The 57671-nt window shown below is 43.0% G+C and carries 55 protein-coding genes and 1 tRNA gene (1 of these 56 running past the window's edge); 31 read left to right on the top strand and 25 right to left on the bottom strand.

Annotation, left to right across the window (positions count from 1 at the left end; all coding sequences use genetic code 11):
- Nucleotides 1-130 carry the 3' portion of an acetyl-CoA C-acyltransferase gene (locus AC59IL_RS31605; protein WP_496556250.1) on the top strand. The gene continues 1055 nt to the left of window position 1, outside the view, so only the last 130 of its 1185 coding nucleotides appear in the window; its start codon lies off the left edge, out of view; its stop codon occupies nt 128-130.
- Nucleotides 131-225: 95 nt separating this feature from the next.
- Here the strand turns inward: AC59IL_RS31605 and AC59IL_RS31600 are convergent, their stop codons facing one another.
- Nucleotides 226-945 carry a hypothetical protein gene (locus tag AC59IL_RS31600; RefSeq protein WP_496556249.1) on the bottom strand — a complete coding sequence of 240 codons (720 nt, stop codon included), beginning with the start codon at nt 943-945 and terminating at the stop codon, nt 226-228.
- 267 nt (nt 946-1212) lie between these two features.
- Here AC59IL_RS31600 and AC59IL_RS31595 point away from each other — a divergent pair, with 267 nt between their 5' ends.
- On the top strand, nt 1213-1734 hold the full coding sequence (locus AC59IL_RS31595; protein ID WP_496556248.1) for a GNAT family N-acetyltransferase: 522 nt from the start codon (nt 1213-1215) through the stop codon (nt 1732-1734).
- Between the two features lie 69 nt (nt 1735-1803).
- Here the strand turns inward: AC59IL_RS31595 and AC59IL_RS31590 are convergent, their stop codons facing one another.
- A complete protein-coding gene (locus tag AC59IL_RS31590; RefSeq protein ID WP_496556247.1) occupies nt 1804-2151 on the bottom strand; it encodes a single-stranded DNA-binding protein in 348 nt (115 codons plus the stop codon).
- A gap of 225 nt (nt 2152-2376) precedes the next feature.
- On the opposite strand from AC59IL_RS31590, the gene AC59IL_RS31585 reads away from it, so the two are divergent.
- From AC59IL_RS31585 to AC59IL_RS31550, 8 genes are all read left to right on the top strand, one after another.
- A complete protein-coding gene (locus tag AC59IL_RS31585) occupies nt 2377-2775 on the top strand; it encodes a hypothetical protein (RefSeq protein ID WP_496556246.1) in 399 nt (132 codons plus the stop codon).
- A 267-nt stretch (nt 2776-3042) separates the two neighbouring features.
- Nucleotides 3043-3915: an alpha/beta fold hydrolase gene (locus AC59IL_RS31580; protein WP_496556245.1), complete on the top strand. Its 873-nt coding sequence runs from the start codon at nt 3043-3045 to the stop codon at nt 3913-3915.
- A gap of 110 nt (nt 3916-4025) precedes the next feature.
- Complete coding sequence (locus AC59IL_RS31575; RefSeq protein ID WP_496556244.1) at nt 4026-4181, top strand: hypothetical protein; 156 nt, start codon at nt 4026-4028, stop codon at nt 4179-4181.
- A 545-nt stretch (nt 4182-4726) separates the two neighbouring features.
- Complete coding sequence (locus AC59IL_RS31570; protein WP_496556243.1) at nt 4727-5518, top strand: hypothetical protein; 792 nt, start codon at nt 4727-4729, stop codon at nt 5516-5518.
- Nucleotides 5519-5721: 203 nt separating this feature from the next.
- Complete coding sequence (locus AC59IL_RS31565) at nt 5722-6156, top strand: hypothetical protein (RefSeq protein WP_496556242.1); 435 nt, start codon at nt 5722-5724, stop codon at nt 6154-6156.
- A 101-nt stretch (nt 6157-6257) separates the two neighbouring features.
- Nucleotides 6258-6878, top strand: a complete 621-nt coding sequence (locus tag AC59IL_RS31560) for a tetratricopeptide repeat protein (protein WP_496556241.1) — start codon at nt 6258-6260, stop codon at nt 6876-6878.
- A gap of 77 nt (nt 6879-6955) precedes the next feature.
- The gene (locus AC59IL_RS31555; protein WP_496556240.1) at nt 6956-7717 is read left to right on the top strand and encodes a hypothetical protein; all 762 of its coding nucleotides are present in this window, start codon (nt 6956-6958) and stop codon (nt 7715-7717) included.
- 89 nt (nt 7718-7806) lie between these two features.
- Nucleotides 7807-8466: a DUF3885 domain-containing protein gene (locus tag AC59IL_RS31550; RefSeq protein ID WP_496556239.1), complete on the top strand. Its 660-nt coding sequence runs from the start codon at nt 7807-7809 to the stop codon at nt 8464-8466.
- Nucleotides 8467-8541: 75 nt separating this feature from the next.
- Here the strand turns inward: AC59IL_RS31550 and AC59IL_RS31545 are convergent, their stop codons facing one another.
- The 3 genes from AC59IL_RS31545 to AC59IL_RS31535 are packed head-to-tail and all read right to left on the bottom strand — an operon-like array spanning nt 8542 to nt 11604.
- Entirely contained in the window at nt 8542-9252 is a 711-nt protein-coding gene (locus AC59IL_RS31545) for a LytR/AlgR family response regulator transcription factor (protein ID WP_496556238.1), read from the bottom strand.
- 15 nt (nt 9253-9267) lie between these two features.
- On the bottom strand, nt 9268-10311 hold the full coding sequence (locus AC59IL_RS31540) for a sensor histidine kinase (protein WP_496556237.1): 1044 nt from the start codon (nt 10309-10311) through the stop codon (nt 9268-9270).
- Nucleotides 10312-10368: 57 nt separating this feature from the next.
- Nucleotides 10369-11604, bottom strand: coding sequence for an acyltransferase family protein (locus AC59IL_RS31535; RefSeq protein ID WP_496556236.1), 1236 nt, complete (start codon nt 11602-11604; stop codon nt 10369-10371).
- Between the two features lie 254 nt (nt 11605-11858).
- Between AC59IL_RS31535 and AC59IL_RS31530 the strand changes: the two genes are divergently transcribed.
- A complete protein-coding gene (locus AC59IL_RS31530; RefSeq protein ID WP_496556235.1) occupies nt 11859-12845 on the top strand; it encodes a pyruvate dehydrogenase complex E1 component subunit beta in 987 nt (328 codons plus the stop codon).
- 482 nt (nt 12846-13327) lie between these two features.
- Here AC59IL_RS31530 and AC59IL_RS31525 read toward each other — a convergent pair whose 3' ends face one another.
- The gene (locus AC59IL_RS31525; RefSeq protein ID WP_496556234.1) at nt 13328-14110 is read right to left on the bottom strand and encodes a DUF4846 domain-containing protein; all 783 of its coding nucleotides are present in this window, start codon (nt 14108-14110) and stop codon (nt 13328-13330) included.
- Nucleotides 14111-14182: 72 nt separating this feature from the next.
- On the opposite strand from AC59IL_RS31525, the gene AC59IL_RS31520 reads away from it, so the two are divergent.
- Entirely contained in the window at nt 14183-15346 is a 1164-nt protein-coding gene (locus tag AC59IL_RS31520; RefSeq protein WP_496556233.1) for a sigma-54-dependent transcriptional regulator, read from the top strand.
- 78 nt (nt 15347-15424) lie between these two features.
- Here the strand turns inward: AC59IL_RS31520 and AC59IL_RS31515 are convergent, their stop codons facing one another.
- Nucleotides 15425-16336: a MerR family transcriptional regulator gene (locus AC59IL_RS31515; protein WP_496556232.1), complete on the bottom strand. Its 912-nt coding sequence runs from the start codon at nt 16334-16336 to the stop codon at nt 15425-15427.
- 174 nt (nt 16337-16510) lie between these two features.
- Here AC59IL_RS31515 and AC59IL_RS31510 point away from each other — a divergent pair, with 174 nt between their 5' ends.
- The 3 genes from AC59IL_RS31510 (at nt 16511) to AC59IL_RS31500 (ending at nt 19776) form a co-directional block, all read left to right on the top strand.
- Nucleotides 16511-18094, top strand: a complete 1584-nt coding sequence (locus AC59IL_RS31510; RefSeq protein ID WP_496556231.1) for a S26 family signal peptidase — start codon at nt 16511-16513, stop codon at nt 18092-18094.
- A gap of 150 nt (nt 18095-18244) precedes the next feature.
- On the top strand, nt 18245-18730 hold the full coding sequence (locus AC59IL_RS31505; RefSeq protein WP_496556230.1) for a cytidine deaminase: 486 nt from the start codon (nt 18245-18247) through the stop codon (nt 18728-18730).
- Nucleotides 18731-19125: 395 nt separating this feature from the next.
- Nucleotides 19126-19776: a class I SAM-dependent methyltransferase gene (locus AC59IL_RS31500; protein ID WP_496556229.1), complete on the top strand. Its 651-nt coding sequence runs from the start codon at nt 19126-19128 to the stop codon at nt 19774-19776.
- 47 nt (nt 19777-19823) lie between these two features.
- Here AC59IL_RS31500 and AC59IL_RS31495 read toward each other — a convergent pair whose 3' ends face one another.
- The 6 genes from AC59IL_RS31495 to AC59IL_RS31470 all read right to left on the bottom strand — a co-directional run bounded on the left by AC59IL_RS31495 (nt 19824) and on the right by AC59IL_RS31470 (nt 24274).
- Entirely contained in the window at nt 19824-20861 is a 1038-nt protein-coding gene (locus tag AC59IL_RS31495) for a flavin reductase family protein (RefSeq protein ID WP_496556228.1), read from the bottom strand.
- A 2-nt stretch (nt 20862-20863) separates the two neighbouring features.
- Nucleotides 20864-21865 carry a YhdH/YhfP family quinone oxidoreductase gene (locus AC59IL_RS31490; RefSeq protein WP_496556227.1) on the bottom strand — a complete coding sequence of 334 codons (1002 nt, stop codon included), beginning with the start codon at nt 21863-21865 and terminating at the stop codon, nt 20864-20866.
- 172 nt (nt 21866-22037) lie between these two features.
- On the bottom strand, nt 22038-22556 hold the full coding sequence (locus tag AC59IL_RS31485) for an O-acetyl-ADP-ribose deacetylase (RefSeq protein ID WP_496556226.1): 519 nt from the start codon (nt 22554-22556) through the stop codon (nt 22038-22040).
- A gap of 217 nt (nt 22557-22773) precedes the next feature.
- On the bottom strand, nt 22774-23277 hold the full coding sequence (locus AC59IL_RS31480) for a methylated-DNA--[protein]-cysteine S-methyltransferase (RefSeq protein ID WP_496556225.1): 504 nt from the start codon (nt 23275-23277) through the stop codon (nt 22774-22776).
- 3 nt (nt 23278-23280) lie between these two features.
- Complete coding sequence (locus AC59IL_RS31475; RefSeq protein WP_496556224.1) at nt 23281-23919, bottom strand: TMEM175 family protein; 639 nt, start codon at nt 23917-23919, stop codon at nt 23281-23283.
- Between the two features lie 22 nt (nt 23920-23941).
- Nucleotides 23942-24274 (bottom strand): tRNA-binding protein, encoded by a 333-nt coding sequence (locus AC59IL_RS31470; protein ID WP_496556223.1) that lies wholly within the window; start codon nt 24272-24274, stop codon nt 23942-23944.
- Between the two features lie 37 nt (nt 24275-24311).
- Here AC59IL_RS31470 and AC59IL_RS31465 point away from each other — a divergent pair, with 37 nt between their 5' ends.
- The 3 genes from AC59IL_RS31465 (at nt 24312) to AC59IL_RS31455 (ending at nt 28095) form a co-directional block, all read left to right on the top strand.
- Nucleotides 24312-24722, top strand: a complete 411-nt coding sequence (locus AC59IL_RS31465; protein ID WP_496556222.1) for an OsmC family protein — start codon at nt 24312-24314, stop codon at nt 24720-24722.
- A gap of 96 nt (nt 24723-24818) precedes the next feature.
- On the top strand, nt 24819-26243 hold the full coding sequence (locus tag AC59IL_RS31460) for a Gfo/Idh/MocA family oxidoreductase (protein ID WP_496556221.1): 1425 nt from the start codon (nt 24819-24821) through the stop codon (nt 26241-26243).
- 418 nt (nt 26244-26661) lie between these two features.
- The gene (locus AC59IL_RS31455; RefSeq protein ID WP_496556220.1) at nt 26662-28095 is read left to right on the top strand and encodes a Gfo/Idh/MocA family protein; all 1434 of its coding nucleotides are present in this window, start codon (nt 26662-26664) and stop codon (nt 28093-28095) included.
- 87 nt (nt 28096-28182) lie between these two features.
- On the opposite strand, the gene AC59IL_RS31450 is transcribed toward AC59IL_RS31455, so the two are convergent.
- From AC59IL_RS31450 to topA, 3 genes are all read right to left on the bottom strand, one after another.
- On the bottom strand, nt 28183-29091 hold the full coding sequence (locus AC59IL_RS31450) for a transglutaminase family protein (RefSeq protein WP_496556219.1): 909 nt from the start codon (nt 29089-29091) through the stop codon (nt 28183-28185).
- Nucleotides 29092-29160: 69 nt separating this feature from the next.
- Nucleotides 29161-29709 carry a YcxB family protein gene (locus tag AC59IL_RS31445; protein ID WP_496556218.1) on the bottom strand — a complete coding sequence of 183 codons (549 nt, stop codon included), beginning with the start codon at nt 29707-29709 and terminating at the stop codon, nt 29161-29163.
- Nucleotides 29710-29880: 171 nt separating this feature from the next.
- Entirely contained in the window at nt 29881-32463 is a 2583-nt protein-coding gene (gene topA, locus AC59IL_RS31440) for a type I DNA topoisomerase (RefSeq protein WP_496556217.1), read from the bottom strand.
- A 466-nt stretch (nt 32464-32929) separates the two neighbouring features.
- Here topA and pxpB point away from each other — a divergent pair, with 466 nt between their 5' ends.
- The 5 genes from pxpB to AC59IL_RS31415 all read left to right on the top strand — a co-directional run bounded on the left by pxpB (nt 32930) and on the right by AC59IL_RS31415 (nt 38715).
- Nucleotides 32930-33640, top strand: a complete 711-nt coding sequence (gene pxpB / locus AC59IL_RS31435; RefSeq protein WP_496556216.1) for a 5-oxoprolinase subunit PxpB — start codon at nt 32930-32932, stop codon at nt 33638-33640.
- A gap of 196 nt (nt 33641-33836) precedes the next feature.
- A complete protein-coding gene (locus tag AC59IL_RS31430; protein WP_496556215.1) occupies nt 33837-34829 on the top strand; it encodes a 5-oxoprolinase subunit C family protein in 993 nt (330 codons plus the stop codon).
- The gene (locus tag AC59IL_RS31425) at nt 34823-35584 is read left to right on the top strand and encodes a 5-oxoprolinase subunit PxpA (protein WP_496556214.1); all 762 of its coding nucleotides are present in this window, start codon (nt 34823-34825) and stop codon (nt 35582-35584) included. Before AC59IL_RS31430 ends, AC59IL_RS31425 begins: the two co-directional genes overlap by 7 nt.
- Before the next feature lie 318 nt (nt 35585-35902).
- Complete coding sequence (locus AC59IL_RS31420) at nt 35903-37093, top strand: NRAMP family divalent metal transporter (protein WP_496556213.1); 1191 nt, start codon at nt 35903-35905, stop codon at nt 37091-37093.
- A 356-nt stretch (nt 37094-37449) separates the two neighbouring features.
- A complete protein-coding gene (locus AC59IL_RS31415; RefSeq protein WP_496556212.1) occupies nt 37450-38715 on the top strand; it encodes a DUF4407 domain-containing protein in 1266 nt (421 codons plus the stop codon).
- Here AC59IL_RS31415 and AC59IL_RS31410 read toward each other — a convergent pair.
- The 5 genes from AC59IL_RS31410 to AC59IL_RS31390 all read right to left on the bottom strand — a co-directional run bounded on the left by AC59IL_RS31410 (nt 38707) and on the right by AC59IL_RS31390 (nt 43817).
- Complete coding sequence (locus AC59IL_RS31410; protein WP_496556211.1) at nt 38707-39198, bottom strand: hypothetical protein; 492 nt, start codon at nt 39196-39198, stop codon at nt 38707-38709. The genes AC59IL_RS31415 and AC59IL_RS31410 overlap by 9 nt on opposite strands.
- 121 nt (nt 39199-39319) lie before the next feature.
- Entirely contained in the window at nt 39320-39934 is a 615-nt protein-coding gene (locus AC59IL_RS31405) for an SGNH/GDSL hydrolase family protein (RefSeq protein ID WP_496556210.1), read from the bottom strand.
- A 171-nt stretch (nt 39935-40105) separates the two neighbouring features.
- On the bottom strand, nt 40106-42760 hold the full coding sequence (locus tag AC59IL_RS31400; RefSeq protein WP_496556209.1) for a TonB-dependent receptor: 2655 nt from the start codon (nt 42758-42760) through the stop codon (nt 40106-40108).
- Nucleotides 42761-43034: 274 nt separating this feature from the next.
- Nucleotides 43035-43643 (bottom strand): DUF445 domain-containing protein, encoded by a 609-nt coding sequence (locus AC59IL_RS31395; RefSeq protein WP_496556208.1) that lies wholly within the window; start codon nt 43641-43643, stop codon nt 43035-43037.
- A 100-nt stretch (nt 43644-43743) separates the two neighbouring features.
- A tRNA-His gene (locus tag AC59IL_RS31390) sits at nt 43744-43817 on the bottom strand.
- Between the two features lie 153 nt (nt 43818-43970).
- Here AC59IL_RS31390 and AC59IL_RS31385 point away from each other — a divergent pair.
- From AC59IL_RS31385 to AC59IL_RS31360, 6 genes are all read left to right on the top strand, one after another.
- On the top strand, nt 43971-46124 hold the full coding sequence (locus AC59IL_RS31385) for a carboxy terminal-processing peptidase (protein ID WP_496556207.1): 2154 nt from the start codon (nt 43971-43973) through the stop codon (nt 46122-46124).
- A 214-nt stretch (nt 46125-46338) separates the two neighbouring features.
- A complete protein-coding gene (locus tag AC59IL_RS31380) occupies nt 46339-46860 on the top strand; it encodes a KdsC family phosphatase (protein ID WP_496556206.1) in 522 nt (173 codons plus the stop codon).
- A 100-nt stretch (nt 46861-46960) separates the two neighbouring features.
- The gene (locus AC59IL_RS31375; protein WP_496556205.1) at nt 46961-47905 is read left to right on the top strand and encodes a geranylgeranylglycerol-phosphate geranylgeranyltransferase; all 945 of its coding nucleotides are present in this window, start codon (nt 46961-46963) and stop codon (nt 47903-47905) included.
- Nucleotides 47906-47908: 3 nt separating this feature from the next.
- Entirely contained in the window at nt 47909-48490 is a 582-nt protein-coding gene (locus tag AC59IL_RS31370) for a Maf family protein (RefSeq protein ID WP_496556204.1), read from the top strand.
- A gap of 278 nt (nt 48491-48768) precedes the next feature.
- Nucleotides 48769-50064 carry a DUF2851 family protein gene (locus AC59IL_RS31365; RefSeq protein WP_496556203.1) on the top strand — a complete coding sequence of 432 codons (1296 nt, stop codon included), beginning with the start codon at nt 48769-48771 and terminating at the stop codon, nt 50062-50064.
- Nucleotides 50065-50126: 62 nt separating this feature from the next.
- Nucleotides 50127-50873 carry a glycosyltransferase family 2 protein gene (locus tag AC59IL_RS31360; protein WP_496556202.1) on the top strand — a complete coding sequence of 249 codons (747 nt, stop codon included), beginning with the start codon at nt 50127-50129 and terminating at the stop codon, nt 50871-50873.
- A gap of 109 nt (nt 50874-50982) precedes the next feature.
- Here the strand turns inward: AC59IL_RS31360 and AC59IL_RS31355 are convergent, their stop codons facing one another.
- A complete protein-coding gene (locus tag AC59IL_RS31355) occupies nt 50983-52362 on the bottom strand; it encodes a hypothetical protein (RefSeq protein ID WP_496556201.1) in 1380 nt (459 codons plus the stop codon).
- Nucleotides 52359-52958 (bottom strand): hypothetical protein, encoded by a 600-nt coding sequence (locus tag AC59IL_RS31350; protein ID WP_496556200.1) that lies wholly within the window; start codon nt 52956-52958, stop codon nt 52359-52361. The genes AC59IL_RS31355 and AC59IL_RS31350 overlap by 4 nt, the downstream gene beginning before the upstream one ends.
- A 370-nt stretch (nt 52959-53328) precedes the next feature.
- Here AC59IL_RS31350 and AC59IL_RS31345 point away from each other — a divergent pair, with 370 nt between their 5' ends.
- A complete protein-coding gene (locus AC59IL_RS31345; protein WP_496556199.1) occupies nt 53329-53805 on the top strand; it encodes a group II truncated hemoglobin in 477 nt (158 codons plus the stop codon).
- On the opposite strand, the gene AC59IL_RS31340 is transcribed toward AC59IL_RS31345, so the two are convergent.
- A complete protein-coding gene (locus AC59IL_RS31340) occupies nt 53802-53945 on the bottom strand; it encodes a hypothetical protein (protein ID WP_496556198.1) in 144 nt (47 codons plus the stop codon). The two genes, AC59IL_RS31345 and AC59IL_RS31340, sit on opposite strands and share 4 nt — an antisense overlap.
- A 637-nt stretch (nt 53946-54582) precedes the next feature.
- Between AC59IL_RS31340 and AC59IL_RS31335 the strand changes: the two genes are divergently transcribed.
- The gene (locus tag AC59IL_RS31335; RefSeq protein WP_496556197.1) at nt 54583-57096 is read left to right on the top strand and encodes a T9SS type A sorting domain-containing protein; all 2514 of its coding nucleotides are present in this window, start codon (nt 54583-54585) and stop codon (nt 57094-57096) included.
- A gap of 285 nt (nt 57097-57381) precedes the next feature.
- Here the strand turns inward: AC59IL_RS31335 and AC59IL_RS31330 are convergent, their stop codons facing one another.
- Nucleotides 57382-57522 (bottom strand): DUF6266 family protein, encoded by a 141-nt coding sequence (locus AC59IL_RS31330; protein WP_496556196.1) that lies wholly within the window; start codon nt 57520-57522, stop codon nt 57382-57384.
- Nucleotides 57523-57671: the final 149 nt, after the last annotated feature.

The raw sequence follows: 57671 nt of genomic DNA, 5'->3' as shown, positions 1-57671 counted from the left end.
GGGTTGCAGCGGCGCCCGCATCATTGTAACGTTGATCAATGTGTTAAAACAAAATAATGGAAAGTATGGAGCTGCAGGCATCTGCAATGGCGGTGGCGGCGCATCGGCTATGGTGATAGAGAATATGTAATGACATTTCGCGCAAAGGCGCAAAGCCTTTTCTTAGTGTCCTTAAGATCGCGAAGCGATCAACCTTGGCGCCTTAGCGCCTTTGCGCGAAGTTTTTTATTTAGAACTTAAATCGGGCCTGTAAATCAGCAACTCGGCCCAGCTTTTTTCAACAAACTGCTGAATGCCTGCGAGGTAATCGTTATATCCGCTGTCGTTGTATTCGGCTTTATATCTTTCCATAAACGGTTTCCTGAATGAAGGGTCTCTTTCTTTCCAGCCGGTTTTATATCTGAATACAAGCATGAATTGCGAAGGCCCTGAGCCCGAAGCCTGGTAAACGGCTACCGGTTCATTGCTTTTTTGCCACACTACTTTTACTTTTTTCAACATCCCGACGATGGTATCGGTGTATCCTTGTTTAGGAAAAACGTGGGTGATGGCAATTTTTTCGGTGAATTCGGTTAAGGGTGTAGAGCTTAGATCTTCGCGGTATACTGCATAACCTTGGGTACCCTGACCGGTTGTTAAGGGTATAAAGTTGGTGTTCAGGTCGGCAATATGTTCCTTACTGATATCTTTACGATCATCGAGCTGAGCCCATGAATTAGGGCCTTCCACACAATGATAGCCGCCTGCATCGGGGCCGGATAGTATTTCATAGGCCCGCCATTTCCATTCACCGGTATGGAATTTTTGGGCGTGAGCAGTCATCGCTTTTTCAAATTCAGCAACTTTCTCGGGTTTGGGAAATACCCTGAAAGTACTTACCACGTTTTTGGTTTGGCTCATTCCGAAAAAAGGAATTAATAGCCAGCAGAGAAATAGATTTCTCATGTTGTAGCATTTTACAGGTTAAAAATGTTTTGAAGAGAAGTTGTAATAGGGAGGGAAGATGGTATAGAAAAAGTTATATAAAAGGTACAACTAAAAAGTTGCAGGAAAAAATGATAGTGATCAATAATAAGCTATTATAAAAAACGCTAAATGCTGAACGCTGAATGCTGAATGCTTAACGCTCCACCTGTTCAAGCGTTTTGCGTTTTGCGTTCTGCGTTCAGCTTAGGATCAGTAAATTTGTTGTTAATCCCACAAACCTGGAGTATGGAGAAAATTATCATCGAACGCGCTACTGTAAAGGATGCGGCTATAATTGCAGATCTGAGCCGCCAGACTTTTTACGATACGTTTGCCGCTTATAATACTCCGGAAGACATGGAAAAGTTCATGAACGAACAGTTTACGCCGCAAAAGTTAATGGACGAAGTGGAGGCAGCCGGTAATATTTTTTTACTGGCCTGGAGTAACGGGGAAGTGGCCGGATATGTGCGTTTGAATGAAACGCCCAACGATTATTTACCAGCTGGTGTACGAGCCATTGAAATTGCCCGTATTTATGCCGTACAAAAAAGTATTGGTAAAGGTGTTGGCAGTGCGCTAATGCAGGAATGTTTAAATATTGCGAGGCAACTGAACAAGCAGGTTATCTGGCTGGGGGTATGGGAAAAGAACCAGAAGGCTATTGATTTTTATACCCGGTGGGGCTTTGAGAAGTTTGGCGAACATCAGTTTATGTTAGGGAACGATGCGCAAATTGATTGGCTGATGAAGAGGGCAGTTGATTAAAAAAAGAAACCCATTCCGATGAATCGGAACGGGTTGTTCACACAACAACAACAATACACTACTTGAGCGCTATTCATGGTTTTTTGAGCCAAGCATCAGCAGATCATTAACATGCACTTCGGTAATATAGCGCTTCACACCATTTTTGTCGGTATAGTTGCGATACACGAGTTTACCTGATATGGCCACTTCTTTGCCTTTGGTTAAATACTTTTCAACGGTTTCGGCTAACTTACCCCATGCCACCAGGTTATGCCATGATGTTTGAACAACTTTTTCGCCATTGGTGCCGCGATAGGTTTCATTGGTAGCGATTGAAAAACGGGCATACTTCTTTCCTTTTTCAGTAGAACCTGTTTCGGGTTCTTTACCTAAATTCCCAATAAGCTGGACTTTGTTTCTGATACCGTACATCATAATGTTAAGTTTTAAAGATTTTCAGATTTTGTTATTTCAGTCTTTTTGTAATTTCGGATCACCGGCGCCGTTCCGATTTGACAACTCAAAGATGCAACCCACGAATAGCCCTACACGACTAAATCCGTTTACGTACGTTTGTTCCCGGTCATAAACGTTTGTTGTCGCTTACAAATGGTAATTTTTTGTATTTATAATTTATCTTAGCCATCTAAACCTTTGATAATGACTGTTAGAAACTGTCTGGCTTGTGACAGGGCCATTAAAGGGCGCATCGATAAAAAGTTTTGCGATGATTCATGTCGCAATAATTATAACAACCAGTTAAACAGGGATGCTACTCCTGTGGTACGGAACATCAATAACATTCTGCGGAAGAACCGTCGTATTTTGGTTGACCTGCTTGATGGTTCGGAGAAGCAGGTTAAAGTAGTAGATAAGCAAAATTTGCTTGAAAAGGGCTTCCGCTTCGATTATTTCACCGAACGATATACAAACGAAAAGGCCGAGGAATATCATTATTGCTACGACTATGGTTACCGCAAACTGGAAGGAGAGAAGTATATGGCTGTAAAGGATACCAGGAAGAAGTCTACGCCAAAGAAAAGTATACAGCCATTATAAATTCCCATTCAGTTGGAGTGTTTAAGGTGAGCCTTCTGTTATAGCAGGTTGCGGGCGTGCAGCTTTCATTGCCCGTTTTCTTTTACGCTGTTCTTTGGATGCTTCATCTAAAAGGTAAAAGAGATGTTCAAGGTCATACATTAACGCATCATGAAATGTTTTGGCATAATTCACCCCTAAGATGTCGTTTTTACACCGTGTCAAATCCTGAAGTGAATTATAGTTTTGTGTTGTCAATAAAATTCAAACTAAAATTCAAACAGCGTTATGAAAGGTCTATTCAAAACACGTAATTCACTTAAATCAATTCTATTAATTGCAATTATGTTTGCAGCATCTCAATCAAACGGGCAACAAATCAAATCTTCCAACAGTGGTTACGCACCTGTTAATGGCATCAAAGTTTATTACGAAGTATATGGCGAGGGTAGGCCTATAGTTTTACTACATGGTGCTTTTATGACAATTAATACGAACTGGGGCCAATTAATCCCTGAGCTGTCAAAAACCCGGAAAGTAATTGCCATTGAATTGCAAGGTCATGGACATACACAGTTTTCAGATAGAAAATTATCGCACGAAACTTTAGCAAGTGATGTAGAAGGAGTAATGGATTACCTGAAAATTGACAGTGCTGATGTAGCAGGATATAGTTTTGGCGGCTCTGTGGCTTACCAGTTTGCCATACAAAGCCCTAAACGGGTAAAAAAATTAGTAATCATTTCTTCTACTTATAAAAGTAGTGGTTGGCTACCCGAAATAACCAATGCGTTTAAAACAATGAAGCCTGAACTTTTTACGAACACTCCTATGCAAGCCGCATACGATGCAGTGGCACCTGATAAAACAAAATGGACAAAGTTCTTAGAGCAGATGATTGCTTTCGCCCCGGTGCCATTCAACTTCGGTGACTCCAATATTTCGAAAATTTCTGCGCCTGTATTAATCATATCTGGTGACAATGATGGACTGGATAAAATTGAGTTGATAAAAACATATAAATTGTTGGGAGGTGCTGTTTCTGCTGATCTGGGGATAATGCCAAAATCGCAGTTGGCCATTGTTCCTTCACAAGGACATATCAGTCTGATGATGCAGACGAAAACAATCTTAGGTTACCTCGATGGCTTTTTGAAGTAAACATAATCTTATCCGGTAGTAAAAAGATGCCTCGATAAATAACTTCGGGCTATTAAATAAAAAGTGAACAATAAAGCAACAATTTCAATTAACTATAAATTAAAAAGTATATGAGAAAGATAACTGTTTTATCAATGATTACACTAGATGGTGTTATGCAAGCACCTGGTGGACCCGAAGAAGACACATCGGGCGGCTTCAAATATGGCGGCTGGACTGCATCTTATGGTAACGAGCTTTTTGGAGGTGCAGTCGGACAAGAGTGATTTTTTATCCATATGAAAAAGCAGCTTGCACAAACACCTGTGCAGCCTGCTTCAACCCAAAACCTTATATGCCTTTCATTCCATGTATACATAAAATATTTGTACTTTTAAGTAGTGCGAAATAACGGCCGGGGACAGCGAGTAGTGTGTTTTTCGTACATGCATAGGCAAATTTCCATCTAACAAAGTATTGCATCCGCTGGCGCCTGGCAAGTGTTTTTTAAATCCTTCTACTATCTCCCGCCTGGTCCCACTATCACTTACGCCCGGATTTACACTATGTTTCAGCTATCTTTCCTTTATCCTTCCGGCATGGTTCATCTATCTATAAGCCATATATAACCCATATATAAGCCATATATGAGGCATATATGACCCATCTCTTTAAAAGATGGCTTATGTATGATTTTGATTTATATCAACTGTTTTTTATATTACCCTATATGATATAGTTAGTACCTTTAAGGTATAGATGAAGATAAAAGGAGAGATGGATGAAAGGTAGGTAACAGCTAACAATTGCATAATCATTAAACCCAACATCTATGGCGCAACTGCAAGGGCCTATTTCGTTTACCGGCTCCCTGGAGGGCCTGTCGGCTTATAAAAGAAGAGGGTCCGACAAAATTATTCTACGTACCAAAGGCGGAGCTTCCAAAGAACAGATAAAAACTTATGCCAGTTTTGATTTCACCCGCAGACTGAATACTGAATTTGGCGGCTGCTCTAAGGCCTGTGCATGGATACGCCAAAAGTTGCATCCGTTTAAGCAGGTGACCGATTTTAACCTGGTGGGGCCCATTAATTCCCTGCTGAAAGGTATACAGGTGATGGATCCGGAAAGCGAATTCGGTAAGCGGCATGTACAGTTGTCGCGCAATCCGCGCATATTGGAGGGTTTTAACTTCAACCGAAGCCACCTGTTTGAATCTATTGTAAAAAATCCCGTATACTATACGCTCAACAAAGAATCGTTACAGGCAACGGTGGATATTCCGGCCCTGTTGCCCGAAGTGAATTTTGTGCCTCCTGGCAATTATCCCCTGTACCAGTTTATAGTGTCACTAAGCATAGTACCCGACTGGTTGTATAACGAGTTCGGATACCGGATGAATGGCGATTATACAAAAGCTTTTGCTGATGATATATATACCGATTGGTTCCATACAGGAAACGGTTCTCCTTCGATGCAACTAGAATTACAATTACCCAACAAACCCAATGCCGGTTCCTTTACCTGCATGCTGGCTCTGGGCATAAGGTTTGGCGTAATGAAGTACGGCGAGGTACGGCCTGTTAAATATATGGGCGGGGGCAAGATACTGGCCATGACATGAGTTTACTCAGCGACTGGCTCACAATCAATTAAGGAACATCGGTTTTCATATAATAATTTTCCTCGTAATTTTATGCTATAATAGTTTTTATATATCCATCTGTTTTCCATCCGCCAGTCAAAAGGCAGCAGAATTGTAAATGCAATTTTCGTTTTTGCGTTTTCGTATATATGTTATAACTTATGTGGCTATAATAGCTTCGAATGATATTCTCCCGAACCCAAACCTACTTCCTTTTGTTAGGGCTTTTTGTAGTTGTTTGCCTGTTGTACCAGTGTATTTGGCTGATCAGCAGTACAACTGAAGGTGAAATTATGGCCTTCGGAAAAGGCTCAGGAAGATACAGGCATGTACAAAATATACAGGTAGCATATACCGTTGGCGACCGGGAATATGAAAGTTATTACCTGCGAAATGGCATTCCGCTTACAGACAGCACCATCAGAGTAAAATATCTTCTTTTTAATCCATCATGGTCAAGGCCGGATACACCAATAGGCAACTGGGGCTTAATTTTAGTATCGTCCTGCGTATATATTTCTATTCTAACGGTTGTTTTTTGTCAAAAAGCAATTATACCATTTGGCGCGCAGTTTATAATTGATAAAAAATTTCCTTTTTTAAAGCAGAAGAAATGAGAACTCAGCCATATCTTGCGAAGTAACTTTTACTTATCCGGCTTTGTCTGTTGTCGGGTAACTAAAATAATAAGCCTGCCAAACGAATCATTTTACCAAATATGCGACATACAGAAGTGAAATTTACTAAAGCCAAAATTGACAAAATGTTTCGATTGGGTTACAAGCTTGCTTTTGAGACAAAAGGGAAAAAGAAAAATTGGGAAGATATCTTTTCACTTTGGTATTGTGCGGCAACTAACGGACATATAAGCGCTCAATTTTATTTAGCAACCTGCTACGACAATGGCTACGGGACGGATAAAAACCTGCAACTTGCTTTTGATTGGTATTTAAAAGCGGCAAAGGTGGGACATAGAGACTCTCAATATAATGTTGGCTTTTTCTATTCAACGGGCGAGCTTGGAATAAAAGATGAAAAAAAGAAAATTCAATGGTATAAAAAAGCGGCAACGGCCGGACTAATCTACGCACAACTGGACCTTGGCTATTCATATTTTTATGGTGAAGGAATAAAAAAGGACGAGCGTATGGCAGTATTCTGGTACAAAAAAGCCGCTGCTCAAAATGACGAAAAAGCGCTTTATAATTTAGGACTTTGCTACAAAGAAGGTGAAGGTGTTAAGCAATCCAAACGTTGGGCAAAATATTATTTTTTAAAGGCTGATAAATACGGACACAAATTAGCAAAGGGACAACTTAGAAAACTTGGCAAAGAGTAAAATAAATACTGGCTTGAACTTAAGGTGGGTACTGATAACGATGAAACAAAAATTGGCAACACCCTTCAAACAAAACAATGAACGACAGAATTTCAAAAATAGAAAATGATGTGCAGGACAGAAACTCTGTAGCCTGGCTAAGGTTATGTGACTATGTTGACAAAGTTGCCACAGAAAATATTGAAGAATTTTCACCCCTTGAGGCACTTGGTGAAGATTTGTTTTCTCAAATACATACACTGCCCGAAAGTATCTCAAAACTTAAAAATGTAAAGAAAGTATGGTTGTATGGAAGCAAACTTAAAAGAATTCCGCCAGAAATAGGCGAAATGGAATCTTTGGAATATTTTGACCCATATACATCATACGACTTGCATTGGTTTCCTTACGAAATAACTAACTGTAAAAAGTTAAAAGATAGCAGAGTTAGCACGAGAGCTCTTTATGGTAACTTTAAAAACAGGATGGGCTTTCCTCGTTTGACATATAATTCAGTCAGATATATCGGTGACACCGTTAATTGTAGCGTCTGCAAAAAAGAATTGACTTACGAACAAACAAACCAGCTTTGGATTTCGCTATGGGTTGGAACAGATGTTTTGCCATTATTGGCCAATATATGTTCAATAGAATGTGAGGGGCAATTGCCTAAACCAGCTAAAGGATATGTTCAGAACGCCCATAAAGGCGGTGCAGACTTAAAACAACCTACATACGAAGAATGGGAAAAAGCTAATGTTGTTAAAATGTCAATGTCAGACATTGAAAAACAAAATCAGATCGATGCAAATAAAACTCCGAAACTGTTGAAACTAATTAGAAAGATATGGGACAAGTAGACAAAAAGTGGTCCCGGTAAACGGAATGCTAATTGCCTGCCCTCGGAAGCACCTGGCCGTTATAAGCCATATTAAAGTAAAGATGAAAAATGCTGAGACAAGAATTACAATCTTATTTTGACAGAGTTTATCCTTACTCTAAAATTGACTCTGAACATACGCTTGGAGGACAAGTTCATATACGATTTGACCTTGGTGGAGAGCAACTTAAAAACGGGACAACTGAGAGAGTCAACCAGGCGACAGAAAGAGCAATGACAATATTTACTGACACATTCCAAAACCCAACTAATGATATTTTTGTTCTAATTTATGAATACCAGGGCGAAAATCTTTTCAATGCCTCAAATGACTATTTACACAAACAATTTCCAGCTGACAGTTTCGCTAAGTTTTATAATCAACTGGAAATGGTAAATACTCGTTTTTTTACGACAGACGAAAATGGCAACGATGTTTTAGACAAAGATGAAGTAAGAATTATAATTGGGAAATTGCCCGTTCAGGATATTAATGCAAGAAATATTCTGAATGGAATTGCAAATACTGAAATGGGGTTTGGTCCTGGAATAGACCAAAAAATTTTCTTTTTCGATACTTTTTCAGACAGAGCATTTCAAATGTATGACGACAGAGGTTGCTATGTTTGGAGCGACAAAGCAGATAAAATTCGTGACATTTACATAAAAAGAAATGAATGGATTATTGACTACCATAGACCTGAAATTGACGAATACTTCAAACAATGACAAGAAAAATAGCTCATAACCGAGGTTTTGTGTCAGGCGGATATTTTGAATTCCTTAATCGCAAATTGCGATACCCTACTTCTTCAACAACTTATTATTCACAATCTTCTCCATAATCTCATCTTTCTGATACTTCGAAATCGGAATCTGAAACTTCCCTTCCACATGTAATATATTTCCTTCGATTGATTGAATGCAATTGATGTTCACCAGGTACGATTTGTGTGGCTGAACAAATTGGCCGGGCGGCAATTTTTCCTGCAGGGCTTTCAGGGTTGAGTGGGTGATCAGTTTTTTGCCGGGCGTATACAGGGCTACGTAATTCTCCATAGCTTCTACGAACAACAATTCGCTGAAGGTGATCTTTTCGAGCTTGTTATCGGTTTTTACAAACAGGTAATTGTTTGAACTGGTTTGCTGCACAGCAAAGTAGTCGTACACTTTATTCGCGGATTTTAAAAAACGATCAAAGGAAATTGGCTTTAGCAAGTAGTCTAAAATATCCAGTTCATATCCTTTTATAGCATATTGCTCATAGGCGGTTGTAAAAATAACTTTTGGCGCCTGTGGTGTATTCTTTAAAAAATCAATGCCGGAAATATATGGCATTTCTATGTCGAGAAAAAGCAGATCAACCGGTTGTTGTTTTAATAGCGACGTGAGTTGAATAGCATCTTCGCAAACGCCGGCCAGCTGCAAAAAATCAATTTTTTCGATGTAACCCTGCAAACCTTTCCGGGCTAAGGGCTCATCATCGGTAATGATGCATTTAATGGTTGGTGTCATACTGATCGTTAAAAACTAACTTGCCTGTAATTGTATTATCGCTAAAAAATGATTGTCTTTTTTCTCTGCAACAAATGCATGTTTTTCCGGATACAATAACTCAAGCCGCCGCTTCAGGTTTTCAAGGCCGATACCGGTTCTTTTTTCATAATTATTTTCCTGCATCCATTCGGCGGTTTGCGGAATGGAGTTTTGAACCATAAAGTGTATGTGGCCGTTTTCTTTCTTTGCTTCGATACAAATATGGTAATCACCACCCACATATTTAAATGCATTTTCTACCAGCGGTAAAAATAACAGGGGGTATACCTGCTCACCATTCAATGTTTGATCAAAATGTACCTGCAGCTGTAATTTGTCGGAACTTCTTACTTTTTGCAGTTCGATAAAATTTTGCAGGTAATGCAACTCCTGGCTTACCGGTACTGTTTGCTGCTGATCGTACAACTGGTAGCGTAGCAGCTCTGAAAATTTTTCTATGCTCTTTTTGGCTTCTGTTACACTTTCATCCATTTGAAAGTAAACGGTATTAAGCGCATTAAATAAAAAATGTGGGTGGTATTGTGCTCTCAGGAATTTCAGTTCTGTTTGTAAATGGTCGTTGGTTAGCTTTTCCAATAACACCTTGTTATTTACATAGGCCTGCAGCAGCTTATTGCTTCGGGCAATGGCATAGTAAATAAGACACAATAATAACGGAATGATATTGATCTGTGCAAAATCGCCCCACGATAAGCCGTCATCTGTAAGTGCCACCATAGGTGTTATGACAGCGTTGTTGATCACTTCTGTTATAATCACCACCCAGGCCAGTTCCTGCAGCATGGTTTTAAAACTGATGGTATGTTGTAGCGTTTTATCGTAATGCCTAAATAATTTTTTAAAAGCATACATCATTATATAGCCGGATGCCAGCACAAAAATAATTTCAATGGTAGTTACACCCAATGGCCGCTTCCAGAATCTGGTATGGGAAATGGAGTCGTTGATCACACGTAGTGTTACATAGATCAGCAATCCATACAGGGGAGGGAACAAATATTTCCAAAACCATTTCATTATTATTCAATTTTGTTTTGCGCGCAGGCGTTGAATCGAAAAAACATGTAAGGTAAGTTACGATATTAGCACAGTTGGTTCTGCAATTTCCTTCAATTTTCCTTCTTCATTCCCTGCAACCTGTGCCTTGTATCCTGTAACCTTTTTCCGGGGCTTCATTCCAAACAAAAACCGTGTTACCGCAAATTGTTTGATCACAAGATGATAAATGGCTGTGGTTACTGCAAAGGATGCTACAAAAGTGAATATGAATTTGCTATATACCGAATCATGGCATTGCACCACATAATATACTATAACTACAATTACTGTTTGATGTAAAATATAAAACGGATATACCGCTTCGTTCAGGTAGTTGAGTATGGTATGTTTTTTATTCAGGTACTTTTTCCCATACCCAATAGCTGTAAATATCCAGGTCCAGGCGGTTAGCGGGTATAACGTCATATATGCATAGGTGCGCCAGTCGCTTTTCCAGTGTGGAATAATATCAAATGGCTCCATGTTGTTCCAGCGAATGTAATTGATCACAAAAATGCTTGCAAATGCCAGCAGCAGCGAAAATCGACGATTTCTTTCAAGACTATCCATCAGCGACGGAAAGTTAATACAAACAAATCCGGTGAGTAAAAATGTTAACCAGTACAGCACCCGGCAATAGTCGTGTATAAGATCGTGTGTTTCGGGGAACGATAAATTCATGGAAGTAAAAATTATTATCGAGGGCAGCATCAGCAGGTAAATCCATTTGCGGTTGGCCAGTTGGTTGAAAAACGACAGGCGTTTTTTTCCGTTTTCGCTCATGCTCCATTTAAATACCGGGGCAAAAACAATATCATATACAAACAAATAAACAATAAACCACAGGTGATGCCAGCTAAGGTTTCCTTTTGGATAAGCGCCGGTTGTAAAAACAGTAGGGTAGAAGTCGGCAAAATTTCCTTTGAAGCCCTGTGTCAGCCGCTCCATATATACCTGCGGCGGTACAACGATCAGCATACCGAATAGCAGTGGAATAAAAAGCCGTCTGAAACGCAGACCAATAAATGAGCCGCTGGTCCTTTTTTGCAGCATAAACCAGGTAACAGTGCCGGAAATGAAAAATAATAATGGCATTCTGAAGCGGCCGAGCCAGAAGTTGAATTCCATCAGCAGCTGACTGGTTTCATGATTTTTAATGTGCCATTCCCATTCGGCCACGTAAGCCATGCCCGAGTGCAAAAAAAACACAGCAATAATAGAGCCGATGCGCAGCCAGTCTAAGTATGCCTGGCGGTTGGATACAGGTTGCATATGAGTTAATTTTTCACAAACCTACCTGCCGGTCGGCCGCTCGTAAAATTACTTTGACGTGTGGACTGTTTTTGGAGGTCAGAAGCCGGAAGTCTGAGGTCCGAAGATAGAAATTGAGGGGATGGGGGGACAAATCGGGTTCTTCTGACTTCTGACCTCCGACTTCTGACATTGTATTTCCGACTTCCGACTTCAAATTTGTTATTCTGCCTTTCAACCAATAATTTTGCCCGGTTTTAAAAACACAATACAGAATGGCAAGAAATATCGCATTCCGCGAAGCACTGCGCGAAGCTATGAGTGAAGAAATGAGAAGAGACGACCGGGTTTTCCTGATGGGTGAAGAAGTAGCTGAATACAACGGCGCCTATAAGGTAAGCCAGGGCATGCTGGCAGAATTCGGCGCTAAAAGGATCATTGACACACCTATTTCTGAGCTGGGTTTTACCGGAATTGCGGTAGGGGCCGCTCAAAACGGATTACGTCCTATCGTTGAATTCATGACCTGGAACTTTGCCGTACTGGCATTGGATCAGATTTTAAACACAGCGTCGAAAATGCTGGCGATGAGCGGCGGACAGGTTGGTTGTCCGATCGTTTTCCGCGGCCCCAATGGATCTGCCGGTCAGCTGGGTGCTCAGCACTCAACCGCTTTTGAGAGCTATTACGCCAATATTCCCGGTATCAAGGTGATTTCTCCCAGTAACCCCTACGATGCCAAAGGATTGCTGAAAGCCGCCATCCGCGATGAAGATCCGGTGATGTTTATGGAAAGTGAAGTAATGTATGGCGAAAAAGGCGAGGTTCCTGAAGAAGAGTATATTATTCCCATTGGCAAAAGTGATGTGAAAAAACAGGGAAATGATGTTACCATCGTTTCTTACAATAAAATGATGAAGGTATCGCTGGCTGCTGCCGCTGAGCTCGAAAAAGAAGGCATCAGCGCTGAAGTGGTTGATTTACGTACTATTCGTCCGCTCGACTGGATGACGATCCTCGAAAGCGTTAAGAAAACCAATCGCCTGGTAATTGTTGAAGAACAATGGCCCATGTGTTCGGTTTCTTCTGAAATTGCTTACCGCATTCAGAAAGAAGGTTTCGATTACCTCGATGCCCCCATCCGCCGCTTAACTGCCGCCGATGCACCTTTACACTACGCACCCAACCTGGTTGAAGCAGCACTGCCAAGTGTTGAAAAAACAGTGAAGCTGGTGAAAGAAGTGATGTATACGCAGAAGTAGGCAGGTTTCGGGTTTGTGCCCGCCCGGATGACCCGGTCGGACGGGGTTTGAGGCTTGTGGTTGATTCGCGATTTGATTTTTCTAAGTAATTATAAAATGTTGAACCGGTAACAGGAACAGATTAGTCTGTTGGCTGTTGCCGGTTTTGTTTTTTGGATAAGGCCATTCACTAAAAAAGCCCCGCTTTAGCAGGGCCGTTCTTGCTTGCTGGAAAAATAAAAAACTATTGAAATATCTTGAAAACCTCAGCGCATATCTGCAGAAACGCATACATGCCTCCAAGAATAAATCCACCTAACAAAACTAATCGGGTAATAACTTTAACGAGCGAAGGGCTCTGATGAACATCCATGGTAGATGCCTTCATAGTAACGGATTTTTATTTAGGAATTGTTTTTTAAAGGATACTGCTCTAAAATAATAGTTAACAATCGGTTTTGCAAAGTAGTTTTACTAAGTAATACCTGTATGGCTGCATATTTTTACTGCCAGCGACGCAATTGTTTTGGCGTAAACGTCCACTCGGGTGTGATAATGAATGAGTTATCTGTTTTTGCCTCGTACCAGGGGCTCATCCCTTCATTCATAGGATTTTTTAATAAATGTATACTTTGAGCAGGCATATAGCTTTGCGCCAGCATATAAATCTTTTTACCGGCATTGTTTACGGCCACATCCATCACAATCACCGCATGGCCCGGCGAACCGCCTTTGATCAGTACATCACCCGGTTGAATGGCCTCAAAACTGCTCACCGGCCGCAATTGTTTTTCGAGCGACAAAGTTCCGCAGTAATTATACACCTGTTCAAGATAGCGCTCGAACCGGGTACTGTCTACACTTGCCGGACAATTGTACTTTTTACCATTATTGTCGGAAAAGGAAATTTCAGAATAACGTTTCTGGTTGTACAGCCATGACGCTCTCATCCGCATCACCGCATCGGCGCATTGCTGCAGGTCTTTTTTGCCTACCGGAACATCCAGCACCGCATATTGGGCCGACTGGTTTTGCTTTGGCTGGCCATTATACAAATAAACTGTTTTATCTTTTTTAATACCTGTTTGGCGAAGCCACGCGGCAAATGAACCTGCGGCATACGGGATGCGTTTAAATCCTTCGGGAAGCGGAATATCGGCAACTGTGGAGTATGATGAAACAATCCCGCGCGGGCGCGGGAGGGGTATATGCCCGGTTGTTTGTTTTTCATAGGAAAAACACGAAAAAAGCGGCAGGATAATTGTCATGCGGAGGTTCCATTTCATATCATTACTTTTGGAGAACCATGAGATAACGGAACTTTATTTTTCCATAGAAAAAGACTGTTAAACCACACTATGTCAAACATTTTAATTATCGACGACGAAAAAGCAATCCGTAAAACCCTGAGCGAGATCCTTTCCTATGAAGGGTATAAAATCGAAGAAGCCGGCGACGGGGAAGAAGGCCTTAAGAAGTTTAAGGAAAAAACCTATGATGTTGTACTATGTGATATCAAGATGCCCAAACTTGATGGTATTGAGTTTCTTGATAAGGCGCGTGAAGCCAATCCCGATGTACCGGTGATCATGATTTCGGGCCACGGTACCATCGAAACAGCGGTAGAAGCCGTAAAAAAAGGGGCTTACGATTATATTTCGAAGCCACCCGACTTAAACCGGCTGCTGATCACCATTCGCAACGCGATGGATAAAAACAACCTGGTTACCGAAGCCAAAGTGTTGAAACGTAAAGTGAGTAAGGTAGAAGAAATGATCGGCGAATCGGCGCCCATTATCAAAATCAAGGAAACGATCGATAAAGTAGCGCCTACAGATGCCCGTATTTTAGTAACAGGCGAAAACGGGGTGGGGAAGGAACTGGTTGCCCGCTGGGTGCACGAAAAAAGCAACCGTGCTGCCGGTCCGCTGATTGAAGTTAACTGCGCGGCTATTCCCAGCGAGCTGATCGAAAGCGAATTATTCGGTCATGAAAAAGGGTCGTTTACTTCGGCTGTTAAACAACGCATTGGTAAGTTTGAACAGGCCCATGGCGGTACGCTTTTCCTTGATGAAATTGGCGATATGAGCCTCAGCGCTCAGGCTAAAGTATTACGCGCTTTGCAGGAAGGAAAGATCACCCGCGTTGGCGGCGATAAAGACATCAGCGTTGATGTTCGCGTAATTGCGGCTACCAATAAAGACCTGCTGAAAGAAGTGGATGATAAGAATTTCCGGCTCGACTTATACCACAGGCTTAGTGTAATTATCATTCATGTGCCTTCGCTCAACGACCGCCGTGAAGATATTCCGCTGCTGGTTGATAAATTTCTTACCGACATCTGTGCCGATTATGGTATTCCCAAAAAAGGCATCGAAAAGGAAGCGCTCGATGGGTTAAAACAACATAACTGGACGGGTAATATTCGCGAATTGCGCAATGTGGTGGAGCGTTTGATCATTCTTTCGGGTAAAACCATTATACCTGATGATGTGCATGCATACGTAGTTCCCAAACGGTAAATATTGAATAATGAATTTTGAATGATGAATGTCGAAATGCTTTCACTTCGACATTCGTCATTTATTATTCGATATTCGTTATTGCTGAATGGTTTCCTTCAAAAACTGCCTCTTTTCTTCAACCGTTTTCAATAATCTTACATTCGCCAGGTCGCAACTGCACTGGCAGGCTTCGGGGCCCGAAAAAACAATCTCTTTATCGGGGAACATGCCTGAGAATTGTTTCAGGTATTCATGCATGTCGCATTTATTCAAATTGGGGATCATGAAAAAATACAACTGCGTACAGGGATGAAGGGCGCAGATCTGTTGCAACATGGTTAATGGCACGTTTTTCCCGAGGTAAATATGCGGTACTCCTTCTTTTTTTAGCATGTATTGCATAAAAAGCAGGGGTAGTTCCTGGCAATCTGCTCCCGGTATGTCGTGGTGTTCGCCGGCCGGCGTAAACAGCAATACCCTGCGTCCGCCGGTATAAACGGGCCGGTCGAGCCCATCAATGGCCACCATCATTTTTTTGATGATCAGGGCGCGGGCAAAATGTTCGTGTGCCTGTATTACTTTTCCGGTAAGCCATAATAAGCCTAATTTTTTCAGCAACGGGAACAACACACAGATCATGCTTTTTTCGAAACCGGCATGTAATACTAGGTTATGCAGAATTTTTTCGAACCGTTCAAGGTCGAAATCAATGGAAGCTTCTGTTAATTGATTGATAAAAATTTCGTAATTATCGGCATCGGGCCTTATTTCGAGCGCCAGTTTCGCCATTTCTTCGGGCGAACAGCAGGCAATTTGGGAAATTTTATGTCCGTTGTTGTACAGATATGCAATTCGTAACAGTTGTTTAAGGTCTTCACAATCATAGAAACGATGCTTACTTTCCTTCCTTTTGGGGCAGAAAATATTATACCGCTGTTCCCAGATGCGCAGTGTATGCGCTTTTATGCCTGTTAAGTTTTCAATATCCCGGATGGAAAACAAATTCATATTGGTGTAACAAATGGTAAGATATTACAACTAATTAAACTGGTCAAATACTGTTTAACATAACAGGCCAAACGGGCTAAAGTTTATACGTTTTTAGCAAAATGTTCGTTATTGGCCCGCTCTATGCAAATTAATATGGTATTTTTGCCCGGATTTTTTTAAAATAGCCTCATAATGAGTTTACACGATCTGTTAGTTATAATAATAGTTTCCTTACTTATAGTAGAATTGCCTGCCATTGGTTTAGCAAAATTATTCGAAAGGGCCGGGATACCGTCGTGGAAAGCCTGGGTTCCTTTTTATAATACGTGGGAAATAATAAAACTGGCCCGTTTAAAAAAGCATTGGTTTTTCTGGCAGTTTATTCCGGTTGCCGGCTGGTTTATCAGCATGTGGCTGATGGTTGAAATAGTAAAATTATTCGGCAAATTCAGTTTTTGGGACCATGTAGGGGCTTCCCTGCTTTCGGTAGTATATTTTCCTTACATCGGATATAAGCCTAAAGTAAAATACCTGGGTCCCGAGGCTGTTAAAAATCATAAAAAATCAACCGTTCGCGAATGGATCGATGCCGGTGTGTTTGCGGTGGTGGCGGCAACACTTATTCGTGTTTTTGTATTTGAAGCCTATACCATTCCTACAGGCTCCATGGAAAAGACGCTGCTGGTAAACGATTTTCTTTTTGTAAGCAAACTGAGCTACGGGCCCCGTATTCCCAATACGCCCCTGGCGGTGCCGTTCGTGCATCATACATTGCCTGTTTTTAACATGAAGTCATATACCGAAATCATTCATCTGCCTTATACCCGCTGGTTCGCCAGTCCGGTAAAACGCAATGATGTGGTGGTATTTAATTTCCCGGCAGGCGATACGCTTACCAAAGAGCTCGATTCGCAGGACCCGTATTACGATATTTTACAGGCCGAGGAAATGCGGCAGTACCAGCAGTTAAAAGGGCAAATTGCCAATGAAACCGAGTTGAAAGCGGTGGCTAAGCAAAAAGCCCGCGACATTGTTTGGAACGATTATACCGTGGTAACCCGTCCGGTTGATAAACGTGAAAACTATATTAAACGCTGTGTTGCTATTTCCGGTGATAAAATTCAGATCAAAGACGGTATTTTATACGTAAACGGCAGCAAGGCTTATATTTCGCCCACCTCTGCTACTGATTATATGGTTACCACTACCGGTAACAGAATTTTGAATGAAGATCAATTAAGAGAGGCCGGTATACATTTGAACACCGACGAACGCAATCCCGATTTTATTCCTTACGGTGGCAACACTTACCAGATCAATCTTACCGAAAGCGAAGCTGAAATACTCAAAAAAATACCGGGCGTTACGGTTACCCGCAAGCTGGAGAATACCGGCGATCCGCGTATATTTCCGCGCGATACCAGTGTATGTTTATGGAGCACCGATGAATTTGGTCCGTTATGGATACCGAAAAAAGGCGAAACGATTCAGTTAACCCCCCAGAACATTGCCTTTTACAAAAGGGCTATCAAAGTGTATGAAAACAACGACTGGGAAGAGCGTGATGGCAAAATATTTATCAATGGAAAAGAAGCTACTTCCTATACATTCAAGATGAACTATTTCTGGATGATGGGTGATAACCGCCACCGTTCGCAGGACAGCCGTTTCTGGGGCTTTGTTCCCGAAGACCACGTTGTTGGCGAAGCCTGGTTAATTTGGATGAGCTGGGATAAGGGCGTACGGTGGAACAGAATGTTCAGATCAATACATTAACCAATAGACAATGGACAACAGGCAATAGACAAGGCCTTGCATATTGCCAATTGCTAATTGCCAATTGATTACTATCTTTAATAATCCTTCTGCTCACCGCAGAGGGATTTTTTGTCGGGGTAAGCCGGTAACAATTAAACTAAGCTCAATATGAAAAAAGATGAATATAAATTTTCATTTGAAGTATACGATTCAATAGATGAGTTGAAAGAAGAAGATGCCTGGTTATTGAATGAGGCGCGGGAAGTAACGCAGCATGCGTATGCACCGTATTCAAATTTTCATGTGGGTGCGGTGGCCAAGCTGGCCAATGGCGAAATAGTGGCCGGTTCGAACCAGGAAAATGCTTCATTTCCCGTAGGGCTATGCGCCGAGCGCGTTTTGCTGGCATCGGCATCGTCGTTGTATCCCAAAGTTCCCATTGAGTCGTTGGCCATCAGCTATCAGGCAGGTAATGGTAACAGTGATCATCCTATATCGCCCTGCGGCATCTGCCGGCAATCGTTACAGGAATTTGAAATGCGGGTAGGCCATCCCATACGGTTAATACTGGGAGGCATGGAAGGAAAAATATATGTGATATCAAAGGCCAGCTCGTTGCTACCGCTGGCGTTTACGAGCGAGGAACTGAAGTAGTTGTAAGTTTTAAGTAATAAGTTTTAAGTTTTGGAACCACTGCCTACTGCCTATTGACTATTGCCTGGGGTTTTCCTATATTAGTGCATGCGCACCCTTATTCCTTTTATTATTCTTTGGGGATTGAACGATTTGCATGCCCAGCATCCTATGAAAATTGAGCAGGAACTGCTGACCCAATTCAGGAAAATTCAATACTGGACTACTTTTAAGGATAGCGGTACCAGTAATCTCCGAGCTGGAACCCATTTTAATGAATAATTAAAAGGCTTATAAAGCTTTTCAAAAGAAAAACTACCTGCTGGCAATTAAAAGATATAACAGTAAAGATTAAATCATGACCGGTGTATGTGTAACGGTGAATAATTAAATACCTGCGTGGCCAAATTTTAAGTATGAATAAAGACCTTATTTCATATTACCGGCAAAGGGCTGCCGAATACGAAAAAATATATCATAAGCCTGAACGGCAGGATAACCTGTTACAGGCCGAAATGCTGCTGCAGAAAATTTTTCTAAATAAAGAAGTGCTCGAGATTGCCTGTGGCACCGGATACTGGACAGAAAGAATTGCCAAAACAGCGCATACCGTTTTTGCTACCGATATCAATGAACCGGTTGTGGAAATAGCCAGATCAAAAGCATATCCGCCATCAAAAGTAAGTTTTCAGATAGCCGATCTGTTTAACATGCATACCGGTAAACAGTATGAAAGTTTGTTTGGCGGTTTTATCTGGAGTCATATTCCAATTGAAGGGTTAAATGACTTTATTGATAAAATCAACTCACTCGTTGTACCCGGCGGTACTGTTGTTTTTATGGATAACAACTATGTTGAAGGAAGCAATCTGCCAATTGCACACACCGACGAAAACGGAAACAGCTGGCAAATTCGTCAACTGCAGAATAGTACAAAGCATAAGGTGTTAAAAAACTTTCCCACTGAAGAATTTCTGCAAAAAGTACCGGAGAATAAAGCAACCGGTATTGAAGTTATTAATCTGAAATATTACTGGATATTGACTTATCAAACAATAGTTTCGTGAACGGTTCTTCGACTCCGCTCAGGACATCCTTCGACTTCGCTCAGGATTTAAAACTCCAGCTCTACATCCGTTTCAGCATATCCCACACAGGTGAGCACCAATCCTTCCTGTAAATCTTTATCGGTAAGCACTTCGTTGTTGCTCATTTTTACAGAGCCTTTGCTACACCGGGCGGCACAGGTGGCGCAGCGGCCGGTATTGCAGCTATAGGGCAGGGTAATGCCGTGTTTTTGGGCTGCCTTTAAAATGGTATCGGGAAATGCGGTGGTGAATTGATAGGTTTGGTTGGCGTAATGCAACATTACGGTATGCGAATCGGCCGGTATGGTAAATGCGGGTTTGCGTACCGGTTCTATCACAAAATGTTCCTTGCGTAACTGATCTTCATGAAAACCCATAACGCGAAGCGTAAACTGCACCATACGCATATACGATTCGGGACCGCAGGTGTAGAATAAACTGTTTGCTGTTTGTGGTTTGTAGTTTGTGGTTAGAAATTGTTCAAGCAGCCAGTTATTCAGCCGTACCGGCCGGGCATCGGCATCTGTAGGATTACTCAACAGATCAATGCGCGTAAAACGACGGGGGTATTGTGCCGCCAGCTGTTGAAGCGGTTTATAATAAATGATATTGCGCTCATCGTGATTTTGATAAATCAGCGTTATATGGCTCAGCGGTTCTTCGAACAATACTTTTTTTAGCAGTCCAAATATGGGCACTATGCCGCTGCCTGCGGCTATAAAATAAATATGGCGTTGTTGTTTGGCATCGGTGGTTATGGTAAAACGTCCTGCCGGTGGTAAACTGTTTACCAATGTGCCCGGTTGCCAGGTGTTGAGTATATGCCGTGATATTTCACCGTTTTCTTTTTTCTTTACGGTAATGGCTATTTGTTTATCAATGCCCGGGGTGGTGCAAATAGAGTAGGAGCGGCGTATTTCGTGATGGTCGTGCGTAAACAAAAAAGTAACCGACTGGCCTGCTTCCCACACAACCGGTTTACCCTGCGTTTCTTCCAGCACATAGGTACAAGTATTGGGTGTTTCGCGTATCACCGCTGCTACTTTCCACTGTAAAAGCTCCATGATTACAGGGTAGTGAGGTTTACAACTATGCGGCCCATGATCTTTCCTTCAAGAATGGCATCGATATAGGTTGTATTCAATTCTTCGAGTGTTACTTCTTTACCAATAGCAGCTAATTTATCTTTTATGTTCCAGTCGTGTGATAGTTTTTCCCAGATGGTGAGCCTTACCGGCATGGGTGTTCCGGCCGACCCTACACCCAACAGGTTTACGCCGTTCAATATAAACGGATATACAGTAGTATCGAGTTGGGGCGATGACACCAGGCCGGTGCTTACCACGCAGCCTTCGGGCTGGCAACCTTTAATCAATGTGGCCAGGGTATTGCCACCTACGGTATCAACAGCGCCTGCCCATTGTGGTTTTAAAAGGGCTTTGCCCGACGTATCGTTTACAAAAGACCTGTCTTCAATGCGCGCTGCGCCCAGGTGTTGCAGATATTCCAGCGCATTTGATTTACCGCTTACAGCAATTACTTCGTAACCTGCTTTTGCCAGCACAGACACTGCCATACTGCCCACGCCCCCTGTGGCGCCGGTAACCACTATCGGACCGGCATCGGGCGCCTGTTTCATTAATTCCATTTTATAGGCGGCGCATCCGGCTGTAAAACCAGCTGTGCCGATGATCATACATTCTTTCAGCGAAAGGGATGCGGGCTTTTTAACCACCCAGGCAGCCGGTACACGAATATATTGTCCGTACCCACCGCAGGTATTCATACCCAGGTCGTAACCGGTAACAATCACTTCATCGCCTACGGCAAACACTTCATGGCGGCTGATCTCTACTATACCGGCGGCGTCAATGCCCGGTGTATGGGGAAACTTTCGGGTAATGCCTTTATTACCCGTTGCCGACATGGCATCTTTATAATTCAGTGACGAGTAATGTACTCGAATAACTACTTCGCCGTTGGGCAAATCATCGATATATCTGTCAATGATATTGCGTTCAAATTTCCCTTCTTTAGTTTCAGTTACCCAAAGCGCTTTAAATGGCATATGTTTATCGTGAATGGTGAATGGTCAATGGTGAATGGTCAATGGTGAATAGTCAATAGTCAATAGTCAATGGTGAATACATGCTCCAATATTAACAGGTTCTTCTTACTTCCGACTTCTTACTTCCGACTTCTGATTCCCGATCAGCAAATCAACTGAATTTTAGTCAAACTCATGACAGCCTTTCTTTGTACAGCGAATAATTCTCATCGTCGAAACATACAAAGAATATTTCTTCAATGCTATTATCGTTTGCCGAAAACTGTTGTACTTCTTTAATGGCAATGGTGGCTGCTTCGGGTTTTGGAAAATGATACACGCCGGTGCTGATATTCGGGAATGCAATGGTTGTAACCCCGTTTTCAACCGCCAGTTGTAATGAGTTTCGGTAACAATCAGCCAGTAATTCGGGTTCGCCTTTGTTTCCGCCGTTCCAAACCGGTCCAACGGTATGTATCACATATTTTGCCGGTAACAGACCAGCGGTGGTAATAACGGCTTCGCCGGTTTCGCAGCCGCCCTGTTTGGCCCTGATATAGCGGCATTCTTCTAAAATGGCCGGGCCGCCGGCCCGATGAATGGCCCCATCTACACCTCCGCCGCCCAGCAATGAACTGTTAGCCGCATTCACAATAGCGTCGGCTTTTATTTTAGTGATATCGCCTTTTAAAAGTGTAATCTTTGTAGCCATACATTGATTGCTGATTTAGGGATTTATTGATTTTGAGATTTAATTCCAGATCAGCCTTCTGCAAATCTATAAATCCCAAAAATTCAAAACCTCAAAATACATATATCGGTTGTTCAAAACTTATGCCGTACCAGCCGGTAAAAGCAATTGCTGATTTTGGATTTTTTGATTTCGTGTTTTAAAATCTCAAAATCTCAAAATTCCAAAATCTCAAAATCTAAAACAACGTCTGTACACCATGCGCAATCTTATTTTCATGCTGCAGCAGCCACTTTTTACGGGGCAGTCCGGCGGCATATCCTACCAGTTGATTGTTCGAACCGATAACGCGGTGGCAGGGCACTATGATAGCCACATTGTTTTTTCCATTAGCTGCAGCAGCCGCCCTGATCACTTTGGGATCGCCCAGGCGGCGCGACAATTCAAGATAACTGATGGTTTTGCCAAAAGGAATTGCCATCAACTCGTTCCATACTTTTTGCTGAAAGGGCGTGCCTTCCTGCGAAATGGGCAATTCGAAAAAACGGCGGTTGCCATGAAAGTATTCAATCAGTTGTTCAACGGCCTGAATGGCCAAGGGAGGCAGCTCTTCCTTCCTGCTATTAACAGCAATGGCCTCCGGCTCATCCATAAACTTCACCTCACTGATATAATGACCGGTGCCGGTTATTTTTAACAACCCTACGGGCGACTGGTAATATGTTGTAAAAGCATCGGCCATCGGCTACTCATATTGTGGTTTTTTAGGAGACCGTAAATAAAGCAATGCCAGTAATATAGTAACAATTATGGCCGCATTTGGATTAAAAACCGAAATAATAATTGCCAAAGCATAAAAGCAATTTGAAATAATGTACAACCTGGTAAGATAACGCACAAATTTGGGTGATAGCCGCTCGTCGATCAGCCGTTTTTTATGGCTCGAATACAACCAGAGTATCAGCCACGCAACAGCCGGCAAAAAAATACCAATGGTATAAAAGGTAACTGCTGTTTGTTTTTGTTCAGGATGCGTAATATAATCGCCCAATACGGCGGTCGGAAAAGGCAAAAAAGAAATACACATCAGAAAAAATACATTCAATAAAATAAAAACATGATCAATTCTTTTAAAAAATTTAAACCAGTAATGATGGTTGGCCCAAAAAATGCCGATGGTAAAAAAGCTAAATACATAAGCAAAATACTTTGGCCAGTATTGCAATAAATGATGCGCCAGCGAAGTATTTTGAAGTTCGTTAAGGGCGGGTACTTTTATTTCAAGAACCAGTAACGTAATGGCAATGGCAAAAACACCATCGCTAAATGCCTCTACCCGTTGGGTGACATTTTCATGATCATGCAGCGGTTTTGTTGATTCCATATTTTTGATAACTGAAAACCAATCAGCCTATCTTCCAGCCGTTTTGTACAGGGCGATCGGGCGCCAGTAAAACTACTTCTTTTTTATCAGTGTATATGCCCAGCACCAGGCACTCACTGAAAAAATTGACAATCTGTTTGGGCGGGAAATTAACAATGGCAACAATTTGTTTACCTAACAGTTCCTCCTTATTATATAATTTAGTTATTTGCGCCGAGGATTTTTTAATACCCAACTCCCCGAAATCGATGGCAATTTGATATGCCGGGTTTTTGGCTTTGGGAAAATCATTAACTTCCGTGATTGTTCCGACCCTGATATCTATTTTTTCAAAATCATTCCAGTTGATGAGCATGCTTATTAATTTTTTTCAAAAATAAATCCCAATTACAATGAAACGTACAGCTACTGCCGTTTGGAACGGCTCTGGAAAAGAAGGAAACGGACATTTAACTACACAAAGCACAACATTAAAGAACACGCAGTATTCGTACAAATCACGTTTTGAAGAAGGAGTAGGTACCAATCCCGAAGAACTGATTGCTGCTGCCCACTCAGGATGCTTTGCCATGAAGCTGAGCTTTGTTTTAGGCGGAGCCGGATTTACCCCCGATTCACTGGAAGTAACTTCAACGATTACACTGGAAGACGGTGTGATAAAAAGTTCGAACCTCGTTTTAAAAGCAAGCATACCCGGCATCAGTGCTGAAAAATTTAAAGAGTGCGCCGAAGATGCCAAGCTGAACTGCCCTGTTAGCAAGGCGCTGAATATGGAAATTACTTTGGATGCTTCATTATCGTAAGTAATTCGTTGACCAGTTAACAGGTTAACTTGTTAACTGGTCAACTTTTCAACTTGTCAACTGATCAACTTTTCAACCATACCTTAACCTAACGATATGCCCTCAACTAAACGCAACCTCAGCCGGCGCAGCTTTATTAAAAATACTTCATTGGCAGCCGGCAGCTTTTTCATAGTGCCCCGCCATGTGCTGGGACGCGGTTATACTGCCCCGAGCGATAAGCTGAACATTGCCGGCATAGGAACCGGCGGTAAGGCCGGTGTGAATTTGCCATATGCCTTTAACAACGGAGCCGAAAATATAGTGGCCCTGTGCGATGTGGATGACCGTATGGCGGTTGGCGCCCGCAAAAAATGGCCCGATGCCCCTTACTACCGCGATTACCGCGAAATGCTCGATAAAGAACAAAAACACATCGATGCAGTAATTGTTACCACGCCCGATCATATGCATGCCGTTCAGGCTTTGGCTGCCATGCAGCTGGGCAAACATATTTACCTCGAAAAACCATTAACACACGATATTTATGAAGCACGCATATTAACGCAGGCCGCGCAAAAATATAAAGTGGTTACGCAAATGGGTAACCAGGGCAGCAGCGGTGATGATACGCGCAACGTTGAAACCTGGATTCAGGAAGGCGTAATTGGTCCCGTGCATACAGTGCATGTATGGACGAACCGGCCAGTATGGCCGCAGGGTATTCCTACGCCTACCGGTCAGTTTGAAGTGCCGAAAGAAGTTGACTGGGACCTTTGGCTGGGCACCGCGCCGCAACGCGATTTTAATCCGGCTTATTTGCCCGCCACCTGGCGCGGATGGGTTGATTTTGGCACCGGTTCACTGGGCGATATGGGCTGTCATTTTATGGATGTACCGTTCAGGGCATTGAAATTAGGGTATCCCATATCGGTAGAATGCAGCGTTACCTCGGTTTATACCGGTTTTTTTAAAGAAGTATTTTATACCGACAGCTATCCGCCTTCTGCAAAAATTCATATTCAATTTCCTGCCCGTGATAAAATGCCGCCGGTTGAACTGATCTGGTACGATGGAGGTATAAAACCCGAGCGTCCGGCTGAGCTGTTGCCCGATGAACCCTTTGCCGAGAAGGATGGGGGCATTTTGTTCGAAGGCAAAAAGGGCAAACTGGTGGCAGGGTTGTTTGGCCGCAATGCTACCTTATTACCTACGCAAAAAATGAAAGAAGCCAAACTGCCCAAATCGAAATTTCCCTTTGTTGAAAAAGGTTCCGAAGGCCATCAGCAGCAATGGGTGCAGGCCTGTAAAAAAGGATATGGCGCTTATACCAGCTCGCCTTTTGAAATGGCCGGCCCTTTAACCGAAACGGTATTGATGGGCAACCTGGCCGTAAGAAGCTACAATATTAAAGAAGGCAATAATTTTCCCGGCCGCAAAAAACTGCTATGGGATGGCGCTAATATGCGCATCGCTAATTTCGAAGGTGCCAATGATTTTGTAAAAAGGAATTACAGGGGTACCTGGAAACTGGAGCTGTAGCGGCAAGCGGTAAGTTGTAAGTAATAAGTAATAAGTTGGGGAATGTTAATCGTCAATAGTGAATAGGTTGTTCCAATATGCCGTTAGGCATTAAATGTTGGTAGAAAAAACGACATGGTTTTAAATAGGGTCCCGTAGGGACGAGATCTGATGCCCCCAAATGAATGATCGATTTTTATGATTAGATTCATTCATTTCTCAAATTTTATGAACCTAATGTTCCGTCCCTACGGGACATGTCTGTGCCAGCATTTTCTTTCTACCAACATAATGTCCCTGATGGCTCTCACGCTTGCCGGTTTTTGCAGCCTGCCGTTTATGTAAATAACTCTTTCGTAACAAAGAGATTAACGTAATTTAATTTGCTAAATCGATTATTTACTCTACTTTCAGTCCACTAAAACTTATGCTTATCAATATGAAGAAGGACAAAAAAAACAACCGATCACGCCGTGAATTCCTGAAAAATACATCGCTGGCTGCTGCTGGATTTTTTATTGTTCCGAGGCATGTATTGGGCAGGGGCTTTATTGCACCCAGTGATAAATTAAATATCGCCGGAATAGGTGCTGGCGGAAAAGGACAAAGCGATCTTGCCGAATTTGCCAAGAGTCCGAAAGTAAACATTGTGGCTTTGTGTGATGTTGACGATCGCCAGGCCGTTACCTCACGCAAAAACTTTCCGAATGCCAGATACTATAAGGATTTCCGTGAGATGCTCGACAAGGAAAAAAAGAATATCGATGCCTGTTCTATATCTACACCCGATAACACCCACGCCGTAGCCGCACTGGCTGCCATGCAGCTGGGCAAGCATGTGTATGTACAAAAACCGTTAACGCACGACATTTTTGAAGCCCGCACCCTTACCGAAGCGGCTAAACGCTATAAGGTGGTTACCCAAATGGGCAACCAGGGAGGTTCGGGCGACGGCGTGCGTAAAATGAAAGAAATAGTTGATGCCGGCATGGTTGGCGAGGTGCATACGGTACATTGCTGGACGAACCGGCCCGTATGGCCGCAGGGGATTCCCACACCCACCGGAACTTTTGAAGTACCAAAAGAAGTTGACTGGGACCTGTGGTTAGGCCCTGCAAAAAAAATCGATTATAATCCTGCTTATTTGCCTTTTAACTGGCGTGGCTGGTGGGCATTTGGCACCGGTGCTCTGGGCGATATGGCCTGCCATATCATGGACCCTGTGTTCCGCATACTTCCTATAGATTATCCCACATCGGTAGAATGCAGCGTGGCCACTATTTATAAAGAAATGTGGAATGATACGGCGAACCCCGACAGCTGTCCGCCTTCTTCGATCATACACTTAAGTTATCCGCGTAAAGACGGTAAGGGAACTATTAAGGTATCATGGCATGATGGTGGTCTGCAACCCGAAAGACCCGATGAATTGCTGCCCGATGAAATGATGGGTAACTGGGATGGGGGAGTGATCTTTGAAGGAACCAAAGGAAAGATCATGGCCGATTGTTATGGCGCCAATCCCCGGTTGTTGCCAACCCGGCTGATGAAAGAAACTTTGCCTGCCGAAACGATCAAACGCGTTCCTGAAGGTCATTATATTCAATGGGTAAACGCCTGTATCGATGGGTATGGAAAAGGACAAACCAGTTCGCCGTTCGATTTTGCCGGACCGTTTACCGAAAGCATTCTGATCGGCAACCTGGCCATCAGAAGCTTTATGATGAAGAATGCCAGCGCCAAAGGGGCCGACAAATACCCCGGCAGAAAACGTTTGCTGTGGGATGCAAAAAATATGAAGATCACCAATTTCGAGGAAGCCAATCAGTTTGTGAAAAGGGAGTACCGCGAGGGTTGGAAGCTGGGTTTTTAGAAATATTGAATAACGAATGAAAAATGTCGAATTTCGAAGTTGTTTTCACTTCGTCATTCGACATTCATTATTTAAAGTCCGATATTCTTAGTCTTTTTGTTGTCCATTCTCCGTAATCAGTTCAGCCAGCGACAACAATTCCTTTTGCTTATAGTTGTTCTTTTCGGTGGTAAAACACTTGCTGAATTCTTCGAGCAGAAATTGAATTACCCGTTTATTCGAAAGCTGTTTAAAGTAAGAAGCCGCCGGCGGCACATTGATGCGCTTGAAATAATTCTCAACGTCTTTATGTGTAAATACCTGTCCGCTCATGGGATCAATAAAGAACTCGGTTTTATACAGCGGATTTTCAACGTGGCGGGTAAAGTCGTAATCGGTTTTAAAATATCCCAGTACAAACTGGTGGGGGATATTGATGGCCCTGATGGGTACATCGAGCAGCTCGGCCAGAATCAGGTACAAAATACCATTGGCAATGGTATTGCCGCGTTTGGCTTCGAGTTGCTTATTGATAAGAAATTCTTCAGGATGCTGATACCCTATTTCAACACCGCGCAAATTGAAATAGTTGTATAAAATGCTGGTCAGCACATTTACCTGCTCGAGCGGAGTAAGATAACTGTTCAGTTCGAGCCAGATGTTGCGCCGGAGCTTTTCAATATCCTGGTATACCTGTGAGGTAGTCAGATCGGGATATTGAAAACGCGATACCAGTAATGAGCCGGTAAGCAGATCCTGGTGTATATTGTTATTCCATTGTATCAGTTCCTCGGTAAGATCGCGGTAATGCAAGCGGTGGATCAACAGTTCTATCCGCTCCTGCACATCTTCACTGATAGTATTCTCCCACAGATTTTCAAGGTTGGGAATAATTCCCTTTCCAAAGTCGATGATGCGGGTAGACACTACATTGAAGACCTCTTCATCGGGATCGTCAATTAAATGGAATAATGCCGATATTTCTTTGTTTTCTTCCATTTTGATGCTACTATTCATGCCGTTTAACCAATGTCAATTTCGGGAACTTGTAAACATTTTCAATAAAAATCTTTTCCACAAATTACTTCACTTTGTGGGGAACTCCGAACTTAAGGGCAAATATTGATTAAATAATCTTTCCAATTCCTTCCTGTCGTTTGTTAAAACAAGCAACCGCTTTGGTATAACGATTGCGTGATACGAATTCGTATACAAGTAATAACTGGTGGGAGTTTCAGCCTTTTTTACAATGGCTTCCCAGGCATATTTACTTTCAGATGCATTGTCTTTATCTACTATGCCGGTATCCATAAGAACTACTTCTGCCTCTTCAAGTATATGCTTGTTTTCAGCTTGCGTAAGTATGGTTCTTACCCGTCGCCGAATAGATCTTTTTATAAGAAAAGGCACCAGTAAAAAATATACTGTGGCTATAACGCCGAATATGATAAAGTCGATAAAAATCTGTTCAGTGTGTTTGCTGAAAATATACAAACCGGCGATGGCTGCATATAAGGCAAATACCCGCAGGTAATACCGTATACGGTAGGCCTTTTTATCGGGTGCGCCCCAGGCCGTATAATAATTGTACTCGAAATATTCTTCCTCTGTTAAATGGTATTTGAGCGTAAGCATGCGTAATGATAAGCGTAACCGCAATTTGTAAATAATAAGTAAAACCAATAACTCCTGCTAATGGTTTTCCTTTTTTAAGTAGTGTTACCTCTACAAAATAAAATCCCGCTTTTTAGCGGGATTAAAAATTATATAAGTGATTACATATTTTTATACACTGCTGCCATGTTCTTATTTCGATTTCTTTTTGGGCGCCGCCTTCTTAGCCGCTTTTTTAGCCGGGGCTTTTTTTGCCGCAGCTTTGGCTGCTTTGGCAAAGGCATTCGGTACCTGGATCTCGATCATTTTTTTGATGTCATCCAACGGAACCGTGGTCAGCTCTTCTGCCGTGTATTTGGTATCATCGGCCTTTCTGTGCAGCTTCAGCATTTTTTTGCCGAAGCGTATATATGGGCCCCAACGGCCATTTTCAATCGAAATCTTTTCATCGGCCCATTGTTGTATATACCGGTTTTCTTCTTTTTTGATTTTGGCTTCGATCAGTTCATTCAGGTCACTCTGTTTCAACCCCTCAAAATTGTACCGTTTGGGTACGTTGATGTACATATCGTTCCACTTAATAAACGGACCAAAGCGGCCGGTACCTTTGGTAACGGGTTTGGCGTCGAAATACCCGATAGGCGCATCGGCTTTTTCTTTTTCTTTGATCAGCTCCAGCGCTCTTTCCATGGTCAGCTCAAACGGATCTTCGCCGCGTGGCATGGAAATATTCTGCTCGCCGAATTTGATATATGGACCGAACCTGCCGAGGTTTACTGAAATTTCCTGTCCTTCGAGCTCACCCAGTGATTTTGGCAGCTCAAACAATTTCATCGCTTCATCGAAGGTGATGGTTTCAATGCTCTGGCCTTTTCTTAAACCGGCAAATCGTGGTTTTTCATCTTCATTATCGCCAATTAATGCTACAACCGGCCCAAAGCGCGCCATGCGGGCAACCACTTTTTTGCCGCTTTGCGAATCGATACCCAGTTCGCGTTCGCCTTTTATGCGTTCGGCTTTTTCAATGGTATTATCAACGTCTTTTTTGAAGGGGATATAAAAATCGTCGATCATACTGTTCCACTTCAGTTTGCCGGCGGCCACTTCATCAAATTCGTTTTCGATACGGGCGGTGAACCCGTAGTCCATGATATCGTCGAAATACTGTTTCAGAAAGTCGGTCACTACCAAACCCAGATCGCTTGGAAACAGCTTGGATTTTTCGGCCCCGGTATTCTCCTGTTCGGTTACTTTAGATATCTGGTCGTTCTTTAACGTCATGATACGGAAGTCGCGTTTGATTGGCTCTTTATCGCGCTTTTCAACGTATCCACGGGTAATAATGGTAGTTATGGTAGGAGCGTAGGTCGAAGGCCGGCCGATACCCAGCTCTTCGAGCTTTTTAACCAGCGATGCCTCCGTATAGCGGGGCGAAGCACGGCTGAAGCGTTCAATAGCCTTCATCTGGTTCAGCGGAAGCGCCTGGTTCACCGTTAACGGCGGCAGCATGCCTTCCTGCTGTTCGTCTTCCGAAATATCTTCTTCATCCCGGTCTTCGCGATATACTTTTAAAAAGCCGTCGAACTTCAACACTTCACCGGTGGCGGTCAGTTCTTCTTTATTGGTAGAAATTTCAATTTTAGCTGTTGTTCTTTCCAGTTCAGCGTCGGCCATCTGGCTGGCCATGGTGCGTTTCCAGATCAGTTCATACAAACGGCGTAAATCAGCATCGTCAATGGTGCTGTTTTCCATATAGGTAGGCCGTATGGCTTCGTGCGCTTCCTGGGCCGATTCGTTCTTGTTTTTGTATTTACGGGGCTGATAATATTTGTTGCCGTACTGACCGGTAACCTGGTTCCTGATGTCGCCCATAGCGGTATCGCTCAGGTTTACGCTGTCGGTACGCATGTAGGTTATTTTACCGCTTTCGTACAGTTGCTGGGCCAGGCTCATGGTGGTTCTTACCGAATAACCCAGTTTACGCGATGCTTCCTGTTGCAGGGTAGAAGTGGTGAACGGGGCGGCCGGTGATTTTTTACCGGGGCGAACCTGTATGTCGGCAACCCGGTACTTAGCGCCGATGCACGATTGCAGAAATTTTTCGGCATCTTCGGCGGCATCGTATTTTTTGCCTTCAGCCAGGAATGTTACGGGTTTACCGCTTACATCGTTCGCCGTAAAATTAGCTTCAATTTTAAAGGTGCTGGTCGATACAAAGGCGTTGATCTCGCGTTCGCGTTCGGCGATCAGGCGAACGGCCACGCTTTGCACACGCCCGGCGCTGAGGTTATTGCGGGTGCTTATTTTGCGCCACAGAACAGGGCTCAGCTCAAAACCCACAATGCGGTCGAGTATGCGGCGGGCCTGCTGGGCATTTACCAGGTTCATGTCGACCGTACGCGGACTGGTTACGGCCTTTTGAATGGCTGGTTTTGTAATTTCATGAAAAACAATGCGTTTGGTAGTCGCCGGATCAAGCCCGAGCACTTCGCACAAATGCCAGCTGATCGCTTCTCCTTCACGGTCCTCATCCGTTGCCAGCCACACTTCGTCAGATTTTTTGGCAATTGATTTTAGTTCCCTCACAACCTTTTCCTTTTCGTCGGGTACTATGTAACGTGGTTTATAGCCGTTTTTAATATCAATGCCCATTTCTTCCTTTTCAAGGTCACGGATATGTCCGAAACAACTTTTCACCTCGAAATCTTTCCCTAAGATCTTTTCGATGGTTTTGGCTTTCGCAGGAGACTCTACTATTAATAAATTCTTCGCCATAGGTTCTTTAAATGGTTAATATCACATTTTACGATCTTCTGCTGCGATCGTAAATCAGGTTGCATAACCCCATTTTGTGGGGTCAACAACTATCTATTTCATTAAAAATCAACGCCTAATTTTGTTGAATTTTGGCTTCAAAGCCCGCAAAAATGGCCTTTTGTCCGCGTGCAAGTTTAATGTATAACTACGAAAACAACAAATTGGTACTTACCGGCCGAATGTGTAAAAAGCCAAAATGTCGGTTATTTTTTTATGATGGCACCTTATTTTTAGTATTTTTTCATAGTTTGGAAAACCTTAAAAAAGAACCATTTGACTGTGCGAAAGCGGGTCCGGGAAAATGTACCTGATAAGTGCAAACTCTTAAATTGTAACATAAATAAAAATATAATAAGATGATTCCGTGATTGAATGAGCAGTTATGTATTAAAAAAATTACCTTCAGTTATAGCGATACGTTAAGGTGCTCAACCAATACCAAATATTCCCTCTGGGCGATTCGGCCATTACCATCGATATGGGTAATTGCATCAGCGAGCACCTGAATCAAAAAGCACTGGCTATGCAGCGATGGCTGTTGCAACATCCTTTTGAAGGAATAAAAGACTGCCTCGTTGCCTACAGCTCGCTCACGGTACTTTACAATCCCTTTGTTATAAAGAAATATTATCATGTAAACGCAACTGTATTTGACTGGGTTGCCGGCCGGCTACAGCAGGCCTTTGAGCAGACTGTTCAAACAGCCGTGAACGACAGGGGCGAAATCATCAGAATACCTGTTTGTTATGAAGCCCCGTATAGTCCCGACCTGCAGTACCTGGCGCAGGAGAAACAGCTTACTACAAACGAGGTAATTAATATACATACGGCAGGCACCTATAATGTATATATGATAGGGTTTTTGCCTGGCTTTTCGTACATGGGCGAGGTAAGCGAACAGATTACTGTACCACGAAAGCAAAACCCTGTGCCGGTTACCGCCGGCAGCGTTGGCATTGCCGGGTCGCAAACCGGTATCTACCCTTTAAACAGCCCCGGTGGCTGGCAGATCATCGGCCGCACTCCATTAAAATTATTTGATCCTTATGAACCCGAACCGGTAAAATTACAGGCCGGCGACCGGGTGCAGTTTTATTCAATAACAAAGAAGGAGTTTGAGAAATACAGTACTTAAACGGGCGCCAGCGCCCTGGATGCAGTGGGGCTAAGAGTATAAAAGTGAAAAAGGAGAAAAAAGAGATGCTGATTATTAAAGATGCCGGCAAATTGTATGGATGCTGAAATAAAAAACTCTCTTTTTTCTCTTTCGACTCCTATACCCTCTTAGCTAAAAAAATGTCCCGCGAAGCGGGACTAAAAAGAAAAACCAAATGTCTCTTACTATAATTAAACCCGGATTACTCGATACGCTTCAGGACTTAGGCCGTTATGGCTATGGCCGGCTGGGCATTAACCCGGGTGGGGTAATGGACCGCTATGCTGCGCAAACAGCCAATATGCTGGTAGGGAATGATATTACGGAGGCTGTTATCGAGATCCATTTTCCGGGCGCCCAGTTTTTGTTCGAACAAAATGCCATGATCAGTATTACGGGCGCCGATTTTTGTGCCACGCTGAACGATGAACGTATTCCGCTGTGGCATCCCGTGGTGGTACGAAAAAATGCCGTATTGCATTTTCCGGGATTACAGCATGGCGCGCGGTGTTACCTGGCAGTACACGGCGGCTTTTGCGCCGCTAAATGGCTGAACAGTTATAGTACCCACCTGAAAGCCGGCGCCGGTGGATTCAACGGCCGCAAACTCGAAAAAGGCGATGAAATTCCATTCAGAGAAAGCAGTATTTATTTTGCCGGTTTGCTGAAAGAAGGACACGAATTTGAAGTATTGAAATGGCAGATTGCTCCCGGTAACACCTACCGGCATCCCAACGAAATATATATTATAAAAGGTCATGAATGGAACCAGATAACCTGCCAATCGCAAAAAATATTGACTGAAGAAAAGTTCATGATCAACCCGCTTTCAGACCGAATGGGTTACCAGCTGAAAGGCACCGATATTAACCGGGAGCAAAATACCGAACTGATTTCTTCGGGGGTTAGTTTTGGTACTATACAGTTATTACCGAACGGACAACTGATCGTACTAATGGCCGATCATCAAACTACCGGCGGTTATCCGCGCATTGGCCATGTTATTTCAGCGCATTTGCCCAAACTGGCGCAGTTACGGCCCGGCGACTCCATCAATTTTATTGTAACAGATATCGAAACGGCCGAAGAAATGCTGATTGCCCAACAGCAGGAATTGAATATTTTGCAACGTGCCTGTACCGAACGTTTGAATCACCTCGTATGCTAAGTATCGATATTAATTGTGATATGGGTGAAAGCACCCATCTATGGCATTACTATATTGAAAAAGACCGTTTGTTGTTGTCATATGTAAGCAGTATCAATCTTGCCTGCGGTTATCATGCAGGTGATGCGCATACGATGCATGAACTGGTTGAAGCCGCTTTAACGGCAGGTGTTGCCATAGGAGCGCATCCGGGTTTTGCCGACCGCGATAATTTCGGCAGAACCAATATGCAGTTGCCGCCCGAAAAAATTTACGATCTTGTATTGTATCAGATAGGAGCGCTGGATGCTTTTTTAAAGATCATGAACGGCAGGTTGCACCATGTAAAACCACATGGAGCATTATATAATATGGCTGCGAGAGACGAAGTAATGGCCGCTGCCATTTGCAAAGCGGTTTATGATTACGATCCGCGCCTGGTGTTATACGGATTATCGGGCAGCCAACTGATTGAGCAGGCCCGTTCTGCCGGTTTATCAACCAGCAGTGAAGTGTTTGCCGACAGAACCTATCAGCCCGATGGCCATTTAACGCCCCGCACACACACCAACGCATTGATCGGCGATACGCAACAGGCCCTGCAACAGGTATTGCAAATGGTGCAAAGCCAAACGGTAACGGCCATCAATGGTAACAAAGTGCCTATTACAGCCGAAACCATTTGCATTCACGGCGATGGGGAGCATGCGGTGGCGTTTGCACAGGCTATTTACGACGAGCTGGTGAGTAATAAAGTTGAAGTGAGAAGTAAGTAGGGAAAAAAGGCAATAGGCAGTAGGAAGTAAGAGGTAAGAAGTATGAAGTAGGATGTAAGTAGCAGGAAGTTGATAAGTTAACTGGGTGCCAGTTACCAGTTTCAGGTTGCAGGTTACACGTTACAGGAATAACTGCTTCTGAAGCCCTGAAACCTGCAACCTGAAACCTGTAACGTATGATTGCCGTTTCACGTTTGCCGCTCTGTAGCCGTGCCACGGTTTCAAACTGTGGCACGGCTTGCCGATTCACCATTCACCATTCACCATTCACCATTCACCATTGACCATTGACCATTCACCATTGACCAAACAACCAGCATGAAATCATCTACCCGCTCAGCAATTACAGGCGCTGCATTTTTAATGGCCACTTCGGCCATTGGTCCGGGTTTTATTACCCAAACAACAGTATTCACACAGCAGTTGCTCACCAGCTTTGGATTTGTAATTCTGGTTTCGATATTGCTCGATATAGCAGCCCAATTGAACATCTGGCGCATTATAGCTGTAACAGAAATGCGGGCCCAGGACCTGGCGAATAAATTATTACCGGGCATGGGGTATTTGCTGGCCATACTGATTGTAGGAGGTGGTTTAATATTCAACATCGGCAATGTAGCCGGGGCCGGACTGGGAATGAATGTAGTATATCCCTTTGATCATGACCTGCAGCACCCCATAATTGGTGCATCGGTTAGTGCAGCTATTGCTTTATTTATATTCTGGTTTAAAGAAGCCGGCATAGCCATGGATTGGTTTGCCCGCATACTGGGCTTTGTTATGATCGGCTTAACGCTGTATGTGGCCATCAGTTCGCACCCCCCGGTAGCTGAAGCTGTTTATCGTTCGTTTGTGCCCGTTACAACCAATACGACAGCTATTATAACGCTTGTAGGCGGAACAGTAGGAGGGTACATCAGCTTTGCGGGCGCACATCGGCTGCTCGATGCCGGTATAAAAGGACAACAACAATTGCCACAGGTTACCCGCAGCAGTGTAAGCGCTATTTTACTGGCATCAGTAATGCGTATATTATTATTTATGGCTGCGTTGGGAGTGGTGGTAGCCGGCGGTGTATTGAATAAAAATAATCCTGCAGCATCGGTATTTCAGATTGCAGCCGGCGATACCGGCTATAAAATTTTTGGTGTGGTATTATGGAGCGCGGCCATTACATCGGTAGTTGGTTCGGCTTATACCTCTGTTTCGTTCCTGCGCACCCTGCACCCGCTATTCGAAAAATACCAGCGCATCACTACAACGCTGTTTATATTGCTGAGTACCGTTGTTTTTGCTTTTTTAAAACAAGGGGCAGTTCAATTACTGGTAGTAGCCGGCGCCATTAACGGTTTGGTATTACCGGTATCGCTGGCCATGCTGCTAATGGCTGCGTATAAAAAAACAATCGCCGGTAACTACAGGCATCCGGTATGGATGACGGTAGCCGGATGGGTTGTTGTATTAATAATGGGAATAATGTGTGCTAAGGCAATTATTATGATTGTTTGAGGTTTGTGGTTTATAGTTTGTGGTTGCTGCCGCGCTTTGGAAAATCATAAGTAAACTCCGCACCTTAAAAGTGCAACATGATAATAATAACACGGCAAGCTTCACCTAAAGAACTACAAACCACAAACCAGAAACCGGAAACTGTTTCTTTTGAATGTTAAAACACGAATCATTTTCGTAATTTTCCCTTATAAAAATGTAATTTTTACTGATTAACACCTCATTTTCATTTCTTTTTACTTTTCCTTTACACTTATACCATTTTTTTTCCGTTATTTGTGTTCGTTCCAACCCCGTTCAACCCACCTATAAGGCATTTTTCATTTAACAATTACTATTAATCAAACCGTTTGGTTATGGCTGACAATCAGCAAGGGCCTGATACTGGCTTGTACACCTATGATGCATTTACGGGCAGGGGACCCGGTAAAAAGGCAGACACTAATTTTTTATGGTGGTGTTCCGGCGCACATCAGGAACTTCTAAAACAATTCCCTTCAGAACACAGCAAGTATTTCGGATTAGGAGGCGTTATTCTGGCCACCTTTGTGCTCGCTGCTCTGAGTGCGGGATATGCTATTTACAGCGTATTCGGCAACTGGGCCTGGACACTTGGCTTTGCAATAATCTGGGGCCTCATCATTTTCAATTTCGACCGTTTTCTGGTTTCTACCATGCGCAAATATGGTGTAAGTCCACGCAAACAATTATCAATGGCATTGCCGCGTATGGCATTGGCCATTTTAATTGGCTTTACCATTGCGCGTCCGTTGGAGCTGAAGATTTTTGAAAAGGAAATCAACACTAAAATGGTTGAGAATACGCACAAAAAAATTCAGCTGAACGACAGTTTACTGCAGGCAGAAAATACCGCGTTAATGCAAACGACCGAAGCAGAACGCGCCAGATTATATGCCCGCAAAAAGGCTATTGAAGATGATCTGAGCAGGCTCCAACAGGCTTATGTACAGGAAGCAGACGGTACAGGCGGTTCGCAGGTGCGTGGTGTAAAAAAAATTGCACAGTTGAAAATGGATGCCTATACATCCAGCGCACAACAGGCTACGCCTGAGCTGCAGCAGTTAAACAATAATATTCATCTTCAGGATAGCATACTGGCTACAGCAAAGGGCAATCAGGAAGCCAAGCGTGCGCAATACGAAGCTGCTGCTTTGGCAAACGTAGGTTTCCTTGAACGCAACAAAGCGCTCACCGATCTGGCTTCGGAAGAAAGCAGTGTTTTCTGGACAAGCTTTTTATTATCGCTGCTGATCATTTTGATTGAAGTGGGGCCTATCATTTCAAAACTCATTATGCCGATGGGGCCTTATGATATTGCACTGGCAAAAGAAGAACTGACCAGCATGGCGGCATCTGAAAATGAAATGCGGAAAAATAAGGAGATGATGATCGAGAAAAAGAATACCTGGTATAAACGGCAAAAAGAAGTTTCTGATCAGTTGGTCGAAAAAATGACCAACCTGCAGCAAAAGCACATCGACCAGGAATTAGACAAGTGGGAGCGGGGCGAATGGAACCCACGCGACCACCGCGCTTCGATGGATGAAGTGATGCGCAAAATAAAAGAGCGCTATCAGTTCAATGAAGAAGACTTATTGTAAGAAAATATAGGTGCCGCATAAAGCGGCGAATAACGACAGGGTCAGTAAAACAACACCTTTGCTGACCCTGTATTTTTGCCGGGCCGATGGTAAAAACAAAAAAAGAATTGCCAGCAGCAACAACAGCAAACCAACGCCCGGGCCTATGAGCGAGTTATCGAACTTTTTAATCTTCAGCGCCTGTTCAGCCGTTTTTATACCCAAAACAGCAGTAATAAATAACAATATGGGAAGACTTAAAACCCAGCCCGCTCTTTTACTTTTAAGCAACAACCATCCCGACAGAATACCTGTAAGAATAATAGAGTAGGTTCTTATATCAGAATACAATTCATTTTTATCGATGATCAGTGATCCGTTTTGAATTGAATACGGATGTGAGGTGTTAGACAGTAGAGATGCTACCTGCATCAGCAAAAAAACTGTATCTATCAGTAATACAAGAATGCCTGCGTATTTTTCTCTCCAGCTTAACTTTCCCATAAGAGATTATTAAATAAAATATTGAATTATAAATGTAGGTTACAGTTGCCGGTTACCAGTTACCAGTTACCGGATACCGGTTTCCAGGTACCCGGTATCCGGTAACTTTTACCCCAGGTTATTATTCTGCTATTACTTTTTTAATCCCGTCCCCCATCAGCTCTGCCCATACCGCATGTGCTTTGCCCGAGTAATGCAGCTGATCTGCTGCAAGCAGGGTAGTATCCGTTGCTGCTTTGCGGGTACCGGGCGTAATATCAATATAATTCACTTTATATTTTTCTGCAATAGATTTATTAATAGCATTAAATGCATCGATGTCACGGGCAATGGCTGCTCTGTCTCTTCCTTCGGCAAAAGGCGTTACGCCCCAGTCGGGTATAGATAATACGAAAACATGCTGTGGATTATTGCCTGCGAAAATGACGGCTTGTTGTAACAGCGATTCGAACTGCCCGCCATATTCCTGGCGGTCCCTGCCGCGGTATTGATTATTAACGCCGATCAGTAAAGAAACAATATCATACGTGGGCAGTAAATGCGTATGGCGAATACAGGTTTGCAGTTCGTCGGTTGTGTAGCCGGTTTTGGCTACAATTTCAGCTGCATGCATGGCGTATCCGGCCTTTCGCAATTGCTGAATCGTTTGATATGGAAAACTTTCATATACCGGCACGCCTTCGCCTATGGTATATGAATCGCCTAATGCGAGATAAGTGTATGTTTTTGACGACATGGCACGAATATAAGGCACTTCATTTTTTATTTTTCATTGGTCCATAAAAAAGGGGCTGATTGCTCAGCCCCTGCAGCAACATAATCATGTAGTTTCTGTTATTGTTGCTGACGTTCTTAATTATTTCTTCATTTCAACATTCTTCATTCATTATTCGGTATTCAATATTTCTTACTGCTGAATCCCCTGCATTCCGTTCTGCATGCCTTCCTGTTCGCCGCGCAGGTTTTTGCGTTTGAATAATGACACATCAAATTTTCCAAAGCGGTAGCTGAAGTTTACACGCACGATCTGCGGGTCTCTTCTTCTCCAGTCGTCCTGTACAAAACCAGTTGCTTCGGAGTGCACAAAATAACGACGTGTTCTGAATATATCGCTCCAGTTTACCGAAATAGTTGCCGTATTCTTTTTTATAGGAATGTCTTTACGCAATCCCATATCAACACCATAATTTGAGTTCATGTAGCCTTGCGTTGTTGATGGTTGTCCGCCGCCAAAACCGCCACGACCGCCACCACCACCTCCGCCGCCACCGCTACCACCGCTAACGGCACTGTTGCTGGTGCTTACAGGTAAGGCGCTTTTTGCTGTATAATCGCCGCTGATCTGTACGCTCCATCCTTTGTTGAATTTAAAATTGTGGTTCATTTTGGCCGACCAGCTGGTGCGTTCATTTTCGAGATTGGCTACAATGTTGCTTCCATTGATCTTTGAGTAATAAATATTCGCGCTCACCATCATGTCCCACCATTTGGTGAAATTATTACGGGAGATCAGTTCAAGCCCTGCTGCATAAGCAGAAGAAGCGTTTACCCAGGTTGAAAAGTACACCGAATCGGCATTCAGCTTTTGCTTGTATTGATACCTCGAAATAAGATTGGTGGTATATTTTCCGAATACAGTTGCTAAAAAGGTATTGGCGGCTTTGCCGTAGGTTTTCTGGTACGACAACTCCAGCGAATGCGTGAACTCGGGCTTCAGTCCAGGATTACCGATCTGATAATTTAACGGGTCAGAGTAATCGACATTCGGCATCAGCTGAAAAAAGTTCGGCCTGTTGATACGGCGGGTATAGTTTAATTGCAGGTCCTGCCTGCCTCTCAGCGTTTGATTTAAAAATACGCTGGGGAATAAGCTGATCGGAAAATCATTTTTATAATTGCCTTTGCCAACCTGTTCTCCATCGTATCCGCTGCTTTCGGCTCTTAATCCTACCTGATAACTAAAGCTGTCTTTTATTTTTTGTGAAAAAGTAACATAACCGGCGTATACGTGATCGGTATAATCAAAGTCATTGCTTAATGATGAAGCTAATGAATCATTAAAGTAGTTCCTTTGAAAGCTTTCGAACCGGCGAATCTGTGCACGCAAACCTGCTTCCCATTTAATTTTTTCGGTAATGGGGTTAACGTAATCGGTTTGGGCAATAAAAAATTTATTTTGACCGCCGCCGTTGATGGTTTGCAGTTGCTCGGGGAATTTCGGGTTCTGCTGATCCAGATCAAAGAAAGAGCGGTAACGTATGTCGCTGTTTTGGGTATTCTTACTTTTATTAAAGTTGAAGTCGGCAGTCCACTCTTTACCGGGTTGGGCAAATATGTGTTTAAAACTTAGCTGCGTACCGTAATTGCGAAAATTATTTTTACCGAGCGTATTGCGATACTGTGATTCAGAAATGCTATTGGTAATTGTATCTATGACAGCATTGGTGCGGTTATCGAATTTAAAATCGCCGTTTACAATACTCTGCGATAAGGTAATGGTATTGCGGTTGTCGATAAAATAATCCAATCCGAAACGGCCAAATGCAAAGGCGCCGTTGAACACGTTATTATTATCCTGGTGTGATTTAAATACTTCATCAGTAGTGTAAGTAGTACGGTCGGTATAACCCCAGCCTTTCGATTTACGCTGGTTATACATGGCATTGGCGAATACATTTACTTTTCCCTGACGTACGTTGAGGTCACCGCCTCCGTTGAATTTACCGCGCGAATCAACACCGGCGCGCACGCTTCCGTTGTATCCTGCCTTTCTGTTTTTCTTCAATATAATATTCAATATACCCGATTGTCCGCCGCTTGCGTCGTATTTGGCGCTTGGGTTGGTGATGATCTCAATGCTTTGAATGGCATCGGCTGGTATCTGATCGAGCGTAAGGGTAGTGGGGCGGCCATCTACAAATATCTGTGGTGCCGAATTGCGCAGGGAAACATTACCATCGATATCTACATTAACCGAAGGAACGTTGCGCATTACATCAACAGCGCTGCCACCCGCAGCCGTAATACTTTTTTCAACATTAAATATTTTGCGGTCGACCCCCATTTGTATCATTGGCTTTGAACCGGTAACAGTTACGCCTTCGAGCATGGTGGTATCCTGTTGCATTTTTATATTGCCGAGGTCTTTATCAACGGCCGACATCAGCTGCGATCTGTCTACACCCGGCCCCATTTTGATATCAAAAGCTACTTTTTGTTCGATCTTTTTATAGCCAATGGCGGTAATCACCAGTTTAAAATTGCCGAATACAGGAAGGTTTTCAAGACTGAAGTCGCCATTACGGCCGGTAAGCATACCGCCTACCACGGCTTCCACTCTTTTTTTAGTTACTGTATCAAATTTGTTCCCGATTAGCTGTACCGAAGCCGCATCAAGTCCTTTATTGGTTGTTTTATCAATGATCCGTCCGTAAAAGCGACCGATGTTCATTTGCTGACCACCGCCCCGGTTACCGCCCGCGCCTGGCGTAGCTCCCGGAATTTGAGCTTTAATGGTTGAAAAACACGCAATAAATGCAAAGAGCCATACAAAATTTTTCATGTGTATTTAGTGCTATGGTTGAGATCAGATTAGACGCAAAATTGCTTTAGAACTTGTGATGGGGGAGTAGGATTTGTGATGAACGGCAAGCATTATGCCCCGAAGTAGGATGCAGGAGGTAAGAAATAGGATGAACCCGGTATTCGATTGCTGATTTTGTAATTTTGAGATTTTGGGATTTCATTTATAGCAGGCTTGTTTTCTAAATCTCAAAATCTCTAAATCCCTAAATCCCTAAATCAGAAATTGTTTCTTCGGATTTCCTGCTTCAGCTTCACGAAAGCAGCATGATAATAACTACCTGAATCAACCCCACCAGCAACCCAATTACTGTCCCCAACATTTTCACTGCCCGAAGCTCTTTGGCCATAGCCTGGTTCAGGTTTGATTCCAGTTTATCTATAGAAAATGCCGCCACTTTGCTGGTAACTATCTGTTTCAGATCAAGCTCCTGCTGCAGGTTTTGCATATAGCCCTTTATTATAACCGGAAAAATTGTTTCCAGTTCATTCATAAACAGGGTTTTAAGCTGATTGATGGTTTTTTCACCGATAAACATGCCGATCATGGGGAAGGCTTCGCCGAGCCTGGTTCGCAAAAATTCATCAACATGCTTTTCAGCAACAGGCATTATTTTCTTTATATTATCTGCACTGGTTATTTTTTCTTCAATATCGCTGAACGACAATAGTTCATTGCTAACCAGCTCACCCAGTTGTTCGGCAAACTGTAATTGCCGGTTATGAAAAATGCCCTGCACGGTGAAACCCATTACCCGTAATGGTTTTTTTGGGTGAAATAGCATGGTAATGGCAGTACGGATGGTTATCCAGCCGATCAATGCCGAGGTAACAGGGATAATGATTATTAACCACCAGTTCATAATAGTTGATAAGTTAACAAAGTTGACAGGTTAACAGGTTTGCCTGCTAACATTAATTAAATAAAAAACCCCGAAGAATGCCTTCGGGGAGTTATCTGAGGGAGGATGATGGGTCTCGAACCCACGACCTCAAGTGCCACAAACTTGCGCTCTAACCAACTGAGCTACAACCTCCATGAATCAGGTTGCAAAAATAATGAAAAAACAGTTTCCCTAACAAATCTTTCTAAAACCTTTCATCAAAATAGCTTGTTAATTATAACATTAGTGCAACAACCCATCTTTTTTATCGTTATTTTTGAATTGATGCCAAAAGTTTTAAATTATATGTTACAACGAAAAAATTTACCCATTGTCTTGTTGATTTTCGGGGCAGGTCTGTTTCTGGCTTTCAAATCATTAGGCCTGGGATTGGGTAATGGTAATCCGCCTACCAAATATGAAAAAATACTTCATAACGTGGGGGAAATGCTTGCTGAAATCCATTACAGTCCGAAAAAAATTGATGATAACTTCTCAAAGGAGATCTTCAAAAAATACCTCGGCGAAAAGATCGACGACCAGAAAAACGTCTTACTGCAGTCGGATATTCAGCAGTTAAAAAAGTATGAAACCAAAATAGATGATGAAATCATGGGAGGACCCGTTCAGTTCGTTCCGGCCGTTTCTGAAATCTATAAAAAACGTTTACCTGAAACCGAACAGATATATAAAGATATCCTGGCCAAACCTTTTGACTTTACAAAAGATGAAACCGCCAACTTCAATGATGACCAGCTGGATTATCCCAAAAACGAGTCTGAAAGAAAGGAAGCCTGGCGCAAACGCTTAAAATATCTTACACTTGAGCGTTATTACGATCTGCTCGAAGACCGCGAAAAAAACAAGGGCAAGGAAAACTACGTGGTAAAAACCGATGAGCAACTGGAGCAGGAAGCACGCGACCGCGTATTGAAAATTCTCAATAGAAATTACGACAGGCTGAAATTTAAAGTATCAGACGACGACCGGTTCAACGAGTTTGTAAAAACCATTACCGAGTCGATGGATCCGCATACTACTTTTATGCCTCCGGTAGATAAAAGATATTTTGATGAAGAAATGAGCGGCCGCTTTTTTGGTATCGGCGCTTCATTACGTGAAGAGGATGGCAATATTAAGATCGGTAGTGTATTAAGCGGCAGCCCTGCCAGTAAATCGGGTGAAATTACCATTGGCGATGCTATTACAAAAGTAGCCCAGGGTAGTGCAGAACCTGTTGATTTAACCGGCTATACCGTTCAGGATGCAGTTAAGCTGATCCGTGGTAAAAAAGGTACCGAAGTTCGCCTTACGCTTAAAAAAGCAGATCAGTCGATTAAAACGGTCACCCTCATTCGCGATGAAATTATACAGGATGAAACCTTTGCCCGCAGCGCTGTGATCAACACGCAAAAAGGCAAACTGGGCTTTATTTACCTGCCTGAGTTTTATGCCGATTTCGATAATCCCAAAGGCGCCCGTTGCTCTGAAGATGTACGAAAAGAGATCATCAAGTTAAAAGATCAGAAAGTCGACGGCATTATCATGGACCTTCGTAATAATGGCGGTGGTTCGTTATACGATGTAGTGCAAATGGTAGGATTGTTTATCGAAGGCGGTCCTATTGTACAGGTGAAAGACCGTGAAGGCAAACCTACAGTATATTACGATCGCGATAAATCTGTTTTATACGACGGTCCGCTGGCTGTAATGGTAAATGAGTTCAGTGCTTCGGCTTCTGAAATCTTTGCCGCTGCCATTCAGGACTACGACCGCGGTGTTATTATCGGCAGCACCTCTACTTACGGCAAGGGTACTGTACAACGTAATATCGGTTTGGATAAAACCATGGGCTTCCTTGATCCCAACAGCGAATTGGGCACCATTAAGCTCACGCTGCAGAAATTCTATCGCATCAACGGAGGCTCTACCCAGTTGCGCGGTGTAGCGTCTGACGTATCTATCCCCGATATCTTCGAGTATACAAAGATCCGTGAGAAAGATAATCCCGATGCATTGCCCTGGGATGAAATTCAAAAAGCCGACTTCAACCGCTGGAAATATGGTCTTGATTTAAATCCGATCAGAAAAGCCAGTGCAGAAAGACTTAAAAGCAACCAGTTGTTCAACACCATTCACAACAATGCTGAATGGCTGGCTAAACAAAGCGAAAGACAGGTTTCTTTAAGCCTGAAAAAATATCAGGAAGAACAAAAAAAGAACAAGGCCATTGCCAAACAAATCGAAAGCATCAACAAATTGCCCCATGAACTGGCTATTGATGCACTGGCCGAGGATTTAAAACGCATTGAAGGATCATCAGACAGTGCAAAAGTTGACCGTTACAAAAACTGGTTAAAGAACCTGCGCAATGATCCCTATCTCGATGAAGCTACCAATGTATTAGGCGATATGATTACGCAAACGAACCTGGTGTATGCCAACGTTCCAAAGAATTAAGCTAACAACAAACTATAGAATAAGAGCCTCCCGGCAAACCGGGAGGCTTTTTTTATGGTTTGATTGTTTAATGAACCGCAACGATCAACAATCAAACAATTCAGCCATCTTAACAATGTTTCAGATTTCCGCCTATTTTTGCAGCGGTTAAATTGTTTGATGACAATGGAATCAGCAGTTGTTGCAAGCAATAAAACCATCAAACAATCGAATAATGAGTTTATTAGATAAGTTTAAGCAAATAACTACTTTCGTCTTTGATGTAGACGGCGTACTGACTGATGGTACGCTGTTTGTTTTTGATAACGGACAGTTTGTTCGGCGAATGAATATAAAAGACGGGTTTGCGCTGCAACTGGCGGTTAAAAAAGGATACCGGGTTGCAATTATTTCGGGCGGCGCCAGCGATGCGGTTACAGAAAGATTAAACCGGCTTGGCATAACCGATGTTTTTATGCAGGTAACTGATAAAAACAAACGCCTGGCCGAATATGTACTGCAGCACAAACTGTTGTGGAACGAAGTATTATTTATGGGCGACGATATTCCCGATTACGAAGTCATGAAACACGTGGGTATGCCTTGCGCACCCGCCGATGCGGCCACGGAAATTAAACAGATTGCTACCTATATTTCACTGGCACAGGGCGGCCAGGGCTGTGTGCGTGATGTAATTGAAAAAGTGCTTAAGCTGAATGACCACTGGGAATTGCACACGAATGTAGCAAGCAGGTAGAATTGCTGATTTTGAGATTTTTTGATTTTGCGATTTCTTTCATTTCAAAATTGCCTTTAAATCTCAAAATCTCTAAATCCCCAAATCTCAAAATCCAAAAATGAAACTACTGACAGCATTCTTGCGGCTTATACGATCAGTGAACCTGCTGTTCATTGCCATTACCCAATTGTTGTTTCAGTATTGCATTGTATTGCCGGTTTTTCAAAAAGCCAATGCCCCGCTTGTACTTAATACTCCTGTTTTTATTATACTTATTGCAGCTTCGGTGCTTATTGCTGCAGCGGGTTATATCATCAATGATTATTTCGATTTGAATATTGACCTTATTAATAAACCCGATAAGCTGGTGGTGGAAAAGATCATTAAACGCCGCTGGGCCATCATATGGCATCTTTGTTTATCGGGTTTAGGGCTTGTGCTGAGCTTTTATGTAACCTGGAAAACGAGGGCCTGGTGGCTGATGCCTGCGAATATAGGCTGTGTGACGGCGCTGTGGTTTTATTCAACCACCTTTAAAAAAAAGCTGCTCAGCGGTAATGTGATCATTTCTTTGCTTACCGCCTGGGTATTACTGGTGATTGGTTTTATAACGCATTATGCCGTAATAAAAAGACCCGAACTATATGCCGGTGTAGATGCATCAAAGCTGATGCGGTTAACGTTTTTGTATGCAGGTTTTGCATTTATTATTTCCCTCATCAGGGAAGTGGTGAAAGATATGGAAGATATGGCCGGCGACCAGCGATATGGTTGTCGCACCATGCCCATTGTTTGGGGCATAAATGCTTCGAAAATATTTACTGCCACCTGGCTCATTGTGCTGTTAACCGCCGTAGTTATTATGCTGGCGTATGTTTTACCCTTTAAATGGTGGTGGGCAGCCGCCTATTGCGCCCTGTTCATCATTTTTCCCCTGCTGTTTTTGCTGCGCAAACTGGTAAAGGCTACTTCTACCAGCGACTTTCATAAAATAAGTACCTGGCTGAAAATGGTCATGCTGAGCGGTATTGTATCAATGTTGTTTTTTAAACTGTATTCATAAAAAATGAACGGTTCACGAATTATACTGGCATCCCAATCGCCCCGGCGCAAACAATTGCTCGAATGGGCCGAAATTCCCTTTGAAATAATGGTGCAGCCTACAGCCGAAACCTTTCCGGCCGATATGCCTGTACCGCAGGTGCCGGTGTATATTGCACGTGAAAAGGCCATTGCCGTGCGAAAGAAATATGAGCAGCTGCATGAAAGCGATCATATTATTATTGCTGCCGATACCGTGGTGGTGTTGAAAGACTCCATTATTGGTAAACCGGCGAACAGGGAAGATGCACTGGATATACTCAGCCGGCTTTCGGGCAATAAACATCAGGTAATAACCGGTGTGGTGATCGTAAAAGGCGATCAGGAAGTGGCCTTTGCCGATACCACCGATGTTTGGTTTCACCCGCTTACACCCGAACAAATTGCATTTTACGTTGATAAATATCAACCTTACGATAAAGCCGGTGCTTATGCGATACAGGAATGGATCGGCGTTGTAGGCATAAAATCGATCCAGGGTGATTTTTATAACGTAATGGGCCTGCCCGTTAGCAGGGTAGTGACCGAGCTCAATAAGTTAATTTGAACCTCACCCCCGGCCCCTCTCCTTAAGGAGAGGGGTTTGGGGTGAGGTAATTTTTTACTTTGAAAATAAAGAAATGTGTTTTAGCTTTAGGTATAATTAAGGCTCCTCATTTGTAGCTCCCTGACCGGTAGTGTTTTAAAAATCCGGTAATATTTACATTTATTAATTAGGCCCCTGATAGTAAGCCCGCTCTGTTAAGTAGTACATGGCAAATTTGCTCATTGGCAAATTCGCGCAATGTATTTCGCATTTTCAAATTTTCAAATTTTCAAAACAACATGACAGAACGGCTACTACAATACCTCTGGCAATTTCAGTATTATAATAAACAAGCGCTGACATTAGAGAACGGAGATGAATTCATAGTTATTCATCCAGGCCGTTATAATACCAACCAGGGTCCCGACTTTCTGGAAGCAAAAATTAAAATTGAAGATACATTGTGGGTAGGTCATGTTGAACTGCATTTAAAAACCTCCGACTGGTTTAAACATGCCCATCAGCTCGACCGCAATTATGATAATGTGGTGTTGCATGTTGTATGGGATAACGACCAGCCCGAACCGGATAAACGAATGCCCGTTTTTTCAATGCAATCGAGAGTGCCGCATTTGCTGTTGCAGCAATATGAAGAGTGGATGAATAGTCAGTCATTTATCGCCTGCGAACAGCAGGTACAGGATGCACCTCGCATTGTATGGATCGCCTGGCGTGAAAGATTGCTGGCCGAACGTTTGCAACGGAAAGCCTCTGCTGTGTTTTTGTCCCTGCTGCAAAATAACCAGCATTGGGAAGAAACATTCTGGTGGCTGCTGGCCCGCAATTTCGGAACTACGGTGAATGCCGAGCCTTTTGAAGCTGCCGCCAAAACCCTGCCGGTAACCCTGCTGGCTAAACATAAAAACCAGGTACATGCCCTCGAAGCTTTATTATTAGGCCAGTGTGGGTTATTGCAGGGTGATTTTGAAGATGCTTACCCCATTATGCTGCAAAAGGAATATGCGCATTTAAGAAAGAAGTACAACCTGCAGCCGGTTCGGCAACCGGTTCATTTTTTACGTATGCGACCGGGCAATTTTCCCACGGTTCGGCTGGCCCAGCTGGCGATGCTGGTGCATCAGTCGAACCATTTGTTTTCATATATCAGGGAAACAGTGCATGTAAGCGATGTCAAAAAAATACTGGCTGTAACGGCCAACGATTTCTGGCATTATCATTACACGTTTTCCGAAAAATCGGCTTATCAGCCTAAAGTACTGGGTAATCAAATGATCAACACGCTTATCATCAATACCATTGTGCCGGTGTTGTTTGCCTATGGGCATTTACATAATGAGGAACAGTACAAAAACAGGGCTTTGCATTGGCTTGAGCTGATCACGGCCGAAAAAAATTCCATCACCTCAGGTTTTATGGATATTGGCATTGCCAATAAAAACGCCTACGATTCACAGGCCCTCATCGAACTGAAAAGCCACTATTGCGATGCCAAAAAATGCCTCGATTGCCCGGTAGGCAACGCGCTGCTGAAGAAAGTGGGCAATGGGCTGTTAGTTAATAAGTTAACAAGTTAACCTGTTAACTTGGTCTACTTTTCAACTTCCATTCATATATTTGCCGGATTGTTAAAAAGTGTATGATAAAAGGACAAAAAGTTGTTGTTGTGCTTCCGGCTTACAATGCAGCCAAAACACTCCGGCCCACATATGACGAAATCGACAGATCGGTGGTGGATGATGTTATTCTGGTAGATGATGCCAGTAAAGACGATACCATTGCTGTTGCCCGTGAAATTGGCATTCAGCATATTGTGCGGCACGAGAAAAACAAAGGGTATGGCGGCAACCAGAAATCGTGCTATGTAAAAGCGCTTGAAATTGGCGCTGATATTATTGTAATGCTGCACCCCGATTATCAGTATACACCTGCGCTGATTACCCCCATGGTTTCGCTGATTGCCAATAAAGTGTACCCGGTTGTGCTGGGGTCGCGTATTTTGGGCAAAGGCGCCCTGAAAGGAGGCATGCCGTTGTACAAATATTTCTTCAACAGACTGCTTACGGTTACCCAGAATATTCTGATGAACCAGAAATTATCTGAATACCATACCGGTTACCGGGCTTATCATAAAGATGTGCTGTTATCGATTCCCTTCCAGGATAACTCCGACGATTTTGTATTCGATAATGAACTGCTGGCGCAGATCTTTTTTAAAGGATATGAAATAGCCGAAATTACCTGTCCTACCAAATATTTCGACGAAGCTTCGTCGATCAATTTCCGCCGAAGCAGCATTTATGGATTAGGCGTACTTAGGGTAAGCCTGCAATATGCACTGCAGAAACTGGGCATGGGGAAGTATAAGCTGTTTAATAAGTTGTAAGAAATAAGTTGTAAGTAATAAGTTTCAAGCCTGCTTTGAGCAGGTTGTAAAATTATTAGCGCAACAGATACGTTATTTATACTTAAAACTTATTACTTATAACTTAATACTACTTTGTCTCCCACTTAGTAATCTTCTGCGACCAGCTCACCAGCAATGAATTGCTGCCCAAATACAGCAACATCAGGGGAAATATTTTAAATAAACCCCTTTTGGTTGAATTGTTCAGATCTAACAACGGCAACAAATAACCCAGCAGCGGAAACCCGATGTAAATCACCAGCACGGCATAAACCCAGTTACGGGCAGTACCGGTTAATTTGCGTTTGATTACCAGTTCGAGCAATAACAGCAGTAAAAAGAAGTAGATAAAATAACCATAATAGCCCATTCCTTTTTCACTAAAAATGAGCGTGCCGGTCATTTCGGACAAGCGGGTAAAAAAGGGCGACAGATCGCCGAGGTTTTTATTTACCTGCCCCTGTATATTGTACTTTACAGGCAGGTACCGGTTGATATAAATAGAAACAGATATCACATACGACAGCACCGACGGCACCACAAAATAAGCGCTGCTGATAATTCCCTTCACTACGCCGGTTTTATTTTTGAAATGATACCAAACAATAGCCGGTACCATTAAACAGGCCAGTATAAGCGTTTCGGACCTGATATACGTAGCAATGGCCATCAGCAATCCGGCAAATGCTACATAATTACGTTGCCCGTTTTGAAAAAAGGCGTACAGAAACCAGATCGACAAAAAGAAAAACACCGCATTGCTGTAATCGAACAACACCATAAAGGTATAGGCAAACATTTCGGGAATTGCCATGAAAAAAAGCACCAGCAACCCGGCAAATATTCTATGAACGCTGAGTGTCAGCGCATGATATAAAAAGATGATAAAACAGGCCACAATAGTGCTAAGCCATATTTGTCCAAATGCAAAGCCGGCATATTTGTAAATGATCTGCAAGCAGGTAATAAATGTCGGCTTGAAAATGTTGTTGGTGGTTTCGAGGTTGACCGTGAACACCGAGTTGATCATTGTTTTTTCGCGGATGGCGTATTCGGCTATTACTTCGGCGCCCGAAGTAAGGTCGCGCGGAGTAGGGGGAAAGTAAAAGCATCGCCAGGCGCTTACAAACACAATGAACACCATCATTACCACAAATGGAATTTCGTATACTTTTATTTTGAACCGGGTATTCGCAACAAGATCTTTAAAACGTTGTATGCCTGTTTTGAACTTTATATTTAACAGGATAGCTGCTGCGAACAGCGACAAAAAAACATTGGTTGAAGTAAGCGGAATATAAGCAAGCTGCAATACAAAAGGCATTATTGAAAACACTGCTACGCCCAGTAAAATGGCCAGCGACAACAGCATGCCTGGTTTTAATTGCAGATTGAACAAATTAATCAATCCAAAGCCGGTAATAAATTGAAGTATGGTTAACAACAGAATGATCAGTAACCCGCTCATAAAGAAGTTTTGTATTTATTAAATGCTGCAATCGTATCCTGAAAGGCCTTTTTATTGGCAACGCTGTCGAAAAACAGGCGTCCCTGGCTGGTAGTAATATACCAGTTGGCCTGTGCCGCTTCGGGGCTGTTGGGCCAGATGGTTTTTAAACCTGTGTAATAATAAAATATTGCAGGTTCAGGCACATGAATGTTTAATCCATTTGCAGCAAAATAATCAGTAGGAGGGATCAGTACCAGCACTTTATTGGCGATACCCTTTTTTTCAAAAAATGCAGTAATATCTTTCGCAAACAGGTAATCTGACTGATACCTTGCCAGTTTCCGTTCTTCAATATCGAGGTTTAGCTTTTGTTCTTTAAAATCTTCCCAGTAGGGAATGATCCTTTCGTTCAGCCACAGTTTGTTGCTATCGAGACCAAAGAAAATGAGCAGGCTAATAACAGCTACAACCAGTAAAATGAACCCCTTAAAGGCATTGGTACGGAGAGCAGGTTGCGTTGCCGGCGCGGCGGCGGGCGGCGGCGTAACCGGTTGAGGGCTGGCCGAAGTGCCACTAACAGTCCCGCTTTTGGCGGGATTTTTCTTTTTTTTCATCTAAACTGTTTTTTGTACCCATCAGGATGCTTGCATTATAATGGTATTACAAATATTAAATCTTTTTATCAGGCATCCATAAATTGACAATCTTAATTTTCGGCAATTTTATACAATTTAATCGTTCTACGCGCCCATGATAAACAAATTTTGGTGAAGATGCCACAGATGAGGCCCAACGTTGCTACGCAACGAGGGAACCACTGACTATATTGTTTCCGCCTTCGGCGGAAGGTGATGTTGGCGCAACAGGCGTAGCACTTAATCCGTTGACAAAACCACTTCGCGAAGCGAAGTCCGTGGCACACATTACCATGGAAAATATATTTTAGTTCTTTGCTCCAATTTATTTTTTCAGGAAATTGACAGCATGAAACAAATTCCAACCTTATACGAATGGGCCGGCGGTAAAGAAGCGCTTGAAAAACTGACGGAGGTTTTTTACAAAAAAGTGTTGCAGGATGATCTATTATATCCGGTGTTTAAAAATATGTCGCCCGAACATTCAATGCATGTGGCGCATTTTATTGCAGAAGTGTTTGGCGGACCCAAATTATATTCTGAAGGCGACCAGGGCAGCCATGCGGGTATGGTGGCGCATCATATAGGAAAGATGCTCGATGAAACAAAAAGAAAAAGATGGATACTGTTGTTGCTTGAATGCGCCGATGAAATTGGTATGCCCGATGATCCCGAATTCAGATCGGCGGTTGTTGGTTACCTTGAATGGGGAAGCCGCATTGCCGTTATCAATTCAACTACTACCGAAAATCCCATCGATGAAAAAGCGCCCATGCCTAAATGGGGCTGGGGCGAACCCGGTGGGCCGTACGAAGCTGGCAGTTAGTAAGTAATAAGTAAGAAAACCGGTTCCCTGATACCGGTAACCGTGAACTGGTAACTGGTAACCGGTAACAGGTATCCGGGAACCGGTAACAGGTACCCGGCAACCGGCACATTGCTTATCGTCAATTTGATATCAGTCAAAATAAATGAGAAAAGGCCGGATACTTTGTTAATGATGATTCATATGAAAAAATTTGTTATATCTTCATGTTGTAGCGAAATTATTCATCACGAACCGTAGAAGTATCCCTCCCTCATAAAGTGGTCAATGAATTTTTTCTTATTACCCCGTCACTCTGTTTCCCTGTTTACGAGTTGTTTTCAGGCTAATTGGATTAACTGTTTCAATTTCCTTCTCCAATGTCCTGTTTGTAAGCGTTGCGTGCAAAACTGTTCATGTTTTGCAGGGCATTCGTATTAATCTTAATTATCTGATCTGAATTCCAGGACCAGCATGCTGTGGTTGTTTTTTGCCATGGTGTGCTGAATGGTACGTTATCTCTATGCCCCTAAACGAATAACTATATGAAAGGCGCTCCCTTTGGGAAACGTTATATAATCCTGTTTGCATATTATTTCCCTTCTTTTATTATATCGGGTATAGAACCCCTGTGGCTAAGGAATAAACATGAGGGTACTTTTTATATGGCCCGGGGACCTACTTTTTTGCACCTTAATTAGTTTGTTCTTCATCGTAATATATAACTAACGGTAACAAACAAATGTAAATACTCATTCATCGAAATATAATTTTTTTACCCCCTTAACCCAAACTGTTATGAGAGCAAAAATTTACCTGCAATATGGCAGGTACCGCCATTTTATTGGCATATTTAAAGCAATTGGGGCTATTTGTTTAACCTGGGCCTGCATGTTTTCTTCACAAGCCTTCGCACAAACAACAACAACGTTTCCGCCTGCATCTTCCTGTACATCCAAAGACCTTCTCCTTGTGGGCGCTACCTTACCTGGTACAACTGTTTGTAATGAATGTGTATCAGGTGATTCGGTACATAGGACCTTGAATTTGTCCATAAACAACAAAACAGGTTCAACAAGAACTGCTTTTGCATTTTGGGGCACCCTGGTTATACGGAACAGTAACGGTACAATTTCTTCTACCAGGCCAATTTCAGGATGCGGAGGTCCTGTAGCCAGTAATACGACTACTACTTTGCAGTTCACCCAAATTGGATACGTATGTGGTCAGTCGTTAACCATAAAAGATCTGTTTTTGGCATGGACAGATGCTTCTAAAACCAGCACGTGTGCTTCTATCAATTCTTCTACTATTAATCCCAAATGCGGCACCCTCGATTCAATACAAATTAATACCGGCCTTGATGCCATCTTTAATGTTACCAACGCTACCTGCGCCACGCCAGGTGCTATTGACATGACTCCGCTGGGCGGAAAAGCTCCGTATACTTACTCCTGGGTTCCAAGTGGGGGCGGCGTTATTATTTTAGGTCAGTCAACCAACCAGGACCTTACCGGTTTAGTAGCAGGAACGTATACCGTAACAATTACTGATGCTTTAAATTGTAAATCCACAAGGTCTACGACAGTGACAGCTGCCGCACCTGTTACGGCCAATGCCGGCGATGACTTTACGAAAACCTGTATTTCCAATGCAAGTGGCAAACAAATTGGTGAAGCATCAGCAGCCGGTTTCACTTATTCATGGTCGCCAGCCACAGGTTTAAGTGATGCAAGTGCCAGCAACCCCACCGCCAATCCATCATCAACTACTACCTATACTGTAACCAAAACCAATACTTCGAGTGGTTGCAGCAACACGGACCAGGTGACGGTAACGGTGAATAATACTGCTGTGGTCGCTAATGCAGGAGACGACTTTACCAAAACCTGCACTTCCAATGCAAGCGGAAAACAAATTGGTGAAGCATCAGCAGCCGGGTTCACATATTCATGGTCGCCAACTACAGGCTTAAGTGATGCCACTGCCAGCAACCCTACCGCCAATCCATCATCAACTACTACCTATACTGTAACCAAGACCAATACTTCGAGTGGTTGCAGCAACACGGACCAGGTGACGGTAACGGTGAATAATACAGCTGTGATCGCAAATGCAGGAGACGACTTCACCAAAAACTGTATTTCCAATACAAGCGGTAAACAAATTGGTGAAGCATCAGCAGCCGGTTTCACTTATTCATGGTCGCCNACGGACCAGGTGACGGTAACGGTGAATAATACAGCTGTGATCGCAAATGCAGGAGACGACTTCACCAAAAACTGTATTTCCAATACAAGCGGTAAACAAATTGGTGAAGCATCAGCAGCCGGTTTCACTTATTCATGGTCGCCAACTACAGGCTTAAGTGATGCAAGCGCCAGCAACCCCACCGCCAATCCATCATCAACTACTACCTATACTGTAACCAAGACCAATACTTCGAGTGGTTGCAGTAACACGGACCAGGTGACGGTAACGGTGGATAATGCAGCTGTGGTCGCTAATGCAGGAGACGACTTTACCAAGACCTGCGGTTCCAATACAAGCGGCAAACAGATTGGTGAAGCATCAGCAGCCGGTTTCACTTATTCATGGTCGCCAACTACAGGTTTAAGTGATGCAAGCGCCAGCAATCCCACTGCCAATCCATCGTCAACTACCACTTATACAGTAACGAAAACCAATACTTCGAGTGGTTGCAGCAACACGGACCAGGTAACTGTTACCGTAAATACAGACGCGCCGGGTGCTCCAACTTTTTGTGCTGTGCAACCTTCGCTGTGCGGACCAGCTACGGGAAGTATAACAATACTGAGTCCTCTTGGAGCAGATTATCAGTATAGCATTGATAATGGTGCAACCTGGCAATCCGGTACAGTGTTCAATAACCTGGCTGCAGGATCGGTAACTGGTATAAAGGTTAAAAAACTGAGTTCGGGTTGTATTTCATCGGCCGTCAATTGCGACGCATCCAATTGTTCAACACCTGCAAGGTTATCAACAACTTCAACACCAAACACAACTCCGACTTCAGCTAATAGCTTAAAGGAGCTGAACGTGAAAGCGTTTCCCAATCCTTTTAGCGACAACGTGAAATTTTTGGTAACTGTTCCTGAAGGTGGGAGCGGAAGTCTGGAACTATTCAATTTGCTTGGGCAAAAAGTAAAAACTGTTTTCCAGGGGCGCATTCAGTCGGGCGCCAATACGTTTCAGGTAAACCTGCCATTAATGAAATCTGCCCAATTGATTTATGTTCTTCGTGTAGCAGATAAAAAAGTAACGGGTAAGTTATTGCAGTTAAATCAATAATTTATTTTAACGGCACTATTAAAAAAAGAGGCTGTCTTCATACCGAAGACGGCCTCTTTGCTTGTGCGCCCGGCATGATCATGCCGCCGTATCCTGCAAAAGATAATGTAATATTTCAAACAGCTGATGTACGTTTACGGGGCACCGAAGCGCAGCTCATTAATATACAGGGCCTGGTGGTAAGGCGCATTATTCTTAAAAATGCACAATCTGTTATTCAGATCGCCGACTTACCGAAGGGTACCTGTTTTTTAATGACTTCAATCAGGCAATCATTCAAAATTGTTAAGCAACTGTTGCACGCAAGGGCTTATATAAATCGCCCTGGCTCATCAAAACTTTGCTATAATCTATTTCAAAGTTGGGTGATGATCCGGTAACAGCATTTCTGAGCATTCCCTGCATGGCATGGTTAAAGGGTGACATGTTACAGGTTGCAGGTTACAGGTTACAGGGTTTCAACGAATACCCTCGTTTGTTGGGTTAACAGAAAGCTCAACGTATAGTGTATTGCTTTTGGTTACTTAGCTCGTGAAACCTGTAACCTGAAACTTGCAACGTTAGGATAAGGTGCG

This window comes from Niastella sp. sgz303648, assembly GCF_059587045.1.
This window is presented reverse-complemented; position numbering and strand designations above follow the sequence as displayed.

What these genes read in the sequence shown, in the direction of transcription:
- AC59IL_RS31470 (WP_496556223.1), bottom strand. Translation starts at nt 24,274, where the DNA reads ATGCTCATCAACTGGAATGATTTTGAAAAAATAGATATCAGGGTCGGA.
- AC59IL_RS31355 (WP_496556201.1), bottom strand. Translation starts at nt 52,362, where the DNA reads ATGAGCGGGTTACTGATCATTCTGTTGTTAACCATACTTCAATTTATT.
- AC59IL_RS31385 (WP_496556207.1), top strand. Translation starts at nt 43,971, where the DNA reads ATGTTACAACGAAAAAATTTACCCATTGTCTTGTTGATTTTCGGGGCA.
- AC59IL_RS31560 (WP_496556241.1), top strand. Translation starts at nt 6,258, where the DNA reads ATGCGACATACAGAAGTGAAATTTACTAAAGCCAAAATTGACAAAATG.
- AC59IL_RS31600 (WP_496556249.1), bottom strand. Translation starts at nt 945, where the DNA reads ATGAGAAATCTATTTCTCTGCTGGCTATTAATTCCTTTTTTCGGAATG.
- AC59IL_RS31415 (WP_496556212.1), top strand. Translation starts at nt 37,450, where the DNA reads ATGGCTGACAATCAGCAAGGGCCTGATACTGGCTTGTACACCTATGAT.
- AC59IL_RS31375 (WP_496556205.1), top strand. Translation starts at nt 46,961, where the DNA reads ATGAAACTACTGACAGCATTCTTGCGGCTTATACGATCAGTGAACCTG.
- AC59IL_RS31555 (WP_496556240.1), top strand. Translation starts at nt 6,956, where the DNA reads ATGAACGACAGAATTTCAAAAATAGAAAATGATGTGCAGGACAGAAAC.
- AC59IL_RS31580 (WP_496556245.1), top strand. Translation starts at nt 3,043, where the DNA reads ATGAAAGGTCTATTCAAAACACGTAATTCACTTAAATCAATTCTATTA.
- AC59IL_RS31350 (WP_496556200.1), bottom strand. Translation starts at nt 52,958, where the DNA reads ATGAAAAAAAAGAAAAATCCCGCCAAAAGCGGGACTGTTAGTGGCACT.
- AC59IL_RS31515 (WP_496556232.1), bottom strand. Translation starts at nt 16,336, where the DNA reads ATGAATTTGTTTTCCATCCGGGATATTGAAAACTTAACAGGCATAAAA.
- AC59IL_RS31585 (WP_496556246.1), top strand. Translation starts at nt 2,377, where the DNA reads ATGACTGTTAGAAACTGTCTGGCTTGTGACAGGGCCATTAAAGGGCGC.
- AC59IL_RS31565 (WP_496556242.1), top strand. Translation starts at nt 5,722, where the DNA reads ATGATATTCTCCCGAACCCAAACCTACTTCCTTTTGTTAGGGCTTTTT.
- AC59IL_RS31465 (WP_496556222.1), top strand. Translation starts at nt 24,312, where the DNA reads ATGAAACGTACAGCTACTGCCGTTTGGAACGGCTCTGGAAAAGAAGGA.
- AC59IL_RS31370 (WP_496556204.1), top strand. Translation starts at nt 47,909, where the DNA reads ATGAACGGTTCACGAATTATACTGGCATCCCAATCGCCCCGGCGCAAA.
- AC59IL_RS31545 (WP_496556238.1), bottom strand. Translation starts at nt 9,252, where the DNA reads ATGACACCAACCATTAAATGCATCATTACCGATGATGAGCCCTTAGCC.
- AC59IL_RS31495 (WP_496556228.1), bottom strand. Translation starts at nt 20,861, where the DNA reads ATGGAGCTTTTACAGTGGAAAGTAGCAGCGGTGATACGCGAAACACCC.
- AC59IL_RS31540 (WP_496556237.1), bottom strand. Translation starts at nt 10,311, where the DNA reads ATGAAATGGTTTTGGAAATATTTGTTCCCTCCCCTGTATGGATTGCTG.
- AC59IL_RS31505 (WP_496556230.1), top strand. Translation starts at nt 18,245, where the DNA reads ATGAAAAAAGATGAATATAAATTTTCATTTGAAGTATACGATTCAATA.
- AC59IL_RS31380 (WP_496556206.1), top strand. Translation starts at nt 46,339, where the DNA reads ATGAGTTTATTAGATAAGTTTAAGCAAATAACTACTTTCGTCTTTGAT.
- AC59IL_RS31455 (WP_496556220.1), top strand. Translation starts at nt 26,662, where the DNA reads ATGAAGAAGGACAAAAAAAACAACCGATCACGCCGTGAATTCCTGAAA.
- AC59IL_RS31460 (WP_496556221.1), top strand. Translation starts at nt 24,819, where the DNA reads ATGCCCTCAACTAAACGCAACCTCAGCCGGCGCAGCTTTATTAAAAAT.
- AC59IL_RS31360 (WP_496556202.1), top strand. Translation starts at nt 50,127, where the DNA reads ATGATAAAAGGACAAAAAGTTGTTGTTGTGCTTCCGGCTTACAATGCA.
- AC59IL_RS31365 (WP_496556203.1), top strand. Translation starts at nt 48,769, where the DNA reads ATGACAGAACGGCTACTACAATACCTCTGGCAATTTCAGTATTATAAT.
- AC59IL_RS31405 (WP_496556210.1), bottom strand. Translation starts at nt 39,934, where the DNA reads ATGTCGTCAAAAACATACACTTATCTCGCATTAGGCGATTCATATACC.
- AC59IL_RS31330 (WP_496556196.1), bottom strand. Translation starts at nt 57,522, where the DNA reads ATGTCACCCTTTAACCATGCCATGCAGGGAATGCTCAGAAATGCTGTT.
- AC59IL_RS31510 (WP_496556231.1), top strand. Translation starts at nt 16,511, where the DNA reads ATGAGTTTACACGATCTGTTAGTTATAATAATAGTTTCCTTACTTATA.
- AC59IL_RS31570 (WP_496556243.1), top strand. Translation starts at nt 4,727, where the DNA reads ATGGCGCAACTGCAAGGGCCTATTTCGTTTACCGGCTCCCTGGAGGGC.
- AC59IL_RS31410 (WP_496556211.1), bottom strand. Translation starts at nt 39,198, where the DNA reads ATGGGAAAGTTAAGCTGGAGAGAAAAATACGCAGGCATTCTTGTATTA.
- AC59IL_RS31500 (WP_496556229.1), top strand. Translation starts at nt 19,126, where the DNA reads ATGAATAAAGACCTTATTTCATATTACCGGCAAAGGGCTGCCGAATAC.
- AC59IL_RS31535 (WP_496556236.1), bottom strand. Translation starts at nt 11,604, where the DNA reads ATGCAACCTGTATCCAACCGCCAGGCATACTTAGACTGGCTGCGCATC.
- AC59IL_RS31345 (WP_496556199.1), top strand. Translation starts at nt 53,329, where the DNA reads ATGAAACAAATTCCAACCTTATACGAATGGGCCGGCGGTAAAGAAGCG.
- AC59IL_RS31485 (WP_496556226.1), bottom strand. Translation starts at nt 22,556, where the DNA reads ATGGCTACAAAGATTACACTTTTAAAAGGCGATATCACTAAAATAAAA.
- AC59IL_RS31575 (WP_496556244.1), top strand. Translation starts at nt 4,026, where the DNA reads ATGAGAAAGATAACTGTTTTATCAATGATTACACTAGATGGTGTTATG.
- AC59IL_RS31450 (WP_496556219.1), bottom strand. Translation starts at nt 29,091, where the DNA reads ATGAATAGTAGCATCAAAATGGAAGAAAACAAAGAAATATCGGCATTA.
- AC59IL_RS31430 (WP_496556215.1), top strand. Translation starts at nt 33,837, where the DNA reads ATGTCTCTTACTATAATTAAACCCGGATTACTCGATACGCTTCAGGAC.
- AC59IL_RS31525 (WP_496556234.1), bottom strand. Translation starts at nt 14,110, where the DNA reads ATGAAATGGAACCTCCGCATGACAATTATCCTGCCGCTTTTTTCGTGT.
- AC59IL_RS31480 (WP_496556225.1), bottom strand. Translation starts at nt 23,277, where the DNA reads ATGGCCGATGCTTTTACAACATATTACCAGTCGCCCGTAGGGTTGTTA.
- AC59IL_RS31530 (WP_496556235.1), top strand. Translation starts at nt 11,859, where the DNA reads ATGGCAAGAAATATCGCATTCCGCGAAGCACTGCGCGAAGCTATGAGT.
- AC59IL_RS31400 (WP_496556209.1), bottom strand. Translation starts at nt 42,760, where the DNA reads ATGAAAAATTTTGTATGGCTCTTTGCATTTATTGCGTGTTTTTCAACC.
- AC59IL_RS31420 (WP_496556213.1), top strand. Translation starts at nt 35,903, where the DNA reads ATGAAATCATCTACCCGCTCAGCAATTACAGGCGCTGCATTTTTAATG.
- AC59IL_RS31595 (WP_496556248.1), top strand. Translation starts at nt 1,213, where the DNA reads ATGGAGAAAATTATCATCGAACGCGCTACTGTAAAGGATGCGGCTATA.
- AC59IL_RS31550 (WP_496556239.1), top strand. Translation starts at nt 7,807, where the DNA reads ATGCTGAGACAAGAATTACAATCTTATTTTGACAGAGTTTATCCTTAC.
- AC59IL_RS31475 (WP_496556224.1), bottom strand. Translation starts at nt 23,919, where the DNA reads ATGGAATCAACAAAACCGCTGCATGATCATGAAAATGTCACCCAACGG.
- AC59IL_RS31425 (WP_496556214.1), top strand. Translation starts at nt 34,823, where the DNA reads ATGCTAAGTATCGATATTAATTGTGATATGGGTGAAAGCACCCATCTA.
- AC59IL_RS31520 (WP_496556233.1), top strand. Translation starts at nt 14,183, where the DNA reads ATGTCAAACATTTTAATTATCGACGACGAAAAAGCAATCCGTAAAACC.
- AC59IL_RS31395 (WP_496556208.1), bottom strand. Translation starts at nt 43,643, where the DNA reads ATGAACTGGTGGTTAATAATCATTATCCCTGTTACCTCGGCATTGATC.
- AC59IL_RS31490 (WP_496556227.1), bottom strand. Translation starts at nt 21,865, where the DNA reads ATGCCATTTAAAGCGCTTTGGGTAACTGAAACTAAAGAAGGGAAATTT.
- AC59IL_RS31590 (WP_496556247.1), bottom strand. Translation starts at nt 2,151, where the DNA reads ATGATGTACGGTATCAGAAACAAAGTCCAGCTTATTGGGAATTTAGGT.
- AC59IL_RS31445 (WP_496556218.1), bottom strand. Translation starts at nt 29,709, where the DNA reads ATGCTTACGCTCAAATACCATTTAACAGAGGAAGAATATTTCGAGTAC.
- topA (WP_496556217.1), bottom strand. Translation starts at nt 32,463, where the DNA reads ATGGCGAAGAATTTATTAATAGTAGAGTCTCCTGCGAAAGCCAAAACC.